This window comes from Pseudomonas sp. BSw22131 (assembly GCF_026810445.1).
Classification (GTDB): domain Bacteria; phylum Pseudomonadota; class Gammaproteobacteria; order Pseudomonadales; family Pseudomonadaceae; genus Aquipseudomonas; species Aquipseudomonas huanghezhanensis.
This window is the reverse complement of record NZ_CP113949.1, coordinates 2583128-2639921: the sequence shown is the minus strand read 5'-3', so window position 1 is coordinate 2639921 and position 56794 is coordinate 2583128. Positions and strand designations below refer to the sequence as shown.

The window sequence follows — 56794 nt, the reverse complement described above, 5'->3', positions numbered from 1 at the left end:
AGGGGTTCGATCAACTCGCTCAGCCAGCGAGCCTGTTGTGTGCCTTGCAGGTGAGCGTCAGCCAGTGCGGCCAGTTCGGCGTGACGCTTGTTGCGTCCGGCCAGATAGCTGTAGCCGGTGCGCCCGTCAGCCAGGCGTACCACGCAACGGGTCACGGTCATTTCGCCCACGTTGAACGGTGCCCCGCTGCCGCCCATGCGTCCGCGGACCAGCGTCATGCCGATCTCCGGCGCACGAATCAGCTGGTATTCGGCATCGCGCAACGCCGGTTCATGGCGCGCCAGGTCCAGCGGTCGGGCCTTGGACAGCACGCCGATCCAGTGCTGACGGGCGCGGTCGACGCTGCTGCTATCGGGGTGGGGTGGCGTGACGAATGAGTCAGTCATGAGGGCATCTCCATCAGGTAACGACCTGGTACTGGAAGCGATCAGAGCGGCTGGTGGACTGCGCAAGCTCCACCGGGCGCCCCAAGGCATCGCGGGAAAGGGTCAACACGGTCAGCGCCGGCAAATGACGCGGCATCAACAACAGACTGGCCTCGTCGCGGCTGGGCAAGCGCGCCCCGATCAGGCTGAACGTGCGGGTCAATGGCAGGTCTCGCGCGGCCAGAAACTGGCGCACCGAACCGCTGCTGTAATCGGCGAGCAACGGGGCGAGGCTGGCGCAGAAGCGATGACGGATCAGGCTCACCGGCTGGCCGTCGAGTCGACGCAGGGTGTGCAATTCAATCAGCGGCGCGTGTTCGGCCAGTCCGAGGTGTTCGGCCTCTTCGCGGCTGGCCAGGCATTGCTTGCGCTGCAGCAAAACGGCCTCGACGCCATGTCCTTGGGCAGACAGCGACTGGCTGTAGGCGCTTTCGGCCGCCACCGGATAAATCAACGGTCGGCCCAGCACCTGGGTGCCCTTGCCCTGACGCCGCAGCAGGCTACCTTCACGCACCAGCTCGTCGATGGCCCGGCGCACGGTGTGGCGATTGACGGAAAAACGTGCGGCTAACTGGACCTCGGCGGGCAAGTAATCGCCAGCGTGAAAACCGGCCAACTCGCTGCGCAACGTCTCCGCCAGCTCACGGTACATAGGGGCGCGGTAAGCAGGTTCGCGCTGCGAAGGCTTTCGGTGAACGGCTTCGCGTGGCAAGGCTTCTGATTGTCTAGACAACTGCATGGTTTAAAAAAGGGTTTGCACCCTCTCCTGTCGGTTGATGGCTAGATGAACTGCTTGCGCAGGCGCTGCGAAATGATGTCGATGACGCTCACCACCACGATGATCACCAGCAACACGGCGCAGGTCTGGACGAACTCGAAAGCGCGGATGTTTTCCCAGAGGATCACGCCGATACCGCCCGCGCCGACCATGCCCACCACCGTCGCCGAACGCACATTGGATTCGAAGCGGTACAGCGCATAGGAAATCCACAGCGGCATGACCTGCGGGATGACCCCGTAAATCACTTCCTGCAACGCACTGGCCCCGGTGGCACGCACGCCTTCTACCGGACCTGGATCAATGGCTTCGACGGCCTCGGCAAACAGTTTGGCGAGCACGCCGGTGGTGCTGATCCACAGCGCCAGCACCCCGGCAAATGGCCCCAGCCCGACCGCCACCACGAACAACATGGCGAATACCATTTCATTGATCGAGCGAAACGAATCCATGACCCGGCGCAGTGGTTGATGAATCCACCAGGGCGTGATGTTGTCGGCGCACAGAATCCCCAGCGGTACGGAACAGACGATCGCCAGCAACGTGCCCCAGAGCGCGATGTGCACGGTGACAATCATTTCCTTGAGGTACGAACGCCACTCGTGAAAGTCCGGCGGGAAGAAGTCGGCGGCGAAGGTCGCCATGTTTCCCGAATCTCGGTACAGCGCCATCGGGTTCATCTCGGCGCCGTGCCAGGCCCAGGCCATCATCGCGGCGAACAGTCCCCAGCCGATGTAACGGCCCCAGGATCGTTTGCCGACGGCGTCGGCATAGACAGCGTGAGTGGTCATAAACAGTCCCGTCTTGCAGGGTGAACACAACAGCTTCATGCGCTGGCGCGGCGCCTGGGCACCGCGCCACAGCGATTAGCCCGCTTTGGCAGTGCTTTGCTTTTCCAGCTCGGAGATGCGGTCCTGCAGCTTGCTCAGGCCGTCATCGATGACCTTGAGCCGCGTGGCTTTTTCATTGGCGTCCAGGGTGGTGCTGGCAGTCACCTCAGACTTCTGCTTGAACAGGTCCAGTTGGCGGATGGTCAGCAACTGGTCGTCCGAGGACTTGAGGAACTTGCCCATCTGCATGTTCTTCAGTACGGCCTTTTCTTCGTCGGTGTCGCCGTACGTGGCGAAGAATTCTCGGATCTTGTTCTTGTCGTCGTCCGACAGAGACTTGCGCCAGACCATCGGGTCGGCCGGGATGATCGGCGACTTCCAGATCACTTTGAGCAGCGCGGCCTTGTCGGGCTGGGTCACTTCCAGGCGATCCCAGCTTTCGGTGTTGAAGGTCGCCACATCCAGTTGGCCCTTGGCAACGCTCAGGGCGTTCACTTCGTGGCTCGAGTTGAGGGTGCGTTTGAACGCGGTGGCGGCGTCGACATGGTTCTTGGCGAACACGTAATAGCCGGGGATCAGGTAACCGGAGGTGGAGTTTGGATCGCCGTTACCGAAGGTCAGCTCTTTGGCGTGCTTGAGCATGTCCTCGACTGAATTGATCGGGCTGTCCTTGCGCGCAATGATCACGCTCCAGTAGCCCGCCGCGCCATTGGCGGCAGCGGTCTGGGCGAAGATCTCACCGCCCGAGCGATCCACCGCTTCCATCGCAGCCTTGTTGCCCAGCCAGGCGACATCCACCTTGTTGAAGCGCATGCCCTGGATCAGGCCGGCGTAGTCGGAGGCGAACGTTGCGTTGACCTTCAAGCCGGTCTTTTTGGTCATGTCGTCGAGGAACGGCTGCCACACGGTCTTGAGGTTTTGCGAAGACTCCGTGGACATGATGCCGAAGTTGATGACTTTGTCTTCAGCCTGCGCGGTGCCCAGCAAACAGCTGGCGAGCAAGGCGGCAGACGCGAACGCGCGACCGATACTGTTCAACATTGAGTGCTCCTGAATCGAGAGATTGTGCGTTGTCTGTAGAACCCAACTTGGTGGCGAGGCGGCTGACGCGGTGTGTCAGTAAAAACGCCTCGCGAACAAGTTCGCTCCTGCAGGGGGTTCTGGGTGACATACAAACGTGCTCAGGCCTGGGCCAGTACCAACCGAGGCGGCTTGCCGGATTTGCGGCCCTTGTCGGAAAACATCAGGCTGGTGTCGAGATCGCCACCGTAGAGGTCATTGAGAAACGTACTGCTCAGCGCATCGCCTCTGCCGTCGTAATGAATGCGACCGGCTTTGAGGGCCACGGCACGCGGGCAATAACGCACTGCGTAGTCGACCTGATGCAAGGTGACGACCACGGTCTTGCCGTCGCGACGGTTGATGTCGGCGAGGATTTCCATGACGTTGCGGGCCGATTCCGGGTCCAGCGAGGCGATAGGCTCGTCCGCCAGAATGACCTCTGCGCGCTGGGTGAGTGCACGGGCAATCGCCACCCGCTGCTGCTGTCCGCCCGACAGGGTTGATGCGCGCTGATGGGCCAGATCGGCGAGGCCCACGCGATCGAGGGACTCCAGCGCACGGTGTTTCTCTTCGGCGTTGAACAGCCCGAGGTTGCCACGCCAGCGTGGCATGCGGCCCAGGCAGCCGAGCAGCACGTTGTCCATGACGCTGAGCCGATTGACCAGATTGAACTGCTGGAAGATGTAGCCGATGTCGGCCCGCAAACGCCGGACTTTGCCATTGAGCCGCCCGGATGCCTGAACTTCGCGTCCCAGCACCTGGACCGTGCCACCCTTGTTCCGGTCGCAACAGGCGAGGCCCGCAAGATGGCGCAGCAGCGTGGATTTGCCGGAGCCTGAAGCGCCGATCAGCGCGACCATTTCGCCGGGTTGTATAGACAATTCGAGATCAACCAGCGCGGTTTTACCTGCAAACGTCTTGTTCAAGCGGTCGACATGGATGGCTGCGTTCATGGGCTTCTCTGTCGTATGGTCTGGCGTGCTGCGAGGGTGATTTGACGGTCCGTGAAATCACCCTTGCAGGCGGCGTTGCGAATGACATTAGAGAGCGCATATGGCAGTGCAATGAACCGCACATGAACGTGGGATAACAGTTTGCTGACCGTTTCAGGTCCGTTTTTGCGACGATCGAGCAGACATCTGATGCTATAAATGCAGGCCAGAGGGCCTGTGGGCTAGACAAGGTGAGGCCTCCTTCCGACAAATCCCATCCGTTTCAAGACAGCGATACGATCCGAACCAAGAAGGCGTTGACCCATGCACTGGATTCGAACGATGAAGAAAACACTGTCCATCACCCTGCTCGGTGCGCTGCCGCTGATGGCCTTTGCGGCAGGCGACGTCGCCGATGAGACCCCGCCGCTGGCAGACACCGGTTCGGCGCATTACACCTTTGAGCGCCTGAATGTCGATTCGCCCGACGGCCAGATCCATTACCGGCTGGACATTGCGATCCCGAAAAAGCAGGCGCCCGCTGCGGGCTATCCGGTGATGTACCTGCTGGACGGCAACAATGTCATGGCCGAGTTGCGCGAAGACTGGCTGGGGCAATTGAACGAAGGCAGCCCGCCGCTGCTGGTGATGATCGGCTACGACATTGACGGCACCTACGACATGCAGCAACGCACCCGGGATTACACCGGGGCGACGTCAGCGGCGTTTCTGCAATTGATCCAGAGCAAGATCAAACCTGAGGTGCAGACGCGATACGCCATCGATCAATCGCGGCAGATGCTCTGGGGACACTCGTTCGGCGGGTTGTTCGTGCTGTACGCGCTGCTGGAAAAACCCGAGGCATTCCAGACCTGGTTCGCCGCCAGCGCTTCGCTTTGGTTTCAGCCAATGACCTTCGATAACGGGATGGCGTTGCAGCGGTTCACCGGCAATCAGCCGAGGACGGTGCGCATCATGCGAGGGGAACGGGAAGGCAAGCCACCGGTTGCGCAGTTCGATAACGGCTCGCCGGAAAGAAGAAAGGCCATGGCAGCAGTGCCGAATGACTCCAACCGGCTGCTGGCCGAGCACCTGGCAACCCTGCCCAATACCGATGCGACCTATGAACAGCCCAACGGCCGCAATCATGGGCAGATGTTCAGTACGGCGCTGTATCCGGCGCTGCGCATGGCGGCGGGGTTGCCGGAAAAACCCTGACCTAACGCTGCCGGTACTGTAGGGGCTGACGAGCCCGAGCGAGGCTGCGATTGCGGTGTGTCAGACAGGTTGCATCGCAGCCTCGCGCTGCTCGTCAGCTCCACAGGGGCTTGCAGCCTCATCGCGGGCAAGCTCCCTCCCACCGGCTTGACATCTGTAGACGCGAATTCATTCGCGTGGCGGCGGTCCTGTTTCAACCCGGACGACGCCTCGCCAACAAGTTAGCTCCTACAGAGATCGCGCATGCCCCGTCTCCAGTCAATGTCAGATCCGGAAGGTGCCCACCAGGTGCTGCAACCGTGCGGTCTGGTGTTCCAGATTCGAGCAGGCGTCCAGTGTGGATTTGAGGTTGTCGACGCCCTGCTGATTGAGCACGTTGATCTCGGTGATGTCGACGTTGAGCGACTCCACCACGGAGGTCTGCTCCTCGGTCGCCGTGGCCACCGACTGGTTCATCCCGTCGATCTCACTGATGCGCTGGGTCACGCTGCTCAAGCGTTCACCCGCCTGATTGGCGATCACCACGCTGCTCTCGCTCTGACGCTGGCTTTCGGTCATGTTGGCGACGGCATCGCGGGCACCCACTTGCAGTTCCTCGATCATCTTCTGCACTTGCTGCGCGGAATCCTGGGTGCGGTGCGCCAGATTACGCACCTCGTCAGCCACCACGGCAAACCCGCGACCAGCCTCGCCTGCCCGCGCGGCTTCAATCGCTGCGTTCAACGCCAGAAGGTTGGTCTGCTGGGAAATCCCGGAAATCACCTCAAGAATCTGCCCGATGTTGGCCGTCTTGTTGTTCAGCGTTTCGATGTTGACGCACGACTCGCTGATCTTCTCCGAAAGCGACTGCATGGCCTTGATGGTCTGGCTGACGACGCCCTGCCCTTCAGCCGCCAACTGACTGGCCTGGCTGGAATGCTGCGACGCCAGCGCTGCGTTTTGCGCAATCTCTTGCGCGGCGGCGCCCAGCTGGTTGATCGCAGCGGCAACGCTGGTGGTGCGATTGGCCTGTTGATCAGAGTTGCCCATCGAGGAGTTCGACGCGCCCACCACCCGTGCGGCGACTTCGCCCAACTGCCCGGCGGTGGACGCCACTTCACGGATCGATCCGTGGATACGCTCGACGAAGCGGTTGAACGACTGCGCCATCTGGCCGAACTCGTCCTGCGAGTTGATCGACAGACGCTTGGTCAGGTCGCCCTCGCCGTCGGCAATGTCCTGTATCGCGCGGCCCATCTGGTGCAGCGGTTGCATCAGCACGCGGATCAACAGGCCGAGCAACAGCATAATGATCGCGACCGCAATCACCATCGCAGTGATTGCCGAAGAGCGGAATTCACTGAGCATCGAATAGGCCGCATCGCGTTCAAGCACCAGCGCCACGTACCAGTTGGCGGAGCTTACGCCTTCAACCTTGGTGAACGAGATGAACTGCGCCTTGCCTGCCGACTCAATCTCGGTCACGCCCGGTGCGATTTTGGGCGCGCCGTTCGGGTACGCCTCGCTGACGTTCTTGAGCACCAGCTTGCTGTCCGGGTGAATCAGGATCTTGCCGTCGGCACTGACGATGTAGGCGTAACCGTGGCCACCGAAATTCAGCGAGTTGATGGTCTTGGTGATCGCATCGAGGGAGATGTCCGCACCCGCCACCCCGATCATCTGTCCTTGTTGGCGAACAGGTGTGGCGAGCGTCACCACCAGCTTGCCGCTGGAGGCCGCAATGTAGGGCTCCGTGACAATGGTGGCCTGCGCCGCATCGGCCGCCTTGTACCAACCGCGTGCGCGAGGGTCGTAGTCGGCGGGGCGATTGCCGGTCGGCACGGAGAACATCACGCCGTCTTTACCGCCGAAATAGCTCAGTTGAAAGTTATCCGGGTACACCGGCAAACCGACAGCGCGTTGCAGGCTGGTCAGCGCAGGGCCGTCTACGGCAATTTGCTGGGCCATGGAATGCAGCAACTGGGTGCGGCTGTCCAGCCAGGTTTGAATGTTCTGGGTAGTAAGAACACCTAACTGGGTAAGTTCAGACGCCACATTATTCTTGAGGGTTTCACGTTGTCGGTAATCGTTTACAACGATAAACACTGAAAACGCGGCAACAACTATCAACGCGGCAGCCAGCAGGATTTTCCTGCTGAAACCCAGACTTCTGATCATACGATTGTGTCCATAAACAGGAATGACAACGAGGTGTGTGCACCACCAGACAGGCACGCGCTACGCTTTCGACGAACGTGTACGAAAAGAGCAAAGACGCGGCCTTATCTCTGTGTCGGCTGGATGATGGAAGTCGTTAGTTGAAATGACGGGCGGGGAGTAAATAGTTAAACGGTATTTAGCAGCGGCGTTAAATAGGATCCCATCAACGCTTAAAGTTTGCTTTAAACCCGAATCGTGAAGAATTGCGTGCAGTTGCTGACAAGCCTGAGCGACGTCACGATCACGGTCAGTCAGTCCAACCGCATCGCGGCGTCGCTTGGGCTCGTCAGGTCCTGCAGGGAGATGGGGTACCAGTTATTTGGCAAACACCTGCGACATGTCCTTGAATGCCTTGAATTCCAGCGCATTGCCGCACGGGTCGAACAGAAACATCGTCGCCTGCTCGCCTACCTGCCCCTTGAAGCGAACGTACGGTTCGATCACAAACTTCACGCCCTGCCCGCGCAAACGCTCGGCCAGTGCTTCCCAGGTCTCCCAGCCCAGAATCACACCGAAATGCGGCACCGGCACATCGTGGCCGTCTACTGCGTTGGTGCCGGCATGGGCCTGTGAATCAGTCTTGGGGTGTTCGTGAATCACCAGTTGATGCCCGAAAAAGTCGAAATCCACCCAGTGCTCACTTGAGCGCCCTTCGGGCAGATTGAACACATCGGCGTAAAAGTGCCGGGCGGCGGCCAGGTCGTAGACCGGGATGGCGAGGTGAAACGGCGAGAGTGTCGAGGTCGATGTGGTCACGGTGATGTCTCTTATGGGCGAATGCACGTATCTTTGCCCATTGATTCATGAATTGAAAACTCATAATTTTCGTGTCGAGCACGAATTATTTTTATTAAAGAGCTTTCACTTAAAGCACTTTGATCAATGAGCGCCCCATGATCCGCGAGCTGAAAACCCTGCTCACCGTTGCCCGCCTTGGCACTTTTGTCGCGGCGGGCAACCACATCGGCCTGACTCAATCCGCGATCAGCGCGCAGATCCGCACGCTGGAAAAAGCGTTGGGCAGCAACCTGTTCGATCGTAATGGTCGCAGCGCCACTTTGAACGCGGCGGGTCAGCGCGCCTTACCCATGGCGCGGGAGATCGTCGAGATTTACGAGCGCATGGCAAAACCCGAGCCCGATAGCGGCTATTTCGGCGAGTTGGTGATCGGCGCCATCGCCACCGTGCAGACCGGCCTGCTGCCTGACGCCTTGGTGCGGCTCAATCGCCAGGCGCCGGCGATTGAGGCGAAAGTGGTGCCAGGGGTTTCACAGAACCTGCTCAACAGCGTCGACGCTGGCGAGATCGATCTGGCAATCCTGATTCACCCGCCGTTCGCGCTGCCCAAGGATTTGCACATGGAGGTACTCAGGCGTGAGCCGTTTGTGCTGATCGCCCCTGCGCAAACACCCGGCGACGATCCGCTGCAATTGCTGCGCGACAACCGTTTTGTGCGCTATGACCGGCATTCGTTCGGTGGACGTCAAGTGAGCCGGTTTTTGCGCGAGCAGAAAATCGAGGTCAATCCGGGGCTGGAGCTGGACGAAGTCGAAGCGCTGGTGCGCATGGTGGAGGCCGGGCTGGGCGTGTCGTTGGTGCCGCAAGCCGGGTTATGGCTGGCGCGAGAGGCGAATATTCGGGTGATTGAACTGGGCCCTCTCACCTTTCATCGAGAGCTGGTCCTGATCATGCGTCACGCCAATCGGCAATTGCCGCTGAATCAACTGTTTCGGGCGTGTTTGGGATAGACGGCCATTCTGTAGGAGCGCGCTTGCCCGCGATGCGTTCGTCAGACCCATCAATGGAGACTGACAACGCCAATCGCGGGCAAGCTCCTACAAAGTGACTCATCAGGCCTGGGCCAGATGACAGCGCACCAGCTCCCCGTCTCCTTTTGCCGGCAACAACGCTTGGGGCTTCTCACAGCCGGTGGTCGCCTTCGGGCAGCGGTCGCGGAAGAAACACCCGGTCGGCAAATTCCGATTACCCGGCAACTCCGTGGGCGCGGCGATGTGCGCATCGTCCACCGGCACACCCAGACGCGGCACCGCTTCAAGCAGCAACTGCGTGTAGGGATGGCGTGGCCGTTCCAGTACCTCGGCGGCGCTGCCCAGCTCGACGATCTGTCCCAGGTACATCACCGCCACCCGGTCGGCCATGTGCCGCACCACGGAAACGTTGTGCGAAATCAGGATGTACGTCAGGTCGCGGCTACGCTGCAATTCAGCCAGCAGATTAAGGATTTGCGCCTGCACCGAGATGTCCAGGGCCGAGGTCGGCTCGTCCAGCACAATGATCTCCGGGTTGGACGACAGCGCCCTTGCAATCGCAATGCGTTGCCGCTGGCCGCCGGAAAACTGGTGAGGGAACCGATCCATGTATTCAGTGCGAATCCCAACCTGCGACGCCACCTTGGCGGCGATATCGCGCATGTCCCGACGTGGCGCAGCCTGCTGCACGAACAACGGCTCGGTGATGATCTTCCAGATCGGCAGGCGCGGATCCAGCGACGACTGCGGGTCCTGAAACACGATCTGCACGTTGCTGCTGCGCTCGACGGCGTTGTTGTAGATCCAGTTGAGATGGCCCGTGGTCGGTTTGATCAGCCCCATGAGCAGTTGAGCGAGCGTGCTCTTGCCGCAGCCGGATTCACCGACCACGCCAAGGGTTTCACCTGCGCGCACTTTCAGGTCAATGCCGTTGAGCGCATGGGCCACGGATTTCGGGCGACCCAGCCAGTCGTTACCGACCGGGAAATGGACGCGGACGTCTTCGAGCGCAAGGATTGTGGGCTGCTCATCAATTTTCAAATTGGTTTGCGATTTCATGGGCGAGAGATCACTTGTTGGAGTGAGCGGGCGACAGGGTTATCGGCTAGCCAACAGGCACTTTTTCTATCCCCCGATTCCGCCACCGCCATCAGCGGCGGACGCGTCAGGCACTTGGGCATCGCATACCCGCAGCGATCCCTGAAGGTACAACCGCCCGGCAGCGCCGACAGGTTCGGGACCTGCCCCGGAATGGTCATCAAATCGGTGCCCGGTTCGACCTGCTCCGGCAAGCCACTGAGCAAGCCTTGGGTGTACGGATGGCTCGGATCGGCCATGACGTCGGCGGTGACGCCCTGCTCCACCACCGCGCCGGTGTACATCACGTAAACCCGGTCGCAGAACTGCGAAACCAGCGCCATGTCGTGGGTAATCAACAGAATCGCCGTGCCACGCTGGCGTGCTTTCTCGCGCAGCAGCAACAGCACCTGGCGCTGCACCGTCACGTCCAGCGCAGTGGTGGGTTCGTCGGCAATCAATAGCTGTGGATCGCAGGAAAACGCCAGGGCAATCATCACCCGCTGGCGCATGCCGCCAGACAGCTCGAAAGGGTAACTTTCCATGATCTGTTCGGGGTCGGCGATGTGCATGTCGCGCAGCAACGCAATGGCTTTGGCATGGGCCTCGGCCTTGCTCAGTTGCTGATGGTGAATGATCACGTCGAGCATCTGCCGACCGATGCGTCGGGTTGGGTTGAGCGCGGTCATGGGCTCCTGAAAGATCATCGCTGCATCTCGGCCACGAACCTTCAGCAGGTCGTTTTCTTTGGCCAGCAGCATGTCGCGACCAAGAATGCTCAGGCTGCCGCTTTTGACCTGATAAGAACGCTCCGGCAACAGCCTCAGGCTGAGCATGGCGGTCACCGATTTGCCCGAACCGGACTCGCCGATCACCCCGACGATCTCGCCGGGATTGACGTGCAGCGTCACGCCGTTCAGGGCCTTGACTGTACTTTTGTAGGCCGGAAACTCGATGCACAAATTGTCGATGGCCAGCACCGGAGCCTTGGCGTCAGGCGTTAGGGAAGCTTGGGTGTGCATGGTCATTTCCCCTGTTGCCGTGGGTCGAGCAGGTCACGAACGCCATCGCCCAGCAGATTGAACCCGGTGGCGGTGATCAGAATCGCCAGCCCCGGAAAGGTCGAGTACCACCATTGATCGAGGATGTAATTGCGCCCGGTGGCGACCATCGAGCCCCACTCCGCCGTGGGCTGTTGCGCGCCCAGGCCGATGAAGCCCAGCGCCGAGGCCATGAGAATCGCGCTGCCGATGTCCAGGCTTAACTGCACCAACAAGGGCGGCATCGCATTGCGCGCCACGTGCCAGAGCACCATGTGCCAGCGCCCGGCGCCGAAGGTTTCCGCAGCTTTGACGTAGCCCATCTGGCGGATGCTCAAGGCCTGACCCCGGGCCAGCCGCACATAGAACGGAACCCGCACCAGCGTGATCGCCAGCATGGCGTTGAACAGGCTCGGGCCGAGGGCTGCGGCCAGTGCCATGATCAGCACCAGCGACGGCACCGACAGCATGATGTCCATCAGACGCATCATCAGGCCGTCGAAGCGCCCGCCGATAATTCCGGACATGCAGCCCAGCAGGCCGCCGACAAAGCAGGAGGCAAACGCCACGAACAGGCCAACGCCCACGGATTGCTGGCTGCCGTACAGCACGCGGCTGAACAGGTCTCGGCCCACTTCATCGGTGCCGAACCAGTGGCTGGACGAGGGCGCAGCCAGTCGATGCGCAAGGTCCAGCGCATTAGGGTTATGCGTGGCCAGCCACGGCGCGAACATCATGCACAGCAACACCATCAAGGTGATCAGCAAACCGGCCATGGTCAGCGGGCTGCGCCGGACCTGATATGCCAGGTATGCAAACTTGTCCTGCCAGCGAGTTGCTTTTGGCAGCGGCGCGACAATGGGGGCGGTAATAGGTGTAGACATCTCAATTCACCTCGCGGATGCGCGGGTCGATCAGGCGGTACAGCAGATCGATGGCCATGTTGAGCAGCACATAAATGAATGACACCAGAATCGCGAAGCCCATCACGGCAGGGAAGTCCAGCGACTGGATCGACTTGACCACATAGGCGCCCATCCCCGGCCAGGCAAACACTGTTTCGGTCAGCACAGCGCCGTAAAGCAGGTCGCCGAGCGTGAGGCCCAGTACCGTCACCGACGGGATCAGCGCATTGGGCAAGGCGTGACGTAGAATCACTGCCCATTTCGACAAGCCGTAAGCCCGTGCGGTGCGGATGTAGTCCTCACCCAGTTGGTCGAGCATCGCCGAGCGAATCTGCCGCGCCACCACGCCCAGATTGACGAAACCCAGTGTGATCGCCGGCAGAACCAGGTGCTGCAGGGCATTGGAAAACAGCGCCATGTCGCCCATCAGCAGCGCGTCGATCAGGTAAAAACCAGTGACCGTGCGCGGCGGGTCCAGGCCTTCATCCAGACGCCCGCTGCCGGGCAGCCAGTTCAGGTGGCCGTAAAACAGCACGATCAAACCCAGCCCAAGCCAGAACGCGGGCGTTGAAATACCGGTTACCGCCAGCGTGCGCGCGACCTGGTCAATAAAGCGGTTGTGGTAAACCGCCGACAGCACCCCAAGCGGCACGCCCACCAGAATCGACAGCAGCAATGCAGCCAGCGCCAGTTCCAGCTTTGCCGGAAAGAACGCTTGCAGGTCTTCGAGTACCGGTCGGCTGGTACGAATCGAAGTACCGAGATCGCCATGGAACAGGTCGAGCATGTAGCGCCCGTATTGTTGATACAGCGGCAAATCCAGCCCCAATTGGTGGCGGATATGCTGCACGATCTCGTCCGTGGCCCGGTCGCCGGCGATCAAGCGCGCAGGGTCGCCCGGGATCAGGTGCGAAATCGAAAAAGTAATCAGCGAAACGCCAAACACCACCAGCAACAGGCCGGATACGCGTTTACGCACAGTAGTCAGGAAGGCCATCAGGCACCTCGGTCACGCAGTGAAGCGGCAGGGGAAAACCTGCCTCGAACGCGGCTTGCGACGACCCTCTGTAGGAGCGAATTCATTCGCGAGCTGGCGGTACAGTCGATGAATCTCTATCGCCTGACCGTTTCTCGCGAATGAATTCGCTCCTATAGGAAGACCGTTGAAGCAATCGCTATTTGGTGATCGTGTCGACGTTGAACACTTGTTCCAGCATCGGATTGAATACGTAGCCCTTTACCTTGCTGCTCATCGGTAAGGTGTAGGCCTTCTGATAGAGGTACGCGTAAGCGCTGTCGTTGATCACGATTTTCTGCGCCTTCTGGTACATCTCGGTGCGTTGGGCGATGTCGTTGTTGGCCGCTGCATCACGCACCAGCTTGTCGACTTGCGGGTTGTTGTAGAACGAGCGATTGCCCGGCAGGCCTTGCAGCTTGGAGTCGAACCAGAAGTTCATGAACATGTACGGGTCGGCAAAGTCAGGGCTCCATGAACCGATGGCCACGTCGAAATCACCGCTGCCCAGCCGCTCACGCATGGTGGCATTGGCCAGCTTTTCCATCTTCAGGTTCACGCCTACCGCTTGCAGGTTGGCTTGCAGGGTCAGGCCGATCGGTTCCCAGTTCGGGTCTTTGTCCGAATACATGAAGTTAAGGTTGGCGACCTTAGGCGTGACTTTGGCGAAATCAGCCTTGGCTTTGGCTTCGTCCTGTTTTGGCACCGGGAGCTTGTCGTCGTAGGCCCACATGCCCTGCGGGATAGGCCCGTTCATGGGCTTGGCCTTGCCTTTGAGAATACCGTTGATGATGCCGTTGTAATCCAGAGCTTCGACGATGGCCCGCCGCGCGTTGGGGTCGCTCATCGGCGCTTTCTTGTTGTTCAGGTACAGCAGCGTGACGCGCAGCGACGGGTAATCACCCACGACGATGCCGGGCTTTTTGCTCAGTGCTTCAAGCTGGTCTTCGGGCATGTCTTCGATGATGTCGAGGTCACCGTGCTCCAGTTGCAAGCGACGCACCGAGGCTTCGCCGATGATCTTGATCACGACCTTTTTCAGCGCCGGTTTGGTGCCCGCGTAGTGAGGATTCTGTTCCATGGTCAGGGTCTGGCCCTTCTGCCAGCTGACCAGCTTGAATGCCCCGGAACCTGCGGTGTGGATCGACAGGTATGCGTCGGCGCCTTCGGGTTTTTTCGCGACATCCGGGTTGACGATGGCCGCGCCGTTGTGGGCCAGGGTCGAGAGGAATGGTGCGTAAGGGGTTTTCAGGGTGAAGCGCACGGTCATCGGGTCAACCACCGACACCGCCATGTCATCCGGGAACGCGCCGGACGGCCCTTGCTTGAGCTTCATTACGCGATCAAACGAGAACTTCACCGCCTCGGCGTTGACCTCGGCGCCGTCATCGAACTGGTTACCCGGCTTGAGCTTGAATTCCCAGACCAGGCTGTCGGGCGATGTGGTCCAGCCGCTCGCCAGCTCGCCCATCACTTCGGTGCTGCCGACTTTGTAGGTGACGAGGCGCTGATAGGAAGGATAGGTCACGGCCCAGTCATTGTTGTCGATGGTCACGGCCGGGTCGAGGGTCTGCGGGTCGGACGGTTTGCCGATCATCAAGGTGTCGGGCGGCGATGCGGCGCTCGCGGTCTGCCAGGCACCAAGGCCCATGGCGGTGCAGAGGACTGCCATCGCCAGCTTGTGTGGGGTAATGAATGATTTCATGCCGGTTCCTTGATCGTTCGAAGTGTGGAAGTTCGTCAGGTTTATTGTTGGCGCTATACCGGGCAGTCAAAACTCAGACGCTTTGAAGGCGTCCGACACGGCGTTGGCTCAGGCTGTGCCTGTCGCCAATCGCCAGATTCACGCCGGGATTCATGTGCGTCCCGGTCAGGTGTCACGGGTCTATCGGTGCTGCTTGTGCTGACAAATGTGCTCAGTGCGCTTGTTTGATCGAGGTGTCGTCGATCAACGGATAGTCCTGCGCGTTGGGCAACTCGTAGTGCCACCACTCACTGTCCATGTAGGTAAATCCGGCGCTGAGCATGATGCCCAGCAGCAGCAGGCGATTGCGCTGCACCTGAGGCGGCAGGTCGGCGTAGAACTGATGGGATTGCTCGCGCATGTCATCAAAGCCGGTGCCCATGTCCAGCGTCTGGCCGTCGGCGTCGATCAGGGTCAGATCCACCGCCACGCCTCGGCTGTGGTGTGAACCCAGGCTCGGGTCACGCACGTATTCGGGATTGGGCAGCGCTTCCCACAGCAGAAATTGCGCGTAGGGCGGGCGATAGGCGTCGAAGAGGCGCAGCCGCAGTCCGGCCTGTCGCGCCAGGGTGCTGGCCTTGCGCAGACAGCGCTCGGCGTCGCGGTGCAGCAGGCAGCGCGGGTCCTGGTAAATCTGCTTGCCGGCGAGGTTGTCGACGCCGGCGTAGATCAGGTTGATCTCGACCTGCATCGCGTGGGCATCGACTTCGACGAGGGGGCTATTCACGTAACGACACTCCAGATCAGCGTGTAGGACCGGCTTCAGCCGGGAAGCTGTTGCCCTTGTGAAGCCGGCTTCAGCCGGGAAGCCCGGTTTATTCAAACTGGCCGAACAGTTGCTGCAGCTCACGGTTCTTCGCCAGCCTTTGGTCGAGGCGGTCGCCGTATCGGTCGGCCAGTGCCGACACCATCAGATTGAACAGGCACGTCAGCGGCGCCAGGGAATCCCAGAACTGGCCCACATCGGAATTGAGCTGCAGCAGATCGCTCGGGTAATCACGGGCCCACGGGCAGTGAAAGTCGGTAATGAACGCCAGCCCGACATTCTGCTGATGGGCGACTTCGCAGAAGGTCCGCGTGACAGCGGAATAGGTGCGGAAGTCGGCGATCACCGCGTAGGGGTTTTGGAACTGGGAATTCAGTGATTCGGCGTAGGTGCCGGACAAGCCGTCGACGTAATACACCTTGGGCCGGATGTACTCCAGGTGACTGAAAAACGCGTTGAGGATGCCGCGGGTGGTCTGGATGCCGACGATGAACACGGCGTCGGCGCTGTGCAGCCGCTCGACGATGCGGGCGAAGGTCTCGCTGCGGGCCAGGGCGTAGACCCGCTGGATGGCTTCCAGCTCGCGGTTCATCGAGCGCTCCAATGCATCGCCCTGGGTGTTTTCTTCACGAAACGCGCCGAGCCGATCAGTGATCACCCACGGGCTGGCACTGTCGCCGCGAAGGCTCTGTTTGACGTCGTCGATGTTGCGATAGCCCAGTGAACGCAGGAAGCGCCCGACCGAAATGCCAGTGGTCCCGGTTTGCTGAGCGATGCTGTCGGCGGTCTCGAACGGCAGCTTCTGCGGATTTGCCAGCAGGTAGCCAGCGATGCGCTTGCCGGTGGGCGTCAGGTCGCTGAACCGCTGTTCAAGTGCATCGAGGAAGGGACGCTTTTCCATGGGAATTCCGCTGGTAATGCCGAGTTGCCGGGACCGAGAAAATGTTATCCAGCGGTCATTTTTCGGCAGAATGTTAGCAACATAACATCGTGTTTCGAGGCCTTACAACGCTTTTTTCAAGAGATTTCAGGCGGGGGATTTTGGTGATTCAGGGTGGTGCGAGGGTGAAGGTAAATGCACGATTGGGGGGCGAAAATGGGGGGAGGCAAGCTGTAATCTGCGGTGTCTGAGCTGCCATCATCTCGCTCTAAAGCGGCAAGCGGGCGAGCGTTTCACCAACTACCACCGCATCAGTAGATTGCTTCCTGACATACAAAAGGTGAGTGAGGCTAACGCTCACGACCATCGTACTCGCCATCAAAACAATTAAACTGAAGGTAGGCTTTACGCCTGCTGTGCGAGTATTTTTAGTACATGTGTATTTATACACCTGTCAGATCTGACAGTAGACATCAAGACTTTAAGTAACTAGCTTGTGTCTGTGTGAGGACTTAAATGGGAGCAAGTGGTGACGTCGACAAAGTGCTTCCGTCTTTGTGCTTTCCTTCTGACATTGTTTTGGAGAGGCTAATCATGCGCACCTATAAAGTAACGCTAAAGATCCCCGAAAAATCTGACGTGACGCTGGAGGTTGACGATGACACTGAGATTCTCGATGCGGCGGAATTGGCGGGAATTGTGCTCCCCAGCGACTGCCGAGCAGGGGCTTGCTCAACATGCATAGGCAGACTGATAGAGGGTACTGTAGATCAAAGCAATCAGAGTTTTTTAGATGAGGAACAAATCGCCCTTGGTTTTGTTGTGCTTTGCGTGGCGTACGCAACAAGTGACTGCATCATTAAAACCTACGACGGACATGCCTTGTTTAACGTCAGTGTATCTCCTCAGCTCTATTAGTGATGTCCAGGATTTTGGGTTGGTCATTAACTTGGTCGGACGGTTGCGCTTTAAATAGATTTCAGGAATGTGGGGTGTTCAGCGAACTACGCGATGGAAGGCCATAAAAAGGGACCTTGCCAGGCCTTAAATGTGTACAGACAGTTCACAGTGTCAACGGGCTCGCAGCAGCCGGAAAAATTGCCGTCTGCTTGAATGCATGCAATTTATTGGCAGGCCTGGCTTTAGCCGGGAAGAAGCCTGCGTGAACACCCTCGCTCTTGCGGTGTGCCAACTGACGCTTTCCCGGCTGAAGCCGGTCCCACATGAGATCAGCGCAGGTTAGTTTTCGCCAGCTCCAGGACCATGTCCGCTTTACCGTTCATGACGGCCTTGAGCATGAACAGACTGAAGCCCTTCGCCTGGGCCAGTTTGATCTTCGGCGGCATGCCCAGTTCCTGTTTCGCGGTCACAACGTCAACCAACACAGGCCCCGGATGCTCGAAGGCTTTTTTCAGGGCATTCGGCAGGTCAGCCGAGTCTTCCACGCGAATCCCCAGAATCCCTGCGCCGATGGCGATGTTGGCAAAATTGGTGCAGTTGAAATCGGTGTCGTGGGGCACGTAACCGCCCGCCTGCATTTCCATCGCCACAAAACCCAGCGAGCTGTTGTTGAACACCACCAGCTTGATCGGCAGATTCAACTGGCGGATCGACAGAAGGTCGCCCATCAGCATCGACAAACCGCCGTCACCGCACAGCGCCACCACTTGCCGCTGCGGGAATGCCGCCTTGGCACCCAATGCCTGTGGCATCGCGTTGGCCATGGAACCGTGGTTGAACGAGCCCAACAGCGAGCGCTTGCCGTTCATGGTCAGGTAACGCGCGGCCCACAAGGTCGGCGTGCCGACATCGACAGTGAAGATCGCGTCCGGGTCGGCGTAGGCGTCGACCAGGCGTGTCAGGTACTGCGGGTGAATCGGCTCGCCATGGCCCGATGGCGTGGCCAGTTCGTCGAGTTCTTCACGGGATTTAGCGTAGTGATCCAGCGCCTTGTCGAGGAACTTGCGGTCGGTGTGGGCCTTGAGACGCGGCAACAGTTCGTCGAGAGTTTCGGCGATGCCGCCTGCCACGCCGAGGGTCACCGGCACGCGACGACCGATCGCCGTGGGGTCGATATCGATCTGAATGACCTTGGCTTTTTCCGGGTAGAAATTGCGGTACGGGAAGCTGCTGCCGAGGATCACCAGCGTGTCGCAGGCCATCATCGCGTGATAGCCGGAGCTGAAGCCGATGAGCCCGGTCATGCCAACGTCGAAGGGGTTGGCGTACTCGATGTACTGCTTGCCGCGCAACGCGTGCACTACCGGCGCACTGAGCCGCTCTGCCAGCGCCACCACCTGATCATGCGCATCCGCGCACCCGGCGCCGGCCAGAATCGTCACGGCTTTGGAGCCGTCCAGCAGATCAACGATGCGTTGCAGGTCGGCGTCGGTCGGCGTGACCAGTGGGGGCTGGTGATCGACCCATTTGGCCTTGACGTCAGGCGCCGCGCTCAGCGCTACGTCGCCCGGGATGACGATCACCGCCACGCCGCGCTGACTGATGGCAGCCCGCATCGCCCGTTCCAGCACCCCGGGAAACTGCTCGGCGCTGCTGACGGCTTCAACGAAATGGCTGCACTCTTTGAAGAGTTCGGTGGGATGAGTTTCCTGAAAGTAGTTCAGCCCGATCTCGGACGACGGGATTTGCGCGGCAATCGCCAGCACGGGCACACCGCTGCGGTGGCAATCGTACAAGCCGTTGATCAGGTGCAGATTGCCCGGCCCGCAACTCCCGGCGCACACCGCCAGCTTGCCAGAGGTCGCAGCTTCTGCACCGGCAGCGAACGCGGCGACCTCTTCGTGGCGGGTGTGCATCCACTTGATTTTGCCCAGACGTTCAAGGCTGTCGGTCAGGCCGTTCAGGCTGTCACCACTGACCCCCCATATTTTCGATACCCCTGCGGCAAGCAGGGTTTGGGCGAGGTGGTCTGCAACGGTTTTGCTGGACATGGGGTTGGGTTCCTTGTCGATGCGGGTTCGCGCTCGGGGCTGGTGCATACCCTGTAGGAGCTGACGATCCCATGCGAGGCTGCGATTGCGGTGTCAGGCAAAACTCATCGCAGCCTCGCGTTGCTCGTCAGCGCCTACAAGGACTTCAATAATCAGCCAGGTAACGAGCGTTGTCTCAAATCGACAAGTACCACCCTGCACAGTTCAGTGATTGAACGGATGTGCTTGTCGCCCGGATCAACCTTCACAAGCAAGGAAGTGGGAGCGGACCTGTCCGCAAAGACATTGGTCATCCGACACATCCCCCTGGGGGAGCCCCTATCGTTCGCGACCGGTCCGCTCCCACAGGCCCTGCCAGGGCAGTAATACCTGCGCTATACGTGCGGGTCGCCGGCCGCCTTCACCGGTGTCGCGAACTGCTGCTTCGGATTGACTGGCGGGCTGTCGGGCGTCGCGTATTGCTGTTTGAGATGACCATCGGCATCCAGTAACCAGGCATCGAGGATCTGCCGCACCACCGGCCCAGCCACACGACCGCCCGCCTCGCCGTTTTCGATCATCACCGACACCACGATTTTCGGGTGCGCTGCCGGCGCGAAGCCCACGAACAGGGCGTTGTCGCGGTGACGTTCCAGTGTCTTGTCGCGGTTGTAGCGTTCGCCCTGCTTGATCGCGACCACTTGCGCGGTGCCGCTCTTGCCGGCAATGCGGTATTGCGCGCCCTGTGCGGCGGCGCGGGCAATGCCTCGCGGATCATGCATCACTGACTGCATGCCGTTGTTGACCTGATCCCACTCGCGGGGGTCGTGCAGCACGATGTTGGGCATCGGGTGTTCATCCAGTGGCGCGACGCCGCCAACAGTCCTCGCCAGGTGCGGGCGATTCCACACGCCTTTGCTGGCGATCAACGACGTAGCCTGCGCCAGTTGAAGCGGCGTGACCTGCATATAACCCTGGCCAATACCGAGGATCACGGTTTCGCCGGGGAACCAGGCCTGACGGCGGGTCGCGCGCTTCCATTCCTTGGACGGCATCAGGCCCGCTGACTCTTCGAACATGTCCAGCGACACCTTCTGGCCGATGCCGAACATGGTCAGGTAATCGTGCATGCGGTCGATGCCCAGCTTGTGTGCCAGGTCATAAAAATAGGTGTCGTTGGACCGCATGATCGCCGCGTTCAGATCCACCCAGCCATCGCCGCTGTGGTTCCAGTTACGGTATTTATGATCGAAATCCGGCAACTGGAAATACCCGGGGTCGAACACCCGTGTGGATGGCGTGACCACCCCGCTGTCGAGCCCGGCAATCGCCACTTCCGGCTTGATGGTCGAGCCCGGTGCATAAAGACCGCGCAGCACCCGGTTGAACAGTGGGCGGTCGACCGAGTCGCGCAACGCCGAGTATTCCTTGAAGCTGATGCCGGTGACGAACAGGTTCGGGTCGAAACTCGGCTTGCTGACCATTGCCAGCACTTCACCGGTTTCAGGGTCGAGCGCCACCACTGAACCGCGACGGTCCCCCAGCGCTTCCTCGGCGGCTTCCTGCAACTTGATGTCCAGGCTCAGCACAATGTTTTTGCCAGCCACCGGATCGGTGTGCTTGAGCACCCGCAGCACACGACCCTGAGCGTTGGTCTCGACCTCTTCGTAGCCGACATGGCCGTGCAGTTCATTCTCGTAAAAGCGCTCGATACCGGTCTTGCCGATGGACTGCGTGCCCCGGTATTCCACCTGATCCAGTTGGTTGGATTCTTTCTCGTTGATCCGGCCCACGTAACCGATGGAGTGCGCAAAATGCACGCCCAGCGGGTAATGGCGGACAAACTGCGCCTCGACGTCCAGGCCCGGCAAGCGGAACTGGTTAACCGCCAGCAAGGCAATCTGCTCCTCGGTCAGTTCATACAGCAACGTGACCGGCACAAAGCGATGGGGGGAGTTTTTCATCGCCTTGTCGAAGACGATGCGGTCCTCGTCCGGCAGCTTGAGAATGCCCATCAGGGTGTCGATGACTTCATGCCAGTCGCCCGCGCGCTCGCGGGTCATGGTCAGGTTAAAACTGGGGCGGTTATCGGCGAGGATGACGCCGTTTCGGTCGTAAATCAGCCCGCGCTCTGGAGGAATGGGCAGCACGTGCACGCGGTTGTTTTCAGAAATGGTCGAGTGATAAGCGAATTCGGTAACTTGAAGGACGTACATCCGGCAGACCAGTGCCGCGCTGAGTATCGCCACGAACAGAGCGCAAGCGATCAACCGCTTGTTGACCAGCCGGGTTTCTTTTTCGTGGTCCTTCAACGGTATGGGATCGGGCATTTCTACAGCTTCTCGGTGACATTTGAGCGGCGCAGGAGAGCGGCCAGTGAAGATCAGAGGGAATAAATGGCGTGCAAGATACCAAGATCCAGCCGTGCCAATGGCGCCATCTTCATGAAAATCCTGTCAGGTAAGCCCTGCTCGCTGGGTTGAACGCAAAAGGACAGTGATTTTTTTGTTGCTTGAAATCAGTACAATCACCAGGCAATTAGCCATAAAAAACATGCCGCAACATGCATCTCAGTGATAACACCGACTTAAACATTAAGCAGCATCCGACATACAAGGCCTGGGTATGGACATCTTCGGACCTCTTGCAACCAGCGCCGGGCCGAATGGCAATCAGCGAGAAAATGCCACTGTTGTCTGATCTGCAACAGTGAATTACTAAATCCGTACACTGCAATCGTTAGCAACACATCTATCATTGCCCGACGCGTGGAAAAGATGATCAAGGCCAAGGAAAGCTCCCGCCCAGCGTGCGCCCTCCTCCTGCTGGTTCGCCAGAGACCCAATGTCACACCCCGCCTGAAATGGATTCGCTCGCCCTGTTTAGCTGTCGAGCACACAACCGTGAAATAACCGCGATGACGCAACCTGTAAACGGGTGGCTATGCCTATGGCCCGTGGAAGCGCGCGCTCGCAGGAGCCCTGAATGACCGATAAACCCAAAGGCCTCACTCGCAGGCAGTTGCTGGTGTCTTCCGCAACGTCCCTCGCCGTTGTGGGCGCCGCGACCGCCAAGGCCGCGACCCTGACCAGCGTCCCTGACTGGGTGCCCTTCGACCACAACGGCCCGATGCACTATGAGACGCCGGGGTGGCAGTTTTTCACGGCCGATGAAGCGAGCGCCGTCGAGGCCATCGTTGCGCGGCTGATCCCAGCCGACGACCTGAGCGTCAGTGGCAAGGACGCGGGTTGCGCGGTGTTCATCGACCGGCAACTGGCAGGCGAGTACGGCACGTTTGACCGCTTGTACATGCAAGGCCCCTTCGCCGCTGGCACGCAGATGCAAGGCGATCAATCGCCGCTGGTGCCGCGCGAGCGCTACCGACTGGGCCTTGCAGGCCTGGCCACGTACACCCAAAAAACCTTCCAGAAAGCCTTCAACGCCCTGAGCCCCGAAGAGCAGGACACGGTGCTGACCGGCCTTGAAAAAGGCGATATCGCGCTGGAGGGCATCGACGCCAAGCTGTTCTTCCAGCAAGTGCTTTCCAACACGATGGAAGGCTTCTTTGCCGACCCGATCTACGGCGGCAATCGCGAGATGGTCTCCTGGAAAATGATCGGTTTCCCGGGTGCCCGGTATGACTACCGCGACTACATCGCGCTGCATAACCAGAAGCTCGACCTCGTGCCGCTTTACATCATCGGCAGCTCCGCCTGGAACAAGAAGGGTTAATTCCACATGGCCAAAAAACTACCCTCCACGGACGTCGTGGTTGTCGGGCTCGGCTGGGCCGGATCGATCATCGCCAATGAACTCGCCGACGAAGGCTTGAAGGTCATCGGCTTTGAACGCGGCCCCTGGCGCGACACCGCCACCGATTTCAACCTTGCTTCCGCCACTGACGAACTGCGCTACTCGCGTCGTCAGGAACTGATGCTGCGCACAAAACAGAACACCACGACCATGCGCAACAGCGTGACCGAAACCGCACTGCCGATGCGCACATGGGGCTCGTTTCACCCTGGCAACGGTACAGGTGGCGCCGGTAATCACTGGGCCGGGATTTCCTTTCGCTTTCAGCCCAATGAGTTCCGTCTGCACAGTTATTTGAGCGAGCGCTACGGCAAGGAATTGTCCCCCGAATTGACGCTGCAGGACTGGGGCACGACCTGGGAAGAAATGGAGCCGCACTACACCAAGTTCGACAAGCTGGCCGGTGTGTCGGGCAAGGCCGGCAACATCAAGGGCGTGATCCAGGAAGGCGGCAACACCTTCGAGGGCGCGCGTTCCGAGGAATACCCCAACCCGCCAACCGCCCAGACCTATGCGCCGACGCTGTTTGCCGAAGCCGCGAAAAACCTTGGTTACAAGCCGTTCCCGGTGCCGTCGGCGCTGGTATCCCGCGCTTACACCAACTCCCTGGGCGTGAAAATGGGCGCCTGCACCTTCTGTGGTTTCTGCACCAACTACGGCTGCGCCAACTATTCCAAGGCCAGCGCCATCACCACCGTTTTGCCGGTACTGATTCGCAAGCCCAACTTCACCGCCAAAACCAACTGCGAAGTGATTCGCGTGGTGATGGACAACACCGGCTCCAAGGCCACCGGCATCGTCTACATGGACAGCAACGGTGATGAATACGAGCAGCCGGCCGACCTGGTGGTGATCAGCGCGTTCATCTTCGAAAACGTGCGCCTGATGCTGCTGTCCGGCGTGGGCCAGCCGTACGATCCGGTGACGAATACTGGCACTACGGGCCGCAACTATGCGTACCAGACGGCCAACAGCGTGAAGATGTTTTTCGACGACAAGAACTTCAACCCATTCATCGGTGGCGGCGCCATTGGCATGGGCATCGACGAGTTCAACAACGACAACTTCGACCACTCAGGTCTGGGGTTCGTGGGCGGTGGCAGCACCCGTGTGACACCGATTGGCGCGGCACCGATTGACGCGCGTCCTGTCCCACCGGGCACACCGGCCTGGGGGTCGGCCTGGAAGAAAGCCACCGTCGACAACTACGCCAGCACGATGTCGATCGGTTGCGAAGCCAGCAGCTACTCGACACGCACCAACTACCTGTCGCTGGATCCAACCTACAAGGATCCGCTGGGACGACCGCTGCTGCGCATCACCTTCGATTTCCCGGAGAACGACCGCAAGATGGCCGCCTACGTGACGTCCAAGGTCGGTGAAATCGCCAAGAGCATGAACCCTCGGCAAATGGTCCCCAGCGCTCAGACGGGCCACTGGAACAGCGCGCCGTATCAGTCCTCGCACATCGTGGGCGGTTTCATCATGGGCGCAGACCCCAAGACCAGTTCGGTGAACAAGCACCTGCAAGTCTGGGGCGTGCCGAACCTGTTCGTGGTCGGCTCCTCGGCCTTCCCGCAGAACCCCGGCTACAACCCGACCGGCACCGTGGCGGCATTGGCATTCAAGGCGGCCGACGCGATTCGCACCCGCTACCTAAAGCGTCCAGGGGAGATGATCAGCGTATGAAGACGCTTCTGACTGTATGCGCGGGCGTTATCGGGCTGTCGCTGAACATGGCGCACGCCGCAACCGGCGCCGACTCCTACAACCTGGTGGAAAAAGGTCGTTACCTGACGACGCTGGGCGACTGCACGGCGTGCCATACCTTGCCCGGCAAGCCGCTGTTTTCGGGCGGTGTGATCCTCGATACGCCGTTCGGCAAGCTGGCAGGCGCCAACATCACGCCTGACCCGGTGACCGGAATCGGTCGCTGGACTGCCGAGGACTTCCAGAACGCCATGTCCAAAGGGCACGGTCTGGACGGCAAGTTGCTCTATGGCGCGATGCCGTATACGGCTTACACCAAGGTGCGACGTGAGGACAATCAAGCGATTTTCGCCTATCTGCAAACGGTGGATGCGGTGGACAACAAGGTTGAAACCAACCAGTTGCCCTTCCCGTTCAACGTGCGCACCAGCCTGCTCGGCTGGAACCTGCTGAACTTCACCCAAGGCGAATTCAAACCGCACCCCGACAAGTCGCAGCAATGGAATCGTGGCGCGTATCTGGTTGAGGGTCTGGGGCACTGCGGCACCTGCCACACGCCCAAAGGGCTGACCGGTGGCGACAAGAACGATCAGTTCCTGGGCGGTGCCAATCTGCAAGGCTGGGTCGCGCCGAACATTACGGCCCGATCCCACGACGGCATTGGCGCGTGGACCGAAGGCGACATCGTCAAGTACCTGAAGACCGGCGCTAACCGTTTCGACGTGGCCTCGGGGCCGATGGCCGAGGAAGTCGAGCACTCGTCGCAGCACTGGAAAGACGAGGACTTGATGGCGGTCGCGGTGTACCTCAAGGACGGCGCCAAGCCCGCAGATGCGCCCAAGCCATTGGCCGCCAACGATCCGGCCATGGTCGCGGGCAAGGCGATCTACGCCGACCGCTGCTCGGCGTGCCATACGCCCAACGGCGAAGGCGTTGAAGGTCTGTTTCCAAAACTCGCCATGGCGCCGCTGATCAACAGTCACGATGCGTCGTCGATGATCCGCGTGGTGGTGGCGGGCAGCCGCGCAGGCGCAACGGACGCTGCCCCGACGGCTCCGGCAATGCCGGCTTTTGGCTGGAACCTGTCTGACGAGAACGTCGCCGACGTGCTGACCTACGTGCGCAATACCTGGGGCAACGCAGCGCCTGGCGTGTCCAGCAGTGATGTGAAGGATGTGCGCGAGCATCTGCGGGCTAAATAAGCGGTAGCGGTGTGAGTGCGAAAAGATGCCCGGTTCCAGCAATGGAACCGGGCATTTTTTTGCCGCTTCTGCCGAAGGCGTAGGCGTCCGGCTTGCCGACGATCTGCCGGGCACCGGCAGTGAAACCATTCGACGCGGTGTCAGGCAGAGCACAGTTGCCGAATTTGCTGCCGGTGCCCGGCAGATCGCGGGCAAGCCACGCTCCTACGCCCTCCGGGCAGAAGCATCCCCGGGGTTCGCCCCCCGGACGCGTGGGAAATCCGTACTTGTACGATGTCTTATCAGAAGGTATTACTGTCGCGCGATCAAAACAATAATCAACGGAGATCCCTCGATGGATTCCTTGCTACTTGAGCCTCTCCCAGGCGCCAGTCGCCGCAATTTCCTGAAAACCTCCCTCGCCGTTTCTGCCACCCTCGCCACTGTGGGCGGTCTCTCCCTCCCCCGTCTGGTCAATGCCGCCGAGCCCTTGAGTCAACGTTATCCCGATCCGCTCGTGCAGATTCTCGATGACAGCTTCATGGACCTGAGAATCTTCAACGCCGGCGTCGAAAAACTCGCCACCGGCATGCGCTGGGCAGAAGGCCCGGTGTGGATCGGCGATGGTCGTTACTTGCTGCTCAGCGACATTCCCAATAACCGCATCATGCGCTGGGACGAAATCACCGGCACGTTCTCCGTGTACCGGGAAAACTCGAACTTCTCCAACGGCATGTGTCGGGATCGCCAAGGCCGGTTGATCGTCTGCGAGGGCTCGACCACCACCTCCGAAGGCCGCCGCATCACGCGTACCGAACCTAATGGGACGATTACCGTGCTGGCCGACAGTTACGAGGGCAAGCCCTTCAACTCGCCCAATGACGTGATCTGCAAGCGCGACGGGTCAATCTGGTTCACCGACCCGCCGTTCCAGACCGGCAACAACTACGAAGGCCACGAAATCACGCCCACCCAGCCCCACGCGGTGTATCGCATTGATGGTGAGAGCGGCGCGGTCACACGGGTGATCGATGACCTCAACGGACCTAACGGCTTGTGCTTCTCACCGGACGAGAAAACCCTGTACGTGGTGGAAGGCCGGGCAAAACCGAATCGACTGGTCTGGGCGATCACGGTGAATGACGACGGCAGCCTGGGCGCCAGACGCAAGCACATCGAAGGGCTGGATTACGCGGCACTGGACGGCATCAAGTGCGACGAAGCCGGCAATGTATGGTGCGGTTGGGGCGGCAATGGCGACCCGAAAGCCGATCTCGAAAAGCTCGACGGTGTGCGCGTTTTCAACCCTCAAGGCAAAGCCATCGGCCATATTTCATTGCCTGAACGCTGCCCGAATCTGTGCTTTGGCGGGCGTGAAGGCAACCGGTTGTTCATGGCCAGCAGTCATTCGGTGTACTCGCTTTTCGTCAATACACGCGGCGCCACGTTCGCCTGAACAGAGCGGCTCGACCGGTGCAGCGGCCCGACGAGTCGCCTCATCCAACCGGTGCTTGCGGCAAAACTTTCTGCTATGACTGACGCTTCCGACATCGCCTGCAGAAGGACTTCATCATGCCGCACCTGCTCTACGTTGAAAGCTCGCCACGCAAACAGCGCTCCGCGTCCATTGAAGTCGCGCACGCGTTCATCGACGCCTGGAAAGCCCAACACGCGATCGCCACCGTTGACACGCTCGACGTCTGGAACACCACGCTGCCCGAGTTTGACGGCGCAACGCTGGACGCCAAATACGCCGGCATCCAGGGCATCGAACGCACGCCCGAACAGAAAGAAGCCTGGGCGCAGATCGTCGAGCTGGCCGGACGTTTCACCAAGGCCGATGTGATTGTCTTCGGCGTGCCGATGTGGAACTTCGGAATCCCTTACAAGCTCAAGCATTTGATCGACGTCGTCAGCCAGAAAGACCTGTTGTTCAGCTTCGACGAGCGCGGCCTCAACGGTTTGCTCGACGGACGCAAAGTGGTGGTCATCGCCGCCCGCGGTGCGCCGCTGGATCGCGCCGAGCATCAGGTGTCGTTCATGACTACCTGGAGCGGGATGGTCGGGATCGACGAGCAGTACAACATCGTCGTCGAGAAAACCCTCATGGGCCCCGACGTTGACGCTGAATCACGCAAAACGGCCATCGCAGCAGCGGTCAAACTCGCAGCCGAGATTTAATCAACGGACAATCACGCGCATCCGTCGGGGAGAGCTTGCTCGCGATGTGACCCGTCAGCCAACACATCTCCCGCGCGCCAGCAACAGCATCGCGAGCAAGCTCCCTCCCACAGCGCCAGAATCAACCTTCATAGTCAGAATCAACCCGGTGACTGTAGGAGTCTGACGAGCCAAGGCGAGGCCGCGATTGCGGAGTTTCAGGCATACCGCATCGCAGCCTTCGTGAAACCGGCTACCTCAGACTGACTGAATGATTTGCCCCGCCAGCGGTCGGAAGTAGTGAACAGCGCATTACGCGCTGGATCAGGAGCTTCATATGAATAACAAATCGCTCATCGCCAGCATGGCAATCCTCGGCTGCGTTGCTGTCACCAGCCTTTCGGTGCAAGCGGCAGAGGCGCCAGAGCCAACCGTCCAGCAATCCAAGGACAACATGCGCGAGCTGGAAAAAGGCGACCGCGCACCCGAGAAATTCCAGCGCCCTGGCGCCGCTATCAAAGACTGGAAAGCCAAGGGCCTGCCCGCTCCAGCCGAACAAAGTCAGTGGGTGTTAATCCACAATAAATATGTGCAGGTGCAGACAACCAACGGCCAGATCACCGATATTCAGCCGATGAAGAAACCGGCCCCGGTCAAGAAGTAATCCAACGCCTGCCTGACCGCAGACGTTGCCCAGACTTCGCACCCCACGCATAAAAAGAGGAAGGCACCATGACGTTCAAATCCCTATTGGCGAGCATGGCAGTGTTGACCTGCCTGACCAGCACAGCGCTGGTGGTGCAAGCGCAGACACCGGCGACTAAAAGCGTTCAGGCCGAACACACCAATGAGCAGTACAAGGTCGGCGACACCGCGCACAAGCTCTATCAAGACGAGCGCGTCGGCATCAAGGACTGGAAAGACAAGGGCCTGCACGCGCCGAAAGAAGGCAGCCAATGGGTCACGATCAGCGACCGATACGTGCTGGTGGACATGGACACCGGCAAGATTCTCGACATGGCCCCCATGACCAAGTAATCGTCACCCGAACATACAAATGCCTGGAATTTGCCGGGCATTTTTTTTGCCTTTGGATTGCCGTCAACACGGCGGATGAAACCTGAGCCACAACACAAGAAAGGTTGGACGCTGACGGCTTCCAACTCTACCCTTGCCCGCCTGTTCGATACCCATGAGCCGAGGCCCGATGTCCTCCGTCCTGAATGTGCTGTTACCGATCTTTGCCTTGATCCTGGTGGGCTATGTGTGTCGCCGCACTGGCCGCCTCGGCCCGAATGCCGCGTCGGAGATCAACCGGATGGTGGTCTGGCTGTGCTTGCCGGCCCTGTTGTTTACGGCGACCGCCACCGCCACCTGGGAACAAATCTGGCATCCGGGCTTCGTGGCGGTGTTTACCCTGAGCACGCTGGCAATGTTCGTGATCACGCTGATCATGCGCAAGAAGAAGGCCGGACATTTTGCCGATGCCAGTATCGACGCGCTTAGCGCCTCTTATGCCAACACCGGCTACATCGGCATTCCGTTGTGCGTGATGGTGTTGGGCGAAGGCGGTCTGGAGCCTGCGCTGATTGCATCTCTGCTGGTGGTCTGCGTGCTGTTCGGGCTGGCGCTGGTGTGCATCGAAATTGGCTTGCAGAGCGAAAGGCGCGTACACCGTATCGTCCTGAAAGTGCTGGCTGCACTGGCAAAAAACCCACTGGTGGTGTCGCCCATTCTCGGCGCGTGCTGGGCGTCGACCGGTGCGCCGCTGCCGGGGGCGCTGGACAAGTTCTTGCACCTGCTGGGCGCTGCGACCACACCGTGCGCGCTGATTTCACTGGGCTTGTTCCTTGCCCATAAACAGCAAGGCCCGCGCCAGGGCACGAGCCTTTTGGTACTGATCAAGCTGATCGCACATCCCCTGCTGACCTGGTTTCTGGCCTATCGGGTGTTTCAACTGCCGCCACTCTGGGCCGGCTCGGCGTTGCTGCTGAGCGCCCTGCCCACCGGCACCGGCCCGTTCATGCTCGCCGAATACTACAAGCGCGAGGCGTCGGTGGTGTCCAGCACGATCCTGATCTCGACGCTGGGGTCGTTGGTGACGTTGTCGCTTTGCATTTATTACATCAAGGGCTGAGTAACGGCACGAGTCTGTAGGAGCAAACTTGTTGGCGAGGCGGCGTCATGGGTTGAACCAATACCGACGCCACGCGAATGAATTCGCGCCTGCAGAGGTTCGCTGCCTAAACGAACATCCCGCCCGACGCCTCGATCCGCTGCCCAGTAATCCAGCGGCCACCTTCGCCCAACAGCATGGCCACTGCTGCGCCGATGTCGTCCGGTTGCCCCGCGCGGCCCATTGCCGTATTGGATGCGACCCAGTCGTTGACCGCCTGGTTATCGCGCACTGCACCGCCGCCGAAGTCGGTCGCGATGGCACCGGGGGCCAAGGTGTTGACGTTGATGCCGCGCGGGCCAAGCTCCTGCGCCAGATAACGCGTCCAGACCTCAACTGCGCCTTTCATTGAGGCATATGCGGCGTAGCCCACTGGTGAGAAACGCGTCAACCCGCTGCTGATGTTGATGATTCGCCCGCCGTCGCCAATCAGTGGCAACAGCGTCTGGGTCAGGAAAAACGTCCCCTTGAAATGCACGTTCAGTAGCTGATCGAACAGCGCCTCGCTGGTGTCGGCAAAACTGGCGTGTGCGCCGACGCCCGCGTTGTTCACCAGAAAATCGAAACGCTGTGCCCCAAAATCAGCGTTCAACGAGGCTGCCACTTGCTCAGCGAAGCCGTCGAAGCTGCTGCTGATACCGACATCCAGTTGCAGCATCGTCGCCCGCGCACCCAGCGCTTCAATCTGGCCGCGCACGTTTTGAGCTTCCTGGGCATTGCTGTGGTAAGTGCCGATGATGTCGACACCCTGGGCCGCGAGGTGCAACGCGGCGCTTTTGCCCAGACCGCGGCTGGCACCGGTGATGATTGCGATCCTGTTGCTCATGGCTGATTCCTCAAGTGGCTGTTCAGTGAATGAGGGAAAGCTTATTGTTCGCCGTGCGTTCGATAAATGCCCTGAGTACGAACTTACTGATCGCTCAGAGCGAACAATATAAAGGCTGACCGAATGAACAAACTGGAGCTGTTGAAGACCTTCATCCGCGTCGCCGAGCTGTCGAGCTTTACTCAAGCCAGCGAAACACTGGGCCTGCCGCGCTCTACGGTGTCGGAAAACGTTCGGTTGCTGGAGGCGCTGCTCGACACCCGTCTGCTGCAACGCACCACCCGCAAAGTGCAGACGACGCCCGACGGCCAGGTGCTGTACGAGCGCAGCAAGGATCTGCTTGCGCAGATGGACGAGCTGGAGAGCCTGTTTCGCAACGACGATGCAGCGCTCAGTGGCCGGTTGAGGGTCGACATGCCCACTGCCATCGCCCGCAAACTCGTCATGCCCAGAATTGGCGAATTCATCACCCGTTATCCACTGATCGACCTTGAGATCAGTAGCACAGACCGCCGCGTTGATCTGGTGCGTGAAGGTTTCGATTGCGTGATGCGCGCAGGAGAACTGGCCGATACCAGCCTGGTGGCGCGCTACGTTGGCGACTTTCGGTTGAGCAACGTCGTCAGCGCTGACTACGCGTCACGGCATGGCGTGCCGCGAACGCTGGCGGACCTGCAACAGCACCGGCTGGTGCATTACGTCTCCAATTTCGGTGCCACCCCGGCGTTCGAGTACCACCGCGATGGCGAGTATCACCGGGTCAAAATGCCCTGCAGCGTCACCGTCAACAACGGCGAAGCCTACGAGGCCGGTTGCCTGGGTGGACTGGGGATCATTCAGGCGCCGATCATCTCCCTGCAATCATTCATCGACACCGGCGAACTGATCGAAGTCCTCCCCGACTACCTGCCCTCCCCGATGCCGGTGTCCTTGCTGTACGCCCATCGTCGTCACCTGCCCGCCCGTTGCCGGGCGTTCATGCAGTGGATGGAAGCGCTGCTGCGCGAACATGGCGCCGCCCGGTCAGATGGCCTTTGAGTTCAACCCATCGGCAATGAACTCCGCTTGCCGGATCGCCAGCGTGACGATGGTGAGGGTCGGGTTCTCCCCTGCGCTGGTGGTGAACTGGCTGCCGTCCGAAATAAACAGGTTGGGCACCTCATGGCTCTGGCCGTGAGCGTTGCATACCCCGTCCTGAGCCTTGGCGCTCATACGGCAGGTGCCCAGGTTGTGGGTCGAAGGATACGGCGGCACACGATGCACCTTCAGCGCGCCGACCGAGGAGTACAGCTTTTCTCCCTGAGAAAACGCATGCTCGCGCATGGCCAGGTCGTTGGGGTGGTCATCGTAATGCACGTTGGCCACCGGCATGCCGAAGCGGTCCTTGACTGCATCATTGAGCGTCACGCGGTTGCTCTCCTGGGGCATGTCCTCACCGACGATCCACAGGCCGGCCATGTTGGTGTACTGATCCATCGCGCTGGTGAACTCTCGCCCCCACGCACCCGGATTGAAGAACGCCGCCATGAACGACGGCCCGAGCGAGACCGTTTCCAGCTCGTAACCGCCGACAAAACCACGCTCGGGCTTGTGGTACGCCTCGTCGCGAATGATCCCGGCCATGATAGTGCCGCGATAAAAATGCACCGGTTCCTTGAATTCGGCAAAAACGCTGCCGGTGGTGTGACGCATGTAGTATTTACCGACCATACCGGCGCCGTTACCCAGCCCATGAGGGAACATTGAGCTCGAAGAATTGAGCAGCAGGCGCGGCGTTTCTATGGAGTTGCCGGCTACCGCCACCACACGGGCTTTCTGGCGCTGCATCACGCCTGCCGAATCGGCATAGACCACGGCACTGGCGCGGCCCTTGTCATCGTGCTCGATGCGGATCACCTGAGAGCCGGGGCGCAAATCAAGCTTGCCGGTGGCCTCGGCGGCCGGGATCTCGGTGTACAGCGTTGACCACTTCGCCCCCATCTTGCAGCCCTGAAAGCAGAAGCCCAGTTGCTGACACGGCGCACGCCCGGCGCGCGGCGCACTATTGATCGCCATGTGACCGGTCGAACACTCCTTGTAGCCAAGCTTTTGCGCGCCGTTGTACATCACTTTGAAGTTGTTGTTGCCAGGCAGCCCGGAGATGTCGCCGGTGCGCGTCACGCCCATCTTGTCTTCGGCACGGCCGTAGTACGGCTCCATTTCGGCCAGCGTTACCGGCCAGTCGAGCAGATTGGCCCCTTTGACGGCGCCATAGGTTTCCAGCGCCTTGAACTCATGCTCCTGAAACCGCAGGCTCGCGCCCGCCCAGTGTGTTGTGGTGCCACCCACCGTTTTGCAGATCCACGCCGGCAGGTTGGGAAAGTCTTTGGCCACCCGCCACGAGCCGGAGGTGGTGCGTGTGTCGCCCCAGGATAATTGCGAAAACGACGGCCACTCATCGTTGATGAACGTGGCCGTCGATTGACGTGCACCGGCTTCGAGGAGCACCACCGGCACACCTTTTTGGCACAGTTCGTTGGCCAACGTCCCGCCACCGGCTCCGGAGCCAATGATCACCACCACTGAATCGTCGTCAAACGTGTAAGTCGTCATGCTGGCGCTCCTCAGGCAAATGGGTTCGGACTGGCATCGAGCGGCGGGTTCGGCAACCATTTCAGGTCGTTGAAACCGCGCATCAGATAACCGCCTTTGGGAAAGGAGGCGCCTTCGTAGCCAAAGTGCTTGTAGGCCAGTTCGTTGCTGTACAGCGTATTGACGGAAACGCCGCGCACCAGGCTGAAGAAATCACTGGTTTGCACGTCTTTGAGGATATCTACCTGTTTGTCCTCCGGCAGCGACGCCCACGCGCCACCGGCACGCTGATCGAGGTCGGCAATGCCTTGCTTGAGCATGGCGGCAACGCTGGGGTCCTGGGAGGCGCGCTCATCCAGCGCTTTGACAGAGAACGCGTAGACCGCGTCTTCCATGGTGTCGTGAGGAAAAATGCGTCGAATCACCAGCAGCAGGCGGCTTCCGGTGTCGCTGTCGAGGGTGCTCATCTCCAGCGCCCACGTCTGGCTGGGGGCGAACAACGCGATTGGGCCGGAGCCAAACAACAGGGTGCCGAGCAGCAAGCCGCCGCTTCCCTGCAGAAAACGACGTCGATCAAGCTTCAGGTCAGTCATGGCGTTTGTCCTTGTTATTTTTTTTGTAGGGTCATCTGCTGCCTTGATACTAGTAGGGGTTTGGCGGGATAGGTAATAACGCGCTACTACGTAGTTATAAGCACGGCGCCAGCGGTAGCAGTCCGGTATTACCCGCGTTCGGCAGGGCTTTCTACACTGGCGTAATAGCCAAAAGAAGGAAGCCTGCCATGTCGTTTGTCAGCGAAACACAGCCCGGCGTCTGCCTGAACCCGGACGCCGTCACTCAGCAGTACGTGTTCAACCACACCATGCTGCGGGTCAAGGATCCAGAACGCTCGCTGGATTTCTATACGCGGGTGCTGGGCATGGGATTGCTGCGTCAGGTGGACTTTCCGGAGGGCAGGTTTTCGCTGCTGTTCCTGGCGATGAGCAAAGGTGATGTCCCTGAAGATCCGTCTGAGCGCATGAGCCACACGTTCAGCCGCGAATCTGTACTGGAACTGACGCACAACTGGGGGACTGAGAGCGACGACTCGCATTACCACAACGGCAACAAAGACCCGCGTGGGTTCGGGCACATCTGCTTTTCCGTGCCGGACATCGGAGCCGCCTGCGCGCGCTTTGAATCGCTGGGCGTGCCGTTCGTCAAACGCCTGGACAAGGGCATGAAGCACGTCGCCTTCATCGCCGACCCCGACGAATACTGGATCGAAATCGTGCAAGCGGACTTGCTGGGGAACCTGGGGCAGCCATGAGCTGAGGTGACTTCATCAGGCCAAAAAAAACCACCGCAACAGGTGGTGGTTTTTCAAGCGCGTCGCTCAGGCAGGGTTCAGACCTTGACGATCCAGCCTGCCGGACCTTCGAGGTCACCGGTCTGAACGCCGGTCAACTCGGCGTAAAGACGCTTGGTCACCGGGCCCACTTCGGTTTCGCTGTGGAACACATGCAGCTTGTCTTTGTAGCTGATGCCGCCAATCGGCGTGATCACGGCCGCAGTGCCACAGGCGCCCGCTTCCTTGAACGTGTCGAGTTCCTCGATCAGCACGTCGCCTTCGGTTACTTTCAGGCCCAGACGGCTGGCGGCCAGTTCGATCAGCGACAGGCGGGTGATACCAGGCAGCACGGACGGAGATTTCGGGGTGATGAATTCGTCGTCGTGGGTGATACCGAAGAAGTTGGCCGACCCGACTTCTTCGATCTTCGAGTGAGTCAGCGGGTCCAGGTAAATGCAATCGGCAAAGCCGCGCTTCTTGGCATCAACACCCGGCATCAGGCTCGCGGCGTAGTTGCCGCCGACTTTCGCAGCGCCAGTGCCTTGCGGGGCCGCACGGTCGTAGCTGGAAATAAGGAAGTTATGCGGAGTCAGACCGCCCTTGAAGTAAGGGCCCACCGGGATGCAGAACACCGAGAAGATGAACTCCGGCGCCGTGCGCACGCCGATGTTGTCGCCTACGCCGATCACGAACGGACGCAGGTACAACGCACCACCGGTGCCGTACGGCGGGATGAACCGCTCGTTGGCGCGAACCACGTCCTTGCAGGCTTCGATGAACATCTCGGTCGGCACATTGGGCATCAACAGGCGGTTGCAGCTGCGTTGCATGCGGGCGGCGTTCTGATCCGGGCGGAACAGGTTGATCGAGCCGTCTTTGGCGCGATAGGCCTTGAGGCCTTCGAAGCATTGCTGGCCGTAATGCAGCGCGGTCGAGCCTTCGCTGATGTGCAGCACGTTGTCTTCGGTCAGGGTGCCTTGGTCCCACTCGCCATCGCGCCAGTGAGCCAGGTAGCGTTTGTCGGTCTTGATGTAGTCGAAGCCGAGCTTGTCCCAGTTAATGCTGTCGTTACCCATGACACCCTCTATGTCCAGGCCAGCGCGGCCGGGAGGTTCCGGCGTCTGGCGTTTCATCAATAAGGCCCGGTACAGGACGCGACCCGTTCCGGTGTGTCGCCATATTACTGATTTTTCTCCCTGCAAACCGCCTCGGCGGCAGATGAGCTGAAAAAGATCCGCTGTGGCCCGACTCAAGCGTCGAGGTTTGTGCCGTCTGTAGCAAAAGCACTATTGGACGTGTGCAGATTCGTCAATATTGCCTATGGTGTGTACATCGTCTGAGACAGGAGCAGCACCCATGGGTATCGATCAGTTGTTCGCCGATTTGAGCAGTCTTCCCAGCATTCCCAAGGTGGCGCAGGACCTGATCAAGCAGTTCGACAGCCCGTCGTCGGACCTGGGCAGCATTGCCGGCAACATCGAAAAGGACCCTGTGATCGCGGCGAAGATCCTGCGGCTGGCCAACTCCGCGCGTTTTCGCGGCGCGCGGGAGTCGTCGAGCATCGAGGATGCGGCCATGCGTCTGGGCTTCAATACATTGCGCACACTGGTGCTGGCGTCGGCGGTGACCGGCGCGTTCAAGGCAGGGCCTAGTTTTGACCTCAAGGGCTTCTGGCTGAAGAGCTTTCAGGTGGCAGGGATCTGCCGTTTGCTGGCGAAACAGTCCGGTGCGGATGCGGAAATCGCCTTCACCTGCGGGGTCATGCACGACATCGGCGAACTGCTGATCCAGACCGGCGCGCCAGCCGTTGCCGAACGCATCAACAGCGTGACCAAGACTGGCACGACCGGCCGCGCGGCCATTGAAACGTTGCAGTTGGGCTTTGGTTACCCGGAAGTCGGCGCGGAACTGGCCCGCCGCTGGGGATTGCCGGCGGTCATTCAGAACGCCATCGCCTATCAGGCGCGGCCCATGCAGACGCCGGGGGATGCGACCCAGCCACGGATTGTTGCCCAGGCATTGACGATCTCCGCCGCGCTGGAAAATCACGGCGGCGCCACCGCTCAGGCCAAGCAGGAAGTCGACGGGCCGTTGCTGGAGGGGGTTGATCTGGATGCCGTGTTCACCGCGCTGCCGAAGGTGCTGGAGGATGACAAGGCGTTTGCGGAGTTGTTGAGTTAGGGGGCAATCCCGTTGCGCCCTGCGCGATGCAAAGGCGCAGATGTCCGTCTAACCACAGATCGGTAGGAGCCGGCTTGCTGGCGAAAGCGTCCGTTAAGGCACTGCAAGGGTGACTGAAAACCGGGTTCGCCAGCAAGCCGACTCCTACAGGGTCACGGCGTCAGGTTTCTCGCTTCAAAATTGACGGTGCTCGCGGCGGCCTCTTCCCGGCTGAAGCCGGTCCTACTAGTATCAGCGCACAGCCGCTCTTGAGGACCTGTGCATGCCTGATGTTCCAGACACCCACGTCGATACCCTGCTGCACTGGATGCACGACCGCTCGTTCGTCGTGCTGACCGGCGCCGGGATCAGCACGTCTTCCGGGATTCCGGATTACCGCGACAGCGAAGGCGTGCGCCGGGGTCGGCAGCCGATGATGTTTCAGGAATTCCTCAATGCGCCCGAGGCCCAGCGCCGCTACTGGGCCCGGGCGATGCTCGGCTGGCCGCGTGTTCGCGCCGCGCAACCCAACGCCGCCCACGAGGCGATTGCCCGCTTGCAGCAGCACGACCTCATCAGCGGGGTCATCACCCAGAACGTCGACACTCTGCACGATCAGGCCGGCAGTCATGATGTGGTGGAATTGCACGGCAGCCTGCATTGGGTGCTGTGCCTGGACTGCCGACAGCGCACCGAACGCGACATCATTCAGCTGACCCTGGTCGAGCAAAACCCGTATCTGGCGGGCGTCGATGCGGTCCAGGCGCCCGATGGCGATACCCTGCTCGACCCGGCCTTCGAAGAACGCTTCCAGGTGCCCCACTGCCCCCACTGCGGTGGTGAACGCATGAAACCTGATGTGGTGTTTTTCGGTGAAAACGTCGCGCCTCCCACGGCGGCCAAGGCCATGCAGCGCGTGGAAGAAGCCGAAGGCCTTCTGGTCGTGGGCTCATCCCTGATGGCGTTCTCGGCGTTTCGTCTGTGCCGCGCCATCAGCGATCAGGGCAAACCGCTGATCGCCGTCAACCTGGGCAAAACACGAGCGGATGACCTGCTGAATATCAAGATCGAAGCGTCATGCGAGGTGCTGTTGCCAGCGCTGGCGGAACGGTTGCTGGAGGCGTAGGCATTGAGCCTCTTCGCGGGCAAGCGCGCTCCTACAGGGACCGTATCGGCGAATAGCCGGCATTCAGCCAGTCACATCTCGACGCCGCGAATCGCCGGCAACGCCGCCAATGCTCCGTCCCACACCTGTCGCGTCCTGACCCACGCCACTTCCTGCCAGTCCGGGTCCGCCGGATAAAACTGCTCCAGCAGCCCTTCCTTGATCCGCCGCCCCGTCTCGTCCAGCGGGTCGCCGTGCAGGTGCAACCAGTGATCATCACGCAAATGCCCATGCACCGCCGCCCCCGGGTACGTGCCGCACTCAATGACAAACGGCATCAGGTGCACCCCCGGCAGCGCGTCGAGGAGCATCTGCGAGGTGTAGCCGGTCGAGGTCGCCGCGACACCCGTTTCGCTGACCCGATTGGCACCGGTGATCAGCGTGAACAGCCACGGCCCGAACAACGCCTTGGCATCGTCCAGCGCCGGATAGGCTGACTCGACGATGCTCATCAGCATCGGATGACCGTAGTCCCCGGCGCCGGTGTGCAGGTCGAAACAGGTCACCACTTCGGCGTCCTGCAAGTAGCGCCCGACGATGGCGCGCAGGGTGCGATTGGACCAGCTCGGCCCGCTGCCGCCGAAGAAAAGACCATCAGGGAATGCGTACTGCCCCGCTTCCACCACCGACATCAACCCTGCCCAACCACGCGCGTCGATCGCTGCCTGAAACATCGCATCAGCCTGCTCGCGCTTTGGCCCGCGCAACTGCTCGCAGGCATAGATGCCGTGGACGTCGGCATAGGCGCAGTTGTCCGGCAGCGGCCGGCTAAAATCCAGGTAATTGCGGTTCTGATCGAGGTTGTCCTCATTGACCCGGCGCATCCACGCCGTGCCCCAGGGGTTGATCAGGTGAATCATCAGGATCGCCACGCCCTCGGGCAGCGAGCGTGGGTCAAACCCCTCGAGCCAGCGGCTCTGGCAATCGGAACCGTAATAACCCTCGACGCCATGGGTGCCGCTCAACGCCACCAATACCCGCCGCGCCTGCGGGTCGCCGAGCCAGGCGACGTCCGTGGCCAGCGTCTCGCCAAAAGGCCCCGGCAACGGGTGGACGTACTCGCTCAACCGCGCGCCAGCGGCGGTCGCTGCCGCCATGAAGCGCTCGCGAAGCTGGAGATAACCCGGACGATCAGGAAAAAAGTGGCTCATTGATGCGCTCCATAGACGATGCGACAACGCGGCCATAGCCGGGACAGACAAGCCGACAGCCACGCTAAAAAGGACACTGCGTCAAAAATGTTACAACCGGACACGTTTTGGCACACTTCTTTCTAGTGTTTGTCTTGTGGAACGTCAGTACCACGAAACGCTTCGCGTCCAGCCCAGGCTGCCGTGAGTCTACGCTGCCAAACGGTGCGCACCCCGCACCCACGGGCAGGAACCGGACATTACCCCGTCCGAAACAGTGCAGGACGCCGACCAGAAGTCTGGCGTCCGTCGATAAGGAATTCGATTCGTGCCAGACATGCGCTCTCGCAGTAGCGCCACGGGTTGAACCGATCCGCCGCCACGCGAATGAATTCGCGCCTACAGACGCCACAAAATCCTGTAGGAGTTGACGAGCCTGGGCGAGGCCGCGATGTGCCGCGCAGCGGCGCCACGGGTTGAACCAATCCGGCCGCCTTGTGACTCAATTCGCGGCTACCGATGGTCTTTGCAGTTACAGATATGTAACGGTACTTGTCAGCGAACGCGCGCAATCGTGCGGCGTCGCGGCTATCATTGCGCACATACCTCATCTTGCCCGGAAAAGCCCTCATGCAAACCGTCCCGCTTGCCACGCCCACCCGTGGCTGGTCGTTCTGGTGGAAACCTGTCGTATTTCTGCTGATTGCCGCCATCGGCCTGTATTACGTCAAATGGTCCCCGTACTACCTAAAATCGTTCATCGCCGCCGACACTCACACCATCGGCGCCTCGATCATCAATGACAACCCGGCCAATCCGTGGGCCGCAGCCCTCGCCTACGCGCAGGTGTATTTTCTGGCGATCTGGAAAGCTGCCGTACTGGCCGTGATCCTCGGCTCATTGCTGCAAGTGTTGATCCCGCGTGACTGGCTGCTGCGCCTGTTCGGTCGTGCGGGGCTGGGTTCGACCGTGCGCGGCGGGCTCTTCGCCTTGCCGGGCATGATGTGCAGTTGCTGCGCCGCGCCGGTCGCTGCCGGTATGCGCAAACAACACGTCTCGGTCGGCGCAGCACTGGCCTTCTGGATCGCCAACCCGGTGCTCAATCCCGCGACGCTGGTGTTCATGGGGTTTGTGCTGGGCTGGGGCTTTACCGCGCTGCGGCTGGTGGCGGGGTTGGTGCTGGTGATCGGCGTGTCCATGGTCGCGCAGCGGATTTCCCGCGCCGAGCCGCTGCCAGAGGAGGCCGTAGACGCTGTGGTCAACGCCGAAGCGACGCAGCACGGCAGCTTGCTCGCACGCTGGGGCAAAACCCTGTGGAGCCTGTTCTGGACCACCATCCCGATTTACATCGTGGCGGTGCTGATCCTTGGCGCAGCCCGTGTGTGGCTGTTCCCGCACGTTGATGGCGCCATGGGCAACGGCTTGATGTGGCTGATCCCGCTGGCCATCGTCGGCACGCTGTTTGTGATTCCGACCGCCGCCGAAATCCCCATCGTTCAAACCTTAATGGCACTGGGTCTGGGCACCGCACCCGCCGTGGCGCTGCTCATGACACTGCCGAGCATCAGCCTGCCGTCGCTGCTGATGCTGCGTAAATCCTTCGACGCCAAGGTGCTGGTGACCGTGGCCGTACTGACCGTGCTGGTCGGCATCGTCACCGGTCTGATCGGCGCAGCGCTGCTGTAGCGCTGCTGTAAAGAGCAACCCGTTCCACAACGAAGCCGCCGGGGTCAAGCCTCCCGGCGGCTTCTGTGTTTCAGGTATTCAACGACTGCCGCCTGATCACCCGAAAACTCGATGCGCAGGTCTTTGCTGTCACGCTGGAAAACATACATCGGGTCGTAATACTCGCTGAGCAGAGTGCCGATCCAGCCCCGGTGCAGATCGACATCACCGCTGCGCTGCTGCTCGGCCAGTGCCGCATTCATGATCGCCCAGAGACGCTGATGGCGCTCACCGCCCAAACGCCGAACGATGCTCGACAGGCTCTGCTTCAACCGCTCGGCGAACGCCTCGAATCCGCTTTCGAGGCCCTGAACGGCGATGAACTCAGCGCACAGATCGATCACGTAATCCTTGAGAATCCGTTCGACGCGGCTTTCGAAACGGTCTTCGAGCCAAACAAGCGGCGCCTCCTGCATGGTGCGGTACAACTGGACGGGCACGGCCCTGCTACCAACAGTGCGGCCTTCGTCTTCGATCACGAATTGCTGCACATCCCGCGCTCGCTTCTTGAGAATATCCACGCCCAGGCGGTTTTCGAAATCAATCTGGCTTGGCTGCGGCGTCGCATGCTTGCCAAAGCTTGAGCCGCGATGATTGGCATGTCCCTCAAGGTCCAGCGCGTTGCTCAGTTGCGCCAGCACCTCGGTCTTGCCGGTGCCGGTCATGCCGCCCACCAGCACCAGGTCGCACTCGTTAACGGCACGTTCAACCGTGGTCAACAGAAAGGTGCGCAGCGCCTTGTAGCCACCGATGACCCGCGGATACTGAACGCCGGCTTCGGCCTGTAGCCACTGCTGGGTGATTTGCGAGCGCAGCCCGCCCCGAAAACAGTACAGAAAACCTTCCGGGTGCTGACGCGCAAAATCGGCCCACGCCTCGATCCGCACCTGTTTGATCTCGCCCGACACCAGCCGGTGGCCAAGTTCGATGGCCGCCTGTTGGCCGTCTTGCTTGTAACTGGTACCGACTTTCTGGCGCTCGCTGTCATTCATCAACGGCAGGTTTATCACGCCAGGAAATGCGCCTTTCTCGAATTCGACCGGCGCGCGGACGTCCATGAGCGGGACGTCATTGAGAAACAGCTCGCGAAAGTCTGCGCTGTTGTCACGCATCAAAACACCACGACGGCGTGCCGCTGTCGCTCGACCATTTCGCCGATGGGAGACAGGCTCAAGCCCAGTTCAGCGGCCATTTGCAGAAACGCGGCCTCGGCGCCGGGCTCGACGGCAATCAACAGACCACCACTGGTTTGCGGGTCGCACAACAGCAGTTTCTGTGCGTCAGTCAATGCGCCAATACGCTCGCCATAGCTGTCGTAATTGCGATGGGTGCCGCCGGGAATACAGTCCTGCTCGATGTAGAAATCGACACTGCCCAGACGCGGCACGGCGTCAGCGTTGAGCCGCGCACTCAGACCACTGCCGTCAGCCATTTCCACCAGATGCCCCAGCAGCCCGAACCCGGTGACATCGGTCATAGCGGTGACGCCGGCCAGCTTCGAAAAACGGCTGCCGGGCTTGTTCAGCTGGCACATCACATCCCGCGCCAGGCCCACGTCTTCGTCGCGCAGCAGGCCCTTTTTCTCGGCGGTGGTGAGGATGCCAATGCCCAAGGGTTTGGTCAGGTACAGCGCGCAGCCTGCGGTCGCGGTGTCGTTGCGCTTCATGTAGCGCTTCTCGACCAGCCCGGTGACGGCCAGGCCGAAAATCGGCTCGGGCGCGTCGATGGAGTGTCCGCCTGCCAATGGAATACCTGCTTCGTCACACACTGCGCGACCACCGCGAATCACTTCGCGGGCGATTTCCGGTGCGAGCACGTTAACTGGCCAGCCGAGAATGGCGATGGCCATCAACGGGTCGCCGCCCATGGCGTAGATGTCGCTGATGGCGTTGGTGGCGGCGATACGGCCGAAGTCGAAGGGGTCGTCGACAATCGGCATGAAGAAATCAGTGGTGGAGACCACGCCGCGCTCGTCATCGATGGCGTAGACCGCAGCATCGTCACGCGAGGCGTTGCCGACCCACAGACGCGGATCGAGGTTTTGCGCGCCGCTGCCGGCGAGGATGGTTTCGAGGGTTTTGGGAGAGATCTTGCAGCCGCAGCCAGCGCCGTGGCTGTACTGCGTGAGACGAACCGGATCGTTCATGAGAAGCCCCTGAGTATCAAGGGGCCGAAGTCTAACAGAGCCAGGACAACTTGGATTTTTGGGCGTTGTCAGGAAGGCGGCTGACACCAAAGTTGGAGCTGACGAGCCAAGGCGAGGCCGCGATGCAGTCTGTCTGACCCAGCGCAATCGCGGCCTCGCCTGGGCTCGTCAACGCCTACAAGGCAGCCATTACATCTTGGCGTGCCCCGCTGAGCAGGCATTCACTCACATCATCGGCGAAACCATGCTGACCACGCGCAATGCCAAGCCTTCGTAAGCGTCCAGCGTGATGGTGAACTCGCCCTCCTCGGTCAGATCGCCTTCGACGCGTTCGTTGATGATGTCCACCACCGGGCCGGGCGCGATGCCGGGCAACTGCAACGTCTCGACAATCGCTTCGGCGCTGAAATTCAGCGCGGTGATCTGGATGCCTTTGCCCGCAGGCAGCTCGTGGACCATGATCAACAGCCCCGGATGTTCAACGTCAGGAATGAGAATCTGCCGACTGGCGGCGATGTCATAGGCACGGCGCACCGAGAGAATTTTCTTCAACTGCGAGACGAAGGAATCCGGGCGCGCCAACTGCTCCGGCAAGCTGCCGTACAGGGTCTTCGGACGGGGCATGCCACCGGCTGAAAACTCAGCGTCAGGGTCCATGTCCACCAGGTCATAGGCACCGCGATGGATCCAGCGCGTGTCGCCGTCGGCCATCAAATGTGCAACCTGCTCGGCAGGCAGCGGCAATGCGCCCACCAGATCCCAGCCGGACAACGCAAACACACCCGGCTGCATGGCGTTGAACATCACCAGCAGCACGTGGATGTGCTGGATCTTCAGCACGTCTTCTGGCGAAATCGCCTCCAGGTCGCGAATCCCCAGCGCGGCCGTAATGATGCTCGCGGTCGTGCAAGACACCCCGTTGGTGACGAATTTGAGGTTGTAAGGCGCGTGTTCTCCGGCCAGACGCTCGTACATCTCCTCGCGAATGTGCTCGCGCAGAATGTTGCCGGGGAAGGTCTGACCCATGTACAGGTACTGATCGTGGGCGTGCAGCGTCCAGAAGTGCACCAGCTCAAGGGTCAGTTCATCGTGGTTTTGCAGCGCGTGAATCAAGGACGCCGGGTCGATGCCGAACTCATGCACCTGACGCAGCATCAGACGCAGGAACTCGGTCCTGCCCGTCAGCAGCGCGTGTTGATAGGCCGGACGGGTGATGAAGTCGTAGGACAGGTCCGCCCCGCCGTGAGACATGGCGGCGATGTCATCAATGGTCAGGTTCAGCTCCTGGAAACTGAAACCGCCTGCCTTGCGGATTGCGCCCGCCAGCAACTGGTTGCCCGTGATCGACAACGGATGGCTCTCGGACCATGCGGTGCCATCAGCCTTGCGCTCCACGCCGAGGAATCCGTTGGCGTCCAGACGCAACACCCGCGCACCCATCACGTCGATGGCGTGCAAGGCATCGCCGATGATCATCTGCTGCGCTGCAAAGCTTGGATCGAGCCAGTTCAAAGAAGGCTGGCCCTCCTTGAAGTAGTGCAGATACACCCAGCGTCGCGGCTTACCGTCCACGCCGACCACGACATCGGTGGCACTCCAGTCGGTTTCCTTGACGCCCGGTTCGAAGAAAATCACCCGCTGCAACTGACCGACGATGTAATGCTTGTCGCGCAACAGATCCACCGTGGCGGGCAGCAGGTTGACGGCATCGCGGCCTTCGGCGACATCAGGCAGCAGCGCCCAATCCTCTTCACGGATTTCGACCATGTGGTAGAGGCCGGGGTATTCCTCGTAGGCCATCTCTGCCAGACGGAAATCCGCCCCCTTGCCGGTGTGCGACGGGATCACGTCGTCGACGATGATTGCGTTGTGCGCAGCGGCAATTCGGCTCAGGCCGAGAAACTGCGCATCGGTGCCCAGCTCAGGATCGACCTCAAAACTGATGCGGTCGAAGTTGCCGTCGATACTCGGCGTGCGCTCTTTGCCATTCAGGCCGCCCGAGGTTTTCAGAGGGCCATTGTGAATACCCTGGATGCCGATCTCCGACAACGCGTGCCAAAGGCTTTCGTCCCCCAGCGCTTCCAGTACGGAGCCACCTTCGCGGGTGATGATAGAGGCCGGGTAGGCCGTAAACCAGACCGACGCAATGGCGGATGCATCCCGGGGCCGTGCCTGGGCATAGGGTCTTTGCCAGAGACGGCCTTGGCCGCCATAGAGTTTGGCGCGTTGTTGTGCGGCGTTGAGCATCGATTGCCCAACCAGCCAGTCCACATAGTGCTTGTCCGGAGTCGTCATGAATTTCAGTCGTCCTGTCTACTCGAGTGCTTAAGGGTATGAGCGCTGAGGACTGGAAACGTTGCATAGGGCTGGGATTTAGACGAAAAAGCTGCCGTCTGGCGTGTGCAATGAACGCGATTAATAAAACGGGAGTGATGTATTGACCGACAGCTTTTTCTCCAGGCACAAGGAAAGCTCGGCAGAACGCCACGGGTGAATTCCGTAACCGGTCCCATCGAAAATAAAATGAGCCGGGTTAGGGGATCGCTTGGCTGGACACAGATTTTATTGAACTTACGGCACACGCGTCTGCCGACTAATGCAGGTGCTGGACAAACCGTCCGCTGAAAAAGGAGGCGTTTACATGCCCGATTCAAACGGCAAAATCCGGTACGCGGTGGTCGCTGGAGGCTGGATCTCCCAAGGCGCTTTCATGCCGGGGCTGGAACAGACCGACAACTCGGTGATGACCGCACTGGTGACCGGCGACCCGGTCAAGGCCGACAAATTGGCCGAACTCTACGACCTCAAAAGCTATCACTACGACGAGTTCGACGCGCTACTCAAGTCTGGCGAGATTGATGCGATTTACCTCGCCACGCCTAACTTTCGCCACCGTGAATTCGCCGTCCCGGCACTTGAAGCCGGCATTCACGTGCTGCTTGAAAAACCGATGGCAGCCAACGAAGAAGATTGTCTGGCCATCGCCGAGGCCGCGAAAAAGTCCGGCGCCAAGCTGATGGTCGCGTACCGGCTCCACTTCGAGCCAGGCACGGTAGAAATGGTCCACCGCGTGCGCGCCGGCGATCTGGGTGATTTGCGTCTGTTCACGGCAACGTTTGCGCAAACCACCGACCCGGCCAACCACCGCATGCACAGCGGCTTCGATGCAGGCCCGGTAGCCGACATGGGGCCGTATCCGATCAACGCTGTACGCAACCTGTTCGCGGCCGAGCCCATTGAAGTGCATGCCGTGGGTACGAAGACACCAGGCCGCGAAATCAATACGTTCGACACGGTCAATGTCACGCTGCGTTTCGCAGAGGAGCGTATGGCGACCTTTACCGTGAGCTACAGCCTGCCAAGCACCGAGCGTTTCCAGCTGATCGGCACCAAAGGTGAATTCGAAGCCTCACCGTGCTTTGGTTTCGGCGAAGGCGTTGCGATCAGTTACCGGGCGATCATCGATGGCAAGACGACTGAGCACTCGCACCCTGTGGTGGATCAGTTCGGCGGCGAGACCCAGTATTTTTCGGACTGCATCCTTCAAGACCGAGAGCCGGAGCCCGATGGTGATGAAGGCTGGCGCGATGTGCGTGTGGTTGAAGCGATTGAGCGTGCGCTGACCACGGGCCAGCCGCAGAAGCTCGATGCACTGCCGGAGCGGCCGGGGATCAGCATCGAACAGGCGCGCCGCTTGCCGTTGGCTAAAGTCCCGGAGTACATCAATACCGACGAGCCGAATGCCTGACCCAGGTCTTTACGGGGCCTGAAGCGGCGGGCTCACGAAAGCCTCCCTGCGATGTCGAGACGGCGTAAACGGTGTCCGTCTCGACAACGTGCCCAGCATCGCGATGCAAGCGCCCTCCCACAGAGTGCGCTTGTGAAGCCTGCCTCCCGTCTTGCAGGTGCAAAAATGCAGTTGTATGATGACTGTCAACATCACGTCGGCACTGGACTCTACGCTGCGCCGCGCTTACCTTAGATCCGGTCTTGCATTCGGGAGCTTCGGGGCATTTATACCTGACGCAGCCAACCCGAAAACTATCCAGTCCAACAACAACAGGAGAAGCAGATGCCTACCGTACTCGGCCAGAACTTTATTGCTGGCGCCCGTAGCGCCCTCGGCGAAGCTCAGCACAAAAGCCTCGACGCCACCACTGGCGAAGCACTGCCTTACAGCTTTCACCAGGCCACCGATGCGGAAATCGATTCCGCTGCCCTCGCTGCAAAAGAAGCCTTCCCTGAATATCGCCAACTGAGCCCGGCTCGCCGCGCTGAGTTCCTTGAAGCCATCGCGGATGAACTCGACGCCCTGGGCGATGATTTCGTCGCCGTGGTTTGTCAGGAAACCGCGCTGCCCGCGGGTCGTATTCAGGGCGAGCGCGGCCGTACCAGCGGCCAGATGCGCCTGTTTGCAAAAGTACTGCGGCGCGGTGACTTCCTCGGCGCCCGCATTGATCTGGCGTTGCCGGATCGCAAACCCTTGCCACGCGTCGACCTGCGTCAATACCGCATTGGTGTTGGCCCGGTGGCCGTGTTCGGTGCCAGCAACTTTCCGCTGGCATTCTCCACCGCAGGCGGCGACACCGCGTCGGCCCTCGCTGCCGGTTGCCCGGTGGTGTTCAAGGCCCACAGCGGCCACATGGCAACTGCCGACCTGGTCGGTTGCGCAATCATCCGCGCCGCTGAGAAAACCGGCATGCCAAAAGGCGTGTTCAACATGATCTTCGGCGCTGGCGTGGGTGAAGGTCTGGTCAAGCACCCGGCCATTCAGGCCGTCGGTTTCACCGGTTCGCTGCACGGTGGCGATGCGCTGTGCAAAATGGCCGCCGAGCGTCCACAGCCGATTCCCGTGTTCGCCGAGATGTCGAGCATCAACCCGGTTGTCCTGCTGCCGGGCGCCCTGGCTGCCCGTGGCGCGACCGTTGCCAGCGAACTCGCGGCGTCGGTGGTCATGGGTGCAGGCCAGTTCTGCACCAACCCGGGCGTGGTGATCGGGGTTCGCTCCCCTGCCCTCACAGCCTTCACTGAACAACTGACCGAGCACATGGGGGGTCAGGCGCCGCAAACCATGCTCAACGCGGGCGGTCTGCGCAGCTACAGCAAAGGCGTTGAGACCTTGCTGGCACACCCCGGCGTCACACATCTGGCCGGCAACCCGCAGCAAGGCAAACACGCTCAGGCGCAGTTATTCAAAGCAGACGTCAGCCTGCTGCTCAACGGTGATCCGTTGTTGCAGGAAGAAGTCTTCGGCCCGACTACACTGCTGATCGAAGTCGCTGACGATGCCGAGCTGAAGAAAGCCCTGCAAGCGCTGCGCGGCCAATTGACCGCCACGTTGATCGGCGAAACCGCCGACCTGCAGAAATATCAGTGGCTGGTGCCGGTGCTGGAAGAAAAGGTCGGTCGGATTCTGGTCAACGGCTATCCGACCGGTGTGGAAGTGTGTGAAGCCATGGTCCATGGCGGTCCTTATCCGGCAACCTCGGATGCGCGCGGCACGTCGGTCGGCACGCTGGCGATTGATCGTTTTCTGCGCCCGGTCTGCTACCAGAACTACCCGGACAGCCTGCTCCCGGCTGCCCTGCAAAACGCCAATCCGCTGGGCCTCAAGCGTCTGGTGAACAGCGAATGGAGCAGTGACGTCATCGCGTGATGACACACTCTTTCGCTGGATGAAAAACGGCGCGGCCTTAAAGGTCGCGCCGTTTTTTTGTGCTCAGGGTTTATCATGCTGCGCCTGTACAGCGCCCCCGGCCCGCGAGCCACGTTACGGACTCTCATACATGAATGACGCATTACAGATTACCGACCTGCAAGAAGGCCACGGCAAGCCCGTGGTCAAGGGCGCCCTGATCACCACCCATTACCGCGGCACACTGGAGGACGGCACGGAGTTCGATTCGTCTGCGGCACGCGGCAAGCCGTTTCAGTGCGTGATCGGCACCGGCCGTGTGATCAAAGGCTGGGACATCGGGTTGATGGGCATGAAAGTCGGCGGCAAGCGTAAGCTTTTCGTGCCGGCACATCTGGGCTACGGCGAACGCTCCATGGGCGCGCATATCAAGCCCCATTCCAATCTGATGTTTGAAATCGAATTGCTGGAAGTCCTCACACGCGATGATTGATACAGCGCTGCAGAAGCAGACCGTTTGTTGATACGTCGTGAGTGCTTAATCACCCCCGACGCCGCGCGAATGAATTCGCCCCTGCAATGTGATGCCGCTCGTTGGGTGATCATCGCGCCTGAATCCGGTTCAGGTGAAAGTCGACTTCTGTGAACGCATCGGTCGAACCTGATGCTGGCATTGTGGTCCCACTTGTCAGTACGACTCGCCGTCGCGTTTGCTGACTTGCCGGTCGCGCCAGACACAAATTAAAGCGCGCCAGCGTCGTGTGCCCAGAGTATCTTTGCGCGCCTCGTTCTTTTTATGATTTGAATGACCCTTAAGTGCAGCCCTTTAACCTATCAACGATCACGGCGCCGATGACAAACAGCGTGCAATCTCCTGAAACCCCGTCGCAATGGATCATTTGCGAGCACTGCGATTCGCTTTACGACGCGCCGTCTCTTAGAAAAGGCGAGTCCTCGTATTGCGTGCGCTGTGACGCGGTGTTGGAGCGTGGGCCCCGAATGAGTGTCGAGCAACTGCTGGCACTGAGCATCGCCGCGGGCATCATGTTCGTGTTCGCCAACGTATTTCCCGTCATCAGCATCAACCTCCAGGGGCTGCACAACGAGGTAACACTGTGGGGCTCGGTCCAGGCGCTGGCACAGGGGCGTATCACCCTGATCGCGCTGGTAGCGGGGCTGGCGATCATTTTTGCGCCGGCCTTGCAGATCGCACTGTTGTTCTGGGTCCTGGCACACGCGCACCGGGGTGAAATCGCCCCTGGTTTCAAGAGCTGCATGCGCGCCCTTGAGCACTTGCGGCCGTGGAGCATGCTTGAGGTGTGCCTGCTGGGCATTCTGGTCGCCATCGTCAAACTGTCGGGCATGCTCGACGTACACCCCGGCACGGGGCTGTGGGCGATGGCGATGCTGATGGTGCTCATCCTGCTGATCGCCGGCAAAGACATCCGCCGCCTGTGGGACGATCTGGGAGTCGGCCCTGAATGAACGGAATCCCTTTTGCCGCCGAACATAACGTCACGCTGTGTCACGTTTGCAGCTACGTCTGCCCCGCCGAGGCGCATCAATGCCCGCGTTGCGATTCGCCGGTGCATCGCCGTAAACCCAATAGCCTGGCTCGCACCTGGGCGTTTCTGCTGGCGGGCCTGATTTTCTACATCCCTGCAAATATGCTGCCGGTGATGTTCACCTCGCTGTTTGGCAGCAGCAGTGAAAACACCATCATGAGCGGTGTCATCGAATTTGCCGAAGGCGGTTCCTGGGACATCGCGATCCTGATTTTCATCGCCAGCGTGGTGGTGCCCTGCATCAAGTTCCTGGTGCTGGGCATGCTGCTGATCACCTGTCAGCGGCGCAGTACATGGGCCATGCGCGAGCGCTCGCGGCTCTATCGCTTTATCGAGCTGATCGGCTATTGGTCGATGCTGGATGTGTTGGTCGTCGCGCTGGTCGCGGCCCTTGTGCAGTTTCGCGAGCTGAGCACCATCGAGCCGCGTCTGGGCATTCTTTTTTTTGGTTTGGTGGTAGTGATGACGATGCTCGCCGCCATGAGTTTTGATCCCCGGCTCATCTGGGACGCAGAGGTTGATGATGTCTGATAACGCCCTTCCCCCTTCACCGTCCTCGCCCGCGCGGCCGCAAGTCAAAGCCCGCAAGGCAAGGATTTCGCTGGTGTGGCTGGTGCCCATTGTCGCGGGGCTGATTGGCCTGTCGATGCTGGTGCATGACTTTCTCAACGTCGGGCCAAAGATCACGGTCACCTTCCTGACCGCCGAGGGGCTTGAGGCGAAGAAGACGCAGGTCAAGTACAAGAACGTAGTGATCGGGGTGGTGAGTGATATCACGCTCAGCGATGACCGCACTCACGTGCTCGCCACCATTGAACTGAACCAGTCTGCGGGGCCATTCACCCGTGCCGACACTCAGTATTGGGTGGTCCGGCCGCGCATCGGGGCAGGCGGCGTCACGGGTGTCGATACGCTGCTGTCCGGCGCGTTCATCGGCGCTGATGCCGGCAGCTCGGAGCAGACCGAAAAGAACTTCACCGGTCTGGAAACGCCGCCGGCCGTCTCTTTTGGCGAAAAGGGCAAGCGCTTCAAACTGCACACCGATGACCTCGGATCGCTCGACGTGGGCTCGCCCGTGTATTTCCGTCGCATTCAGGTCGGTCAGGTGGTGGCCTACGAACTCGCTAAGGACGGCAAGGGCGTCGATATCGAGATCTTCGTCACCGCCCCCAACGACCAGTTCGTGCTGACCGACACACGCTTCTGGAACGCCAGCGGCGTTGACGTCACCCTTGGCGCCTCAGGCCTGAAGGTGTCCACACAATCGCTGACCTCGATTGTGTCCGGCGGTCTTGCTTTTCGCGAACCCAGCTACAGCCCCGACGCCAAACCGGCGGAAGCCAACGCCGAATTCAAGATTTTCGACGACCAGGCCACCGCGCTGGCACCGCCAGACGGCGAACCGAAGTACATCCGCATGCGCTTCAACCAGTCCTTGCGCGGGCTGGTGGTCAATGCCCCGGTTGAATTCCTCGGTGTGAACTTGGGTCGCGTGGTATCCGTCGACCTTGACTACGACGCCAAGACGGGCACCTTCCCCGGGATCGTCGGCGCAGTGATTTTTCCCAAGCGCCTGGGCGTGGCCAACGAGAAACTCCAGAAGACCGCCGGCGGTGGCACCGAAGAAGAGCAGATTTCCCGGATCATTGCCGGCTTCGTGGACCACGGCCTGCGTGCCCAGGTACGCACCGGCAACCTGCTGACCGGCCAGCTCTACATCGCCATGGACTTCGACCCCAAGGCGCCGAAAGTCGCCTATGACGCCAAGGCTCGACCGCTTGAAATACCGACCGTGGCAGGCAGCTTCGACAAGCTTCAGGAGCAGTTGCAGGCCTTCGTCGACAAACTCGGCAAATTGCCCATCGACGATCTGGTCAATAACCTCAACGGCAGCCTGAGCGAACTGCGCAAAACCATGAAGCAGGTCAACAGCGATGTCTTGCCGCAAATGCGTGGCACGCTGCAACAGGCGCAGAAAACACTTGGCACCGCCAACGACACACTGTCCGAGGATTCGCCGGCGCGCGTGCAGCTTGGCCAGGCGATGGACGAGGTTCAACGCACTGCACGATCGGTTCGCGTGCTGACTGACTTCCTTAGCCGTCACCCTGAATCGCTGATTCGTGGCCGTACCGGCGACGCCGCGCCTTCGTCCTACAAAGGCTCGTCTTCTTCCCGTGAAATTAACCCGGAGCCGCAGCAATGAATTTGCGTACTCACTTTTTAGCGCTGGCTGGCGCGTTCAGTCTTGCGGCCTGCTCATCCACCCCAACGCATTACTACACCTTGATCGCGCCCGCGAGCTCAACGCCCGTAACGTCCGTGCAGGCACCCTTTCAGTTCGAAATGCTGACGGTGCTGATGCCAGTGCAAGTCGATCAGCCTCCGGTTGTGGTGAGACAGGGCAATGGCAGCCTGGCGATTCTGGAGAATGAGCGTTGGGGGGCACCGCTTGGGGATGAGTTTCATGACGCGTTGACCGGGCAGCTGGAGCGCCGTTTCGGCACGCGCGATCTGGCCGGATTGCCCAAGCAACCCGATCAGCCGGTCTTGTCGCTGCGCACCGATGTGCGCCGCTTCGAGTCAGTGCCGGGTCAATATGCGTTGATCGACGTGGTCTGGAACCTCAGCCTGGCCGGAAATGGCGCCAAGCGTCAGAACATTACCTGCAGCAGCGTAATCCGCCAGCAGGCTGGCAGTGGCATGGACAATCTGGTGCAAGCTCACCAGCAGGCCGTGTCGACGCTGGCCGACACCATTGCCAAAACGGCAAGTGCGTGGGTTCGTCAAAACAGCGCGCCCTGCCCAAGCGCTGCCCGATAGGGGTCTAAAGACGCGGGCTGAGGGCTACTTCAGCCCCGCGTAAAAACTGATCCTGTCACTGAGTCGCTGTGCGCCCTGTGCAGCGATCTTTGAATCTTCCCCCTGCCTAATTCACTCAACCCTACATTAGCGTCAGAATATTCGTACAAACGTTTAAACTTCGTCCACACTCATATTCGACCGGGCGTAGGACCGGCTTCGTTTACCGCCGTATGGATAGTGGTTTGACGATGGTGGCTTTCGCTAAAAACTTCAGTCAGGCAGAGAACGCCTGGCCTTTGCAGGCCAGTTTTCGCCACAGGGAGTAATGCAATGTTAAGGATTGGAGCGCGGTTGCGCGAAGAGCGAACCCGCCTAAGGTTTTCCCAAAGCAAACTGGGAGCCATCGGCGGTGTAGAAACGAACGCTCAGGGCAACTACGAAAGTGGAACTCGCTCGCCCAAAGCTTCGTATCTGGCAATGATCGCCGCAGTCGGGGTCGATATCAGCTACGTGGTAACCGGAAACCGGGCACGTTCCGCCAACTTCCATCAAGCCGGAGTCGGTCGCGAAGATCCTGACGCGATCCCAGCCACACTCGACTCTTCGGTAATTGAGCAACTCACCAGGGTGACGCATCAGCTGCATCGAAACCTGCACGGGATCATCGAGGCGCTGTATCAGATGACATTGCTAGTGGATACCAAAAGCGACCCAGAAAACAGCGACGACATCAGGAACGCCCTGGACGCTATCAAGTCCCAGGCTGAGTCTTTGGCTGCTGCCACCGTTCATCTGGTACGCGTCACCACAACAACCCGTTAGCACCCTATCGCCGAAGACGGTAAGAACCTGCAGCAAAGCCGGCGCTGCTGCATCATCGCGCCGTTGCCTAGCCCGTTACAGGACCGTTCATGACCTCATCGACAGCACTCCCCCCCGCTACCCTCATCGGGCTGAACGCTAGCCAACTGGCGCACCTGCTGCAGACTCGCCAGTTGACTGCAGAGCGCCTGCTTACGGTATGCCTGGAGAGGGTCGCCGAGTGTGAGCCGCAAGTGAAGGCGTGGCGTCACATTGATCCGGCCTTCGCCATGGAGCAGGCGCGCATGCTGGACAGTGGCCCGTTGCGCGGCCCTTTGCACGGACTGCCGCTCGGGGTGAAGGATCTGTTCGACACCCGCGACTTCCCGACCGGCTATGGCTCACCGATCTACGCCGATCACCGACCGAACCACGATGCAGCGGCCGTCGCGCTCTGCCGCAACGCCGGCGCGATTGTGCTTGGGAAAACCGTCACCACCGAATTCGCCACCTTCAGCCCTGGTCCCACGTCTAACCCACACAACGTGCTGCACACGCCGGGCGGCTCATCGAGCGGTTCCGCCGCAGCGGTCGGGGCCCAGATGATTCCTTTGGCGCTGGGTACGCAAACCGCAGCATCGATAATCCGTCCAGCGGCGTATTGCGGTGTCGTCGGTTTCAAGCCCAGCTTTGGGTTGATCTCCCGCGCGGGCGTCAAAAGCCTGAGCGAATCCCTGGACACCGTCGGCGGATTTGGGCGCTGCGTCGCGGACGTAGCGCTGTTGACCTCGGTGATGGCTGGCGCTCCCGAGTGGCGGTTGCCAACCGGAGCAGGCAAGCCCCGGATTGGCGTCTGCCGCACTGCCCATTGGGACCAAGCCAGCCCGGCGATGCAGCACACGCTCATGACCACCGTGCAGCGCTTGAGTGCGGCGGGCGTACCCGTCAGCGATGTGGAACTGCCCGACAGCTTTGGCGGCCTGGCGGGTGTTCATGATGAGGTGATGTGCAGCGAAGCCTTCAAGGCACTGGCCGACGAGCGACTCAATCATCCTGAAGGGCTGAGCGAACGATTGCTGGAAATGCTTGAACGCGGCGCGGGATTCGGTTTGAAGCAGACACTCGCTCACCGCGCGGCGCTGGCGTCTGCGCGGCATCAGATGGGCCGGTTGTTTGCAGGCTTCGACCTGTTGCTGACGCCGAGCGCATGCGGCGAGGCAGAACGGGGACTTGAACGCACGGGCGATCCCGTTTTTTCACGTGCCTGGAGCTTGTTGGGGCTGCCAAGTCTGAACCTGCCTGTCGGGTTCGGACCGCAAGGACTGCCCTTGGGCGTGCAACTCACAGGACCGATCTTCAGCGACACCGCGACCCTTGGGTTCTGCCAGGAGATCGAAGCGTTGCTGCAACAGTAGGTTCTGGCCAGACGAATTCGTTGGCGAGGCGTCAATCCTGGTTCACCCCGGAAGATGCCTCGCCAACAAGTTGCTCTACAGAACCGCGGCGCATGGTTCACGAACGGGCCACCAGAGCGCCAAAAGCGGTTTCAACGGCGCTTCATGCGGTCGATGATCACGGCCAGCAACAGGATGGTCCCGCGGATCACGTACTGGTAGAAGGTGTCGATGTTCTTGAGGTTCATGGCGTTTTCGATGATTGCCAGGATCAAAACACCCGCAATGACGTGTCGAATCATGCCGATCCCGCCGCTGAGCGAAACCCCGCCCAGTACACACGCCGAAATCACCGTCAGCTCAAAGCCCTGCCCGATCATCGGCTGGCCCGACGTCATGCGCGATGCCAGAACCACACCCGCCAACGCCCCGATCAAACCGTGCACAGCGAAGATGATGATCTTGGTCCGGTCAACATGCACACCGGCCAGCAACGCTGCTTCCTGGTTACCGCCGATGGCCATGGTGTTACGGCCATAGGTGGTGTAATTGAGCAGCCAGCCGAAGAAGATAAAGCACAGGATGGTGATCAAAATCGGTACCGGAACGCCCCACAACTGGCCGTTGCCGAACACGAAGAAGTCTTCATTGCCGACGCCAACCGCCTTGCCGCTGGAGAAGATGTACGCCAGGCCGCGCACGATCTGCATGGTCGCCAAGGTTGCAATCAACGCATTGATTCGCAGCTTGGCGATCACGATACCGTTAATCAGGCCGACCACCAGCCCGAGCGCCAGCGCGGCAGACACCCCGAGAAACACGCTGTCGGTGTCGCGAATCACGATCCCGGCGATCACGCCCGAACAGGCCAGCACAGAGCCGACCGAAAGGTCGAAGTGTCCCGAGGCCAGGCAAAACAGCATGGTGCAAG

At 60.4% G+C, this 56794-nt stretch carries 50 protein-coding genes and 1 pseudogene (2 of these 51 cut by a window edge); 25 read left to right on the top strand and 26 right to left on the bottom strand.

Annotation, left to right across the window (positions count from 1 at the left end; translation table 11 throughout):
* The 5 genes from phnG to phnC all read right to left on the bottom strand — a co-directional run.
* Positions 1-386, bottom strand: partial view of a phosphonate C-P lyase system protein PhnG gene (gene phnG, locus OYW20_RS11765; RefSeq protein ID WP_268800842.1) — the 5' portion only. 94 nt of this gene lie to the left of the window's left edge; 386 of the gene's 480 nt are visible here — the first part of the coding sequence; the start codon lies at positions 384-386; its stop codon lies beyond the left edge, outside the window.
* A gap of 13 nt (positions 387-399) precedes the next feature.
* Positions 400-1164, bottom strand: a complete 765-nt coding sequence (gene phnF / locus OYW20_RS11760; RefSeq protein WP_408005490.1) for a phosphonate metabolism transcriptional regulator PhnF — start codon at positions 1162-1164, stop codon at positions 400-402.
* Between the two features lie 41 nt (positions 1165-1205).
* The gene (gene phnE, locus OYW20_RS11755) at positions 1206-1994 is read right to left on the bottom strand and encodes a phosphonate ABC transporter, permease protein PhnE (RefSeq protein WP_268800840.1); all 789 of its coding nucleotides are present in this window, start codon (positions 1992-1994) and stop codon (positions 1206-1208) included.
* A gap of 75 nt (positions 1995-2069) precedes the next feature.
* Positions 2070-3074, bottom strand: a complete 1005-nt coding sequence (phnD, locus tag OYW20_RS11750) for a phosphonate ABC transporter substrate-binding protein (protein ID WP_268800839.1) — start codon at positions 3072-3074, stop codon at positions 2070-2072.
* Between the two features lie 140 nt (positions 3075-3214).
* Positions 3215-4048 carry a phosphonate ABC transporter ATP-binding protein gene (phnC, locus tag OYW20_RS11745; protein WP_268800838.1) on the bottom strand — a complete coding sequence of 278 codons (834 nt, stop codon included), beginning with the start codon at positions 4046-4048 and terminating at the stop codon, positions 3215-3217.
* 321 nt (positions 4049-4369) lie between these two features.
* On the opposite strand from phnC, the gene OYW20_RS11740 reads away from it, so the two are divergent.
* On the top strand, positions 4370-5245 hold the full coding sequence (locus tag OYW20_RS11740; protein ID WP_268800837.1) for an alpha/beta hydrolase: 876 nt from the start codon (positions 4370-4372) through the stop codon (positions 5243-5245).
* 264 nt (positions 5246-5509) lie between these two features.
* Here OYW20_RS11740 and OYW20_RS26225 read toward each other — a convergent pair whose 3' ends face one another.
* The 3 genes and pseudogenes from OYW20_RS26225 to OYW20_RS11730 all read right to left on the bottom strand — a co-directional run bounded on the left by OYW20_RS26225 (position 5510) and on the right by OYW20_RS11730 (position 8200).
* Positions 5510-6274: a methyl-accepting chemotaxis protein gene (locus OYW20_RS26225; RefSeq protein ID WP_408005511.1), complete on the bottom strand. Its 765-nt coding sequence runs from the start codon at positions 6272-6274 to the stop codon at positions 5510-5512.
* A 141-nt stretch (positions 6275-6415) separates the two neighbouring features.
* Positions 6416-7402 (bottom strand): annotated as a pseudogene (locus tag OYW20_RS26220) (cache domain-containing protein); the annotation flags it as partial.
* A 357-nt stretch (positions 7403-7759) separates the two neighbouring features.
* Positions 7760-8200: a VOC family protein gene (locus OYW20_RS11730; protein ID WP_268800835.1), complete on the bottom strand. Its 441-nt coding sequence runs from the start codon at positions 8198-8200 to the stop codon at positions 7760-7762.
* 137 nt (positions 8201-8337) lie between these two features.
* Here OYW20_RS11730 and OYW20_RS11725 point away from each other — a divergent pair, with 137 nt between their 5' ends.
* Positions 8338-9192: a LysR substrate-binding domain-containing protein gene (locus tag OYW20_RS11725; RefSeq protein ID WP_268800834.1), complete on the top strand. Its 855-nt coding sequence runs from the start codon at positions 8338-8340 to the stop codon at positions 9190-9192.
* Positions 9193-9294: 102 nt separating this feature from the next.
* Here OYW20_RS11725 and OYW20_RS11720 read toward each other — a convergent pair whose 3' ends face one another.
* The 7 genes from OYW20_RS11720 to OYW20_RS11690 all read right to left on the bottom strand — a co-directional run bounded on the left by OYW20_RS11720 (position 9295) and on the right by OYW20_RS11690 (position 16661).
* The gene (locus OYW20_RS11720) at positions 9295-10272 is read right to left on the bottom strand and encodes an oligopeptide/dipeptide ABC transporter ATP-binding protein (RefSeq protein WP_268800833.1); all 978 of its coding nucleotides are present in this window, start codon (positions 10270-10272) and stop codon (positions 9295-9297) included.
* Positions 10269-11318 (bottom strand): ABC transporter ATP-binding protein, encoded by a 1050-nt coding sequence (locus OYW20_RS11715; protein ID WP_268800832.1) that lies wholly within the window; start codon positions 11316-11318, stop codon positions 10269-10271. Before OYW20_RS11715 ends, OYW20_RS11720 begins: the two co-directional genes overlap by 4 nt.
* Positions 11315-12214, bottom strand: a complete 900-nt coding sequence (gene ddpC, locus OYW20_RS11710; RefSeq protein ID WP_268800831.1) for a D,D-dipeptide ABC transporter permease — start codon at positions 12212-12214, stop codon at positions 11315-11317. Before ddpC ends, OYW20_RS11715 begins: the two co-directional genes overlap by 4 nt.
* A gap of 1 nt (position 12215) precedes the next feature.
* Positions 12216-13232, bottom strand: a complete 1017-nt coding sequence (locus OYW20_RS11705) for an ABC transporter permease (RefSeq protein WP_268800830.1) — start codon at positions 13230-13232, stop codon at positions 12216-12218.
* A gap of 178 nt (positions 13233-13410) precedes the next feature.
* A complete protein-coding gene (locus OYW20_RS11700) occupies positions 13411-14955 on the bottom strand; it encodes an ABC transporter substrate-binding protein (RefSeq protein WP_268800829.1) in 1545 nt (514 codons plus the stop codon).
* A 211-nt stretch (positions 14956-15166) separates the two neighbouring features.
* Complete coding sequence (gene ddpX, locus OYW20_RS11695) at positions 15167-15685, bottom strand: D-alanyl-D-alanine dipeptidase (protein ID WP_268801107.1); 519 nt, start codon at positions 15683-15685, stop codon at positions 15167-15169.
* A gap of 124 nt (positions 15686-15809) precedes the next feature.
* On the bottom strand, positions 15810-16661 hold the full coding sequence (locus OYW20_RS11690; protein ID WP_268800828.1) for a MurR/RpiR family transcriptional regulator: 852 nt from the start codon (positions 16659-16661) through the stop codon (positions 15810-15812).
* 573 nt (positions 16662-17234) lie between these two features.
* Between OYW20_RS11690 and OYW20_RS11685 the strand changes: the two genes are divergently transcribed.
* Complete coding sequence (locus OYW20_RS11685; RefSeq protein ID WP_268800827.1) at positions 17235-17558, top strand: 2Fe-2S iron-sulfur cluster-binding protein; 324 nt, start codon at positions 17235-17237, stop codon at positions 17556-17558.
* Between the two features lie 311 nt (positions 17559-17869).
* On the opposite strand, the gene poxB is transcribed toward OYW20_RS11685, so the two are convergent.
* Both poxB and mrdA read right to left on the bottom strand, forming a co-directional pair.
* Positions 17870-19591, bottom strand: a complete 1722-nt coding sequence (poxB, locus tag OYW20_RS11680; protein ID WP_268800826.1) for a ubiquinone-dependent pyruvate dehydrogenase — start codon at positions 19589-19591, stop codon at positions 17870-17872.
* 374 nt (positions 19592-19965) lie between these two features.
* A complete protein-coding gene (mrdA, locus tag OYW20_RS11675) occupies positions 19966-21900 on the bottom strand; it encodes a penicillin-binding protein 2 (RefSeq protein ID WP_268800825.1) in 1935 nt (644 codons plus the stop codon).
* Positions 21901-22555: 655 nt separating this feature from the next.
* Here mrdA and OYW20_RS11670 point away from each other — a divergent pair.
* From OYW20_RS11670 to OYW20_RS11635, 8 genes are all read left to right on the top strand, one after another.
* Positions 22556-23302 (top strand): gluconate 2-dehydrogenase subunit 3 family protein, encoded by a 747-nt coding sequence (locus OYW20_RS11670; RefSeq protein ID WP_268800824.1) that lies wholly within the window; start codon positions 22556-22558, stop codon positions 23300-23302.
* A 6-nt stretch (positions 23303-23308) separates the two neighbouring features.
* Positions 23309-25072 (top strand): GMC family oxidoreductase, encoded by a 1764-nt coding sequence (locus OYW20_RS11665; protein WP_268800823.1) that lies wholly within the window; start codon positions 23309-23311, stop codon positions 25070-25072.
* Positions 25069-26295, top strand: a complete 1227-nt coding sequence (locus OYW20_RS11660; protein WP_268800822.1) for a c-type cytochrome — start codon at positions 25069-25071, stop codon at positions 26293-26295. Before OYW20_RS11665 ends, OYW20_RS11660 begins: the two co-directional genes overlap by 4 nt.
* Positions 26296-26629: 334 nt before the next feature.
* The gene (locus OYW20_RS11655; RefSeq protein WP_268800821.1) at positions 26630-27730 is read left to right on the top strand and encodes an SMP-30/gluconolactonase/LRE family protein; all 1101 of its coding nucleotides are present in this window, start codon (positions 26630-26632) and stop codon (positions 27728-27730) included.
* A gap of 116 nt (positions 27731-27846) precedes the next feature.
* Positions 27847-28455, top strand: a complete 609-nt coding sequence (locus tag OYW20_RS11650; protein WP_268800820.1) for an FMN-dependent NADH-azoreductase — start codon at positions 27847-27849, stop codon at positions 28453-28455.
* A 316-nt stretch (positions 28456-28771) separates the two neighbouring features.
* Positions 28772-29098, top strand: coding sequence for an RcnB family protein (locus tag OYW20_RS11645; RefSeq protein ID WP_268800819.1), 327 nt, complete (start codon positions 28772-28774; stop codon positions 29096-29098).
* Between the two features lie 68 nt (positions 29099-29166).
* Entirely contained in the window at positions 29167-29472 is a 306-nt protein-coding gene (locus OYW20_RS11640) for an RcnB family protein (RefSeq protein WP_268800818.1), read from the top strand.
* Positions 29473-29641: 169 nt separating this feature from the next.
* A complete protein-coding gene (locus OYW20_RS11635; protein WP_268800817.1) occupies positions 29642-30571 on the top strand; it encodes an AEC family transporter in 930 nt (309 codons plus the stop codon).
* Between the two features lie 106 nt (positions 30572-30677).
* Here OYW20_RS11635 and OYW20_RS11630 read toward each other — a convergent pair whose 3' ends face one another.
* The gene (locus OYW20_RS11630) at positions 30678-31436 is read right to left on the bottom strand and encodes an SDR family NAD(P)-dependent oxidoreductase (RefSeq protein WP_268800816.1); all 759 of its coding nucleotides are present in this window, start codon (positions 31434-31436) and stop codon (positions 30678-30680) included.
* Between the two features lie 123 nt (positions 31437-31559).
* Between OYW20_RS11630 and OYW20_RS11625 the strand changes: the two genes are divergently transcribed.
* On the top strand, positions 31560-32474 hold the full coding sequence (locus OYW20_RS11625; RefSeq protein ID WP_268800814.1) for a LysR family transcriptional regulator: 915 nt from the start codon (positions 31560-31562) through the stop codon (positions 32472-32474).
* Here OYW20_RS11625 and OYW20_RS11620 read toward each other — a convergent pair.
* Positions 32460-34028 carry a GMC family oxidoreductase gene (locus OYW20_RS11620; RefSeq protein WP_268800813.1) on the bottom strand — a complete coding sequence of 523 codons (1569 nt, stop codon included), beginning with the start codon at positions 34026-34028 and terminating at the stop codon, positions 32460-32462. The two genes, OYW20_RS11625 and OYW20_RS11620, sit on opposite strands and share 15 nt — an antisense overlap.
* Positions 34029-34039: 11 nt before the next feature.
* Positions 34040-34600, bottom strand: a complete 561-nt coding sequence (locus tag OYW20_RS11615; protein ID WP_268800812.1) for a tat (twin-arginine translocation) pathway signal sequence — start codon at positions 34598-34600, stop codon at positions 34040-34042.
* Positions 34601-34788: 188 nt separating this feature from the next.
* On the opposite strand from OYW20_RS11615, the gene gloA reads away from it, so the two are divergent.
* Positions 34789-35316, top strand: a complete 528-nt coding sequence (gene gloA, locus OYW20_RS11610) for a lactoylglutathione lyase (RefSeq protein WP_268800811.1) — start codon at positions 34789-34791, stop codon at positions 35314-35316.
* Positions 35317-35393: 77 nt separating this feature from the next.
* Here the strand turns inward: gloA and OYW20_RS11605 are convergent, their stop codons facing one another.
* Positions 35394-36413, bottom strand: a complete 1020-nt coding sequence (locus OYW20_RS11605; protein ID WP_268801106.1) for a branched-chain amino acid aminotransferase — start codon at positions 36411-36413, stop codon at positions 35394-35396.
* Positions 36414-36693: 280 nt separating this feature from the next.
* Here OYW20_RS11605 and OYW20_RS11600 point away from each other — a divergent pair, with 280 nt between their 5' ends.
* Both OYW20_RS11600 and OYW20_RS11595 read left to right on the top strand, forming a co-directional pair.
* Positions 36694-37518, top strand: a complete 825-nt coding sequence (locus tag OYW20_RS11600) for an HDOD domain-containing protein (RefSeq protein WP_268800810.1) — start codon at positions 36694-36696, stop codon at positions 37516-37518.
* A 262-nt stretch (positions 37519-37780) separates the two neighbouring features.
* A complete protein-coding gene (locus OYW20_RS11595; protein WP_268800809.1) occupies positions 37781-38623 on the top strand; it encodes an NAD-dependent protein deacetylase in 843 nt (280 codons plus the stop codon).
* 71 nt (positions 38624-38694) lie between these two features.
* On the opposite strand, the gene OYW20_RS11590 is transcribed toward OYW20_RS11595, so the two are convergent.
* Positions 38695-39813 (bottom strand): DUF2817 domain-containing protein, encoded by a 1119-nt coding sequence (locus OYW20_RS11590; protein ID WP_268800808.1) that lies wholly within the window; start codon positions 39811-39813, stop codon positions 38695-38697.
* 609 nt (positions 39814-40422) lie between these two features.
* On the opposite strand from OYW20_RS11590, the gene OYW20_RS11585 reads away from it, so the two are divergent.
* Positions 40423-41478 (top strand): permease, encoded by a 1056-nt coding sequence (locus OYW20_RS11585; protein WP_268800807.1) that lies wholly within the window; start codon positions 40423-40425, stop codon positions 41476-41478.
* 44 nt (positions 41479-41522) lie between these two features.
* Here the strand turns inward: OYW20_RS11585 and mnmH are convergent, their stop codons facing one another.
* The 3 genes from mnmH to treS all read right to left on the bottom strand — a co-directional run bounded on the left by mnmH (position 41523) and on the right by treS (position 45958).
* On the bottom strand, positions 41523-42629 hold the full coding sequence (gene mnmH / locus OYW20_RS11580) for a tRNA 2-selenouridine(34) synthase MnmH (protein WP_268800806.1): 1107 nt from the start codon (positions 42627-42629) through the stop codon (positions 41523-41525).
* Positions 42629-43663, bottom strand: a complete 1035-nt coding sequence (gene selD, locus OYW20_RS11575) for a selenide, water dikinase SelD (RefSeq protein WP_268800804.1) — start codon at positions 43661-43663, stop codon at positions 42629-42631. The genes mnmH and selD overlap by 1 nt, the downstream gene beginning before the upstream one ends.
* A gap of 225 nt (positions 43664-43888) precedes the next feature.
* Positions 43889-45958, bottom strand: coding sequence for a maltose alpha-D-glucosyltransferase (treS, locus tag OYW20_RS11570; RefSeq protein WP_268800803.1), 2070 nt, complete (start codon positions 45956-45958; stop codon positions 43889-43891).
* A gap of 346 nt (positions 45959-46304) precedes the next feature.
* On the opposite strand from treS, the gene OYW20_RS11565 reads away from it, so the two are divergent.
* The 9 genes from OYW20_RS11565 (at position 46305) to OYW20_RS11525 (ending at position 55884) form a co-directional block, all read left to right on the top strand.
* Entirely contained in the window at positions 46305-47411 is a 1107-nt protein-coding gene (locus OYW20_RS11565) for a Gfo/Idh/MocA family protein (RefSeq protein ID WP_268800802.1), read from the top strand.
* Between the two features lie 324 nt (positions 47412-47735).
* Positions 47736-49319 (top strand): aldehyde dehydrogenase (NADP(+)), encoded by a 1584-nt coding sequence (locus tag OYW20_RS11560; RefSeq protein ID WP_268800801.1) that lies wholly within the window; start codon positions 47736-47738, stop codon positions 49317-49319.
* Positions 49320-49449: 130 nt separating this feature from the next.
* The gene (locus OYW20_RS11555) at positions 49450-49791 is read left to right on the top strand and encodes an FKBP-type peptidyl-prolyl cis-trans isomerase (RefSeq protein ID WP_268800800.1); all 342 of its coding nucleotides are present in this window, start codon (positions 49450-49452) and stop codon (positions 49789-49791) included.
* A 359-nt stretch (positions 49792-50150) separates the two neighbouring features.
* Positions 50151-50783: a paraquat-inducible protein A gene (locus tag OYW20_RS11550; protein ID WP_268800799.1), complete on the top strand. Its 633-nt coding sequence runs from the start codon at positions 50151-50153 to the stop codon at positions 50781-50783.
* On the top strand, positions 50780-51394 hold the full coding sequence (locus OYW20_RS11545) for a paraquat-inducible protein A (RefSeq protein ID WP_268800798.1): 615 nt from the start codon (positions 50780-50782) through the stop codon (positions 51392-51394). Before OYW20_RS11550 ends, OYW20_RS11545 begins: the two co-directional genes overlap by 4 nt.
* On the top strand, positions 51387-53069 hold the full coding sequence (locus OYW20_RS11540; RefSeq protein WP_268800797.1) for a PqiB family protein: 1683 nt from the start codon (positions 51387-51389) through the stop codon (positions 53067-53069). Before OYW20_RS11545 ends, OYW20_RS11540 begins: the two co-directional genes overlap by 8 nt.
* Positions 53066-53686 (top strand): PqiC family protein, encoded by a 621-nt coding sequence (locus OYW20_RS11535; protein WP_268800796.1) that lies wholly within the window; start codon positions 53066-53068, stop codon positions 53684-53686. Before OYW20_RS11540 ends, OYW20_RS11535 begins: the two co-directional genes overlap by 4 nt.
* 312 nt (positions 53687-53998) lie before the next feature.
* Positions 53999-54490, top strand: coding sequence for an XRE family transcriptional regulator (locus OYW20_RS11530; RefSeq protein ID WP_268800795.1), 492 nt, complete (start codon positions 53999-54001; stop codon positions 54488-54490).
* An 89-nt stretch (positions 54491-54579) separates the two neighbouring features.
* Complete coding sequence (locus tag OYW20_RS11525; protein ID WP_268800794.1) at positions 54580-55884, top strand: amidase; 1305 nt, start codon at positions 54580-54582, stop codon at positions 55882-55884.
* 131 nt (positions 55885-56015) lie between these two features.
* Here the strand turns inward: OYW20_RS11525 and araH are convergent, their stop codons facing one another.
* Positions 56016-56794, bottom strand: the 3' portion of a protein-coding gene (araH, locus tag OYW20_RS11520) for an L-arabinose ABC transporter permease AraH (RefSeq protein ID WP_268800793.1). The gene runs 187 nt beyond the window's last position; only the last 779 of its 966 coding nucleotides appear in the window; the start codon falls outside the window, past its right edge; its stop codon occupies positions 56016-56018.

Excerpts from the sequence above, each read along its gene's own strand:
- OYW20_RS11595 (WP_268800809.1), top strand. The coding sequence starts at position 37,781 with ATGCCTGATGTTCCAGACACCCACGTCGATACCCTGCTGCACTGGATG.
- OYW20_RS11540 (WP_268800797.1), top strand. The coding sequence starts at position 51,387 with ATGTCTGATAACGCCCTTCCCCCTTCACCGTCCTCGCCCGCGCGGCCG.
- mrdA (WP_268800825.1), bottom strand. The coding sequence starts at position 21,900 with ATGCCCGATCCCATACCGTTGAAGGACCACGAAAAAGAAACCCGGCTG.
- phnD (WP_268800839.1), bottom strand. The coding sequence starts at position 3,074 with ATGTTGAACAGTATCGGTCGCGCGTTCGCGTCTGCCGCCTTGCTCGCC.
- OYW20_RS11625 (WP_268800814.1), top strand. The coding sequence starts at position 31,560 with ATGAACAAACTGGAGCTGTTGAAGACCTTCATCCGCGTCGCCGAGCTG.
- OYW20_RS11535 (WP_268800796.1), top strand. The coding sequence starts at position 53,066 with ATGAATTTGCGTACTCACTTTTTAGCGCTGGCTGGCGCGTTCAGTCTT.
- OYW20_RS11565 (WP_268800802.1), top strand. The coding sequence starts at position 46,305 with ATGCCCGATTCAAACGGCAAAATCCGGTACGCGGTGGTCGCTGGAGGC.
- OYW20_RS11630 (WP_268800816.1), bottom strand. The coding sequence starts at position 31,436 with ATGAGCAACAGGATCGCAATCATCACCGGTGCCAGCCGCGGTCTGGGC.
- OYW20_RS11530 (WP_268800795.1), top strand. The coding sequence starts at position 53,999 with ATGTTAAGGATTGGAGCGCGGTTGCGCGAAGAGCGAACCCGCCTAAGG.
- OYW20_RS11705 (WP_268800830.1), bottom strand. The coding sequence starts at position 13,232 with ATGGCCTTCCTGACTACTGTGCGTAAACGCGTATCCGGCCTGTTGCTG.
- OYW20_RS11700 (WP_268800829.1), bottom strand. The coding sequence starts at position 14,955 with ATGAAATCATTCATTACCCCACACAAGCTGGCGATGGCAGTCCTCTGC.
- OYW20_RS11670 (WP_268800824.1), top strand. The coding sequence starts at position 22,556 with ATGACCGATAAACCCAAAGGCCTCACTCGCAGGCAGTTGCTGGTGTCT.
- OYW20_RS11720 (WP_268800833.1), bottom strand. The coding sequence starts at position 10,272 with ATGAAATCGCAAACCAATTTGAAAATTGATGAGCAGCCCACAATCCTT.
- OYW20_RS11590 (WP_268800808.1), bottom strand. The coding sequence starts at position 39,813 with ATGAGCCACTTTTTTCCTGATCGTCCGGGTTATCTCCAGCTTCGCGAG.
- OYW20_RS11665 (WP_268800823.1), top strand. The coding sequence starts at position 23,309 with ATGGCCAAAAAACTACCCTCCACGGACGTCGTGGTTGTCGGGCTCGGC.
- OYW20_RS11525 (WP_268800794.1), top strand. The coding sequence starts at position 54,580 with ATGACCTCATCGACAGCACTCCCCCCCGCTACCCTCATCGGGCTGAAC.
- OYW20_RS26225 (WP_408005511.1), bottom strand. The coding sequence starts at position 6,274 with ATGGGCAACTCTGATCAACAGGCCAATCGCACCACCAGCGTTGCCGCT.
- OYW20_RS11555 (WP_268800800.1), top strand. The coding sequence starts at position 49,450 with ATGAATGACGCATTACAGATTACCGACCTGCAAGAAGGCCACGGCAAG.
- OYW20_RS11650 (WP_268800820.1), top strand. The coding sequence starts at position 27,847 with ATGCCGCACCTGCTCTACGTTGAAAGCTCGCCACGCAAACAGCGCTCC.
- OYW20_RS11550 (WP_268800799.1), top strand. The coding sequence starts at position 50,151 with ATGACAAACAGCGTGCAATCTCCTGAAACCCCGTCGCAATGGATCATT.
- OYW20_RS11615 (WP_268800812.1), bottom strand. The coding sequence starts at position 34,600 with ATGACTGACCTGAAGCTTGATCGACGTCGTTTTCTGCAGGGAAGCGGC.
- OYW20_RS11740 (WP_268800837.1), top strand. The coding sequence starts at position 4,370 with ATGAAGAAAACACTGTCCATCACCCTGCTCGGTGCGCTGCCGCTGATG.
- poxB (WP_268800826.1), bottom strand. The coding sequence starts at position 19,591 with ATGTCCAGCAAAACCGTTGCAGACCACCTCGCCCAAACCCTGCTTGCC.
- OYW20_RS11640 (WP_268800818.1), top strand. The coding sequence starts at position 29,167 with ATGACGTTCAAATCCCTATTGGCGAGCATGGCAGTGTTGACCTGCCTG.
- OYW20_RS11620 (WP_268800813.1), bottom strand. The coding sequence starts at position 34,028 with ATGACGACTTACACGTTTGACGACGATTCAGTGGTGGTGATCATTGGC.
- OYW20_RS11635 (WP_268800817.1), top strand. The coding sequence starts at position 29,642 with ATGTCCTCCGTCCTGAATGTGCTGTTACCGATCTTTGCCTTGATCCTG.
- ddpX (WP_268801107.1), bottom strand. The coding sequence starts at position 15,685 with ATGCAGGTCGAGATCAACCTGATCTACGCCGGCGTCGACAACCTCGCC.
- phnF (WP_408005490.1), bottom strand. The coding sequence starts at position 1,164 with ATGCAGTTGTCTAGACAATCAGAAGCCTTGCCACGCGAAGCCGTTCAC.
- phnC (WP_268800838.1), bottom strand. The coding sequence starts at position 4,048 with ATGAACGCAGCCATCCATGTCGACCGCTTGAACAAGACGTTTGCAGGT.
- OYW20_RS11600 (WP_268800810.1), top strand. The coding sequence starts at position 36,694 with ATGGGTATCGATCAGTTGTTCGCCGATTTGAGCAGTCTTCCCAGCATT.
- ddpC (WP_268800831.1), bottom strand. The coding sequence starts at position 12,214 with ATGTCTACACCTATTACCGCCCCCATTGTCGCGCCGCTGCCAAAAGCA.
- OYW20_RS11585 (WP_268800807.1), top strand. The coding sequence starts at position 40,423 with ATGCAAACCGTCCCGCTTGCCACGCCCACCCGTGGCTGGTCGTTCTGG.
- OYW20_RS11725 (WP_268800834.1), top strand. The coding sequence starts at position 8,338 with ATGATCCGCGAGCTGAAAACCCTGCTCACCGTTGCCCGCCTTGGCACT.
- phnE (WP_268800840.1), bottom strand. The coding sequence starts at position 1,994 with ATGACCACTCACGCTGTCTATGCCGACGCCGTCGGCAAACGATCCTGG.
- OYW20_RS11660 (WP_268800822.1), top strand. The coding sequence starts at position 25,069 with ATGAAGACGCTTCTGACTGTATGCGCGGGCGTTATCGGGCTGTCGCTG.
- OYW20_RS11545 (WP_268800798.1), top strand. The coding sequence starts at position 50,780 with ATGAACGGAATCCCTTTTGCCGCCGAACATAACGTCACGCTGTGTCAC.
- OYW20_RS11645 (WP_268800819.1), top strand. The coding sequence starts at position 28,772 with ATGAATAACAAATCGCTCATCGCCAGCATGGCAATCCTCGGCTGCGTT.
- OYW20_RS11685 (WP_268800827.1), top strand. The coding sequence starts at position 17,235 with ATGCGCACCTATAAAGTAACGCTAAAGATCCCCGAAAAATCTGACGTG.
- OYW20_RS11690 (WP_268800828.1), bottom strand. The coding sequence starts at position 16,661 with ATGGAAAAGCGTCCCTTCCTCGATGCACTTGAACAGCGGTTCAGCGAC.
- OYW20_RS11655 (WP_268800821.1), top strand. The coding sequence starts at position 26,630 with ATGGATTCCTTGCTACTTGAGCCTCTCCCAGGCGCCAGTCGCCGCAAT.
- OYW20_RS11605 (WP_268801106.1), bottom strand. The coding sequence starts at position 36,413 with ATGGGTAACGACAGCATTAACTGGGACAAGCTCGGCTTCGACTACATC.
- OYW20_RS11715 (WP_268800832.1), bottom strand. The coding sequence starts at position 11,318 with ATGACCATGCACACCCAAGCTTCCCTAACGCCTGACGCCAAGGCTCCG.
- mnmH (WP_268800806.1), bottom strand. The coding sequence starts at position 42,629 with ATGCGTGACAACAGCGCAGACTTTCGCGAGCTGTTTCTCAATGACGTC.
- gloA (WP_268800811.1), top strand. The coding sequence starts at position 34,789 with ATGTCGTTTGTCAGCGAAACACAGCCCGGCGTCTGCCTGAACCCGGAC.
- treS (WP_268800803.1), bottom strand. The coding sequence starts at position 45,958 with ATGACGACTCCGGACAAGCACTATGTGGACTGGCTGGTTGGGCAATCG.
- selD (WP_268800804.1), bottom strand. The coding sequence starts at position 43,663 with ATGAACGATCCGGTTCGTCTCACGCAGTACAGCCACGGCGCTGGCTGC.
- OYW20_RS11560 (WP_268800801.1), top strand. The coding sequence starts at position 47,736 with ATGCCTACCGTACTCGGCCAGAACTTTATTGCTGGCGCCCGTAGCGCC.